General features: G+C 62.1%; 58 protein-coding genes and 1 tRNA gene (2 of these 59 only partly in view). 22 read left to right on the top strand and 37 right to left on the bottom strand.

The window, feature by feature from the left end; genetic code table 11:
* The 17 genes from FLO80_RS15710 to FLO80_RS15630 all read right to left on the bottom strand — a co-directional run.
* On the bottom strand, positions 1 to 176 hold the beginning of the coding sequence (locus FLO80_RS15710; RefSeq protein WP_111367441.1) for a phosphoribosylanthranilate isomerase. Its footprint begins 466 nt before the window's first position; the window shows 176 of its 642 coding nt (coding positions 1-176); it begins with the start codon at positions 174 to 176; the stop codon falls past the left edge of the window.
* Between the two features lie 105 nt (positions 177 to 281).
* Complete coding sequence (locus tag FLO80_RS15705; protein WP_111367439.1) at positions 282 to 650, bottom strand: lipopolysaccharide assembly protein LapA domain-containing protein; 369 nt, start codon at positions 648 to 650, stop codon at positions 282 to 284.
* Positions 651 to 935 (bottom strand): integration host factor subunit beta, encoded by a 285-nt coding sequence (gene ihfB, locus FLO80_RS15700; protein ID WP_111367437.1) that lies wholly within the window; start codon positions 933 to 935, stop codon positions 651 to 653.
* A 272-nt stretch (positions 936 to 1207) separates the two neighbouring features.
* Positions 1208 to 2983 (bottom strand): 30S ribosomal protein S1, encoded by a 1776-nt coding sequence (rpsA, locus tag FLO80_RS15695; protein WP_281287021.1) that lies wholly within the window; start codon positions 2981 to 2983, stop codon positions 1208 to 1210.
* Positions 2984 to 3154: 171 nt separating this feature from the next.
* Entirely contained in the window at positions 3155 to 4039 is an 885-nt protein-coding gene (locus FLO80_RS15690; protein ID WP_111367433.1) for a CobW family GTP-binding protein, read from the bottom strand.
* Positions 4040 to 4065: 26 nt separating this feature from the next.
* Positions 4066 to 4142, bottom strand: a tRNA-Arg gene (locus FLO80_RS15685).
* A 51-nt stretch (positions 4143 to 4193) separates the two neighbouring features.
* Positions 4194 to 4652: a GNAT family N-acetyltransferase gene (locus tag FLO80_RS15680; protein WP_111367431.1), complete on the bottom strand. Its 459-nt coding sequence runs from the start codon at positions 4650 to 4652 to the stop codon at positions 4194 to 4196.
* A gap of 146 nt (positions 4653 to 4798) precedes the next feature.
* Positions 4799 to 5737, bottom strand: a complete 939-nt coding sequence (locus FLO80_RS15675; protein ID WP_188078312.1) for a Csu type fimbrial protein — start codon at positions 5735 to 5737, stop codon at positions 4799 to 4801.
* Positions 5737 to 8070 (bottom strand): fimbria/pilus outer membrane usher protein, encoded by a 2334-nt coding sequence (locus FLO80_RS15670; protein ID WP_111367427.1) that lies wholly within the window; start codon positions 8068 to 8070, stop codon positions 5737 to 5739. The genes FLO80_RS15675 and FLO80_RS15670 overlap by 1 nt, the downstream gene beginning before the upstream one ends.
* A gap of 160 nt (positions 8071 to 8230) precedes the next feature.
* Positions 8231 to 8665: a fimbrial biogenesis chaperone gene (locus tag FLO80_RS15665; RefSeq protein WP_111367425.1), complete on the bottom strand. Its 435-nt coding sequence runs from the start codon at positions 8663 to 8665 to the stop codon at positions 8231 to 8233.
* A 78-nt stretch (positions 8666 to 8743) separates the two neighbouring features.
* On the bottom strand, positions 8744 to 9238 hold the full coding sequence (locus FLO80_RS15660) for a spore coat protein U domain-containing protein (RefSeq protein WP_111367423.1): 495 nt from the start codon (positions 9236 to 9238) through the stop codon (positions 8744 to 8746).
* A 160-nt stretch (positions 9239 to 9398) separates the two neighbouring features.
* A complete protein-coding gene (locus FLO80_RS15655; protein WP_111367421.1) occupies positions 9399 to 10250 on the bottom strand; it encodes an ABC transporter permease in 852 nt (283 codons plus the stop codon).
* A 13-nt stretch (positions 10251 to 10263) separates the two neighbouring features.
* Positions 10264 to 11121, bottom strand: coding sequence for an ABC transporter permease (locus tag FLO80_RS15650; RefSeq protein WP_111367419.1), 858 nt, complete (start codon positions 11119 to 11121; stop codon positions 10264 to 10266).
* A 1-nt stretch (position 11122) separates the two neighbouring features.
* On the bottom strand, positions 11123 to 12223 hold the full coding sequence (locus tag FLO80_RS15645; RefSeq protein ID WP_111367417.1) for an ABC transporter ATP-binding protein: 1101 nt from the start codon (positions 12221 to 12223) through the stop codon (positions 11123 to 11125).
* Positions 12224 to 12292: 69 nt separating this feature from the next.
* The gene (locus FLO80_RS15640; protein WP_111367415.1) at positions 12293 to 13366 is read right to left on the bottom strand and encodes an extracellular solute-binding protein; all 1074 of its coding nucleotides are present in this window, start codon (positions 13364 to 13366) and stop codon (positions 12293 to 12295) included.
* A gap of 281 nt (positions 13367 to 13647) precedes the next feature.
* The gene (locus tag FLO80_RS15635; protein WP_111367412.1) at positions 13648 to 13959 is read right to left on the bottom strand and encodes an ETC complex I subunit; all 312 of its coding nucleotides are present in this window, start codon (positions 13957 to 13959) and stop codon (positions 13648 to 13650) included.
* Between the two features lie 241 nt (positions 13960 to 14200).
* Positions 14201 to 14902, bottom strand: a complete 702-nt coding sequence (locus FLO80_RS15630; protein WP_246156701.1) for a rhomboid family intramembrane serine protease — start codon at positions 14900 to 14902, stop codon at positions 14201 to 14203.
* A 74-nt stretch (positions 14903 to 14976) separates the two neighbouring features.
* Between FLO80_RS15630 and trpS the strand changes: the two genes are divergently transcribed.
* From trpS to FLO80_RS15570, 12 genes are all read left to right on the top strand, one after another.
* Positions 14977 to 16005 (top strand): tryptophan--tRNA ligase, encoded by a 1029-nt coding sequence (gene trpS, locus FLO80_RS15625; protein WP_111367409.1) that lies wholly within the window; start codon positions 14977 to 14979, stop codon positions 16003 to 16005.
* 112 nt (positions 16006 to 16117) lie between these two features.
* Complete coding sequence (locus tag FLO80_RS15620; protein WP_111367406.1) at positions 16118 to 16987, top strand: branched-chain amino acid aminotransferase; 870 nt, start codon at positions 16118 to 16120, stop codon at positions 16985 to 16987.
* A 53-nt stretch (positions 16988 to 17040) separates the two neighbouring features.
* On the top strand, positions 17041 to 17496 hold the full coding sequence (locus FLO80_RS15615; protein ID WP_111367404.1) for a universal stress protein: 456 nt from the start codon (positions 17041 to 17043) through the stop codon (positions 17494 to 17496).
* Positions 17497 to 17578: 82 nt separating this feature from the next.
* Positions 17579 to 18142 (top strand): NifU family protein, encoded by a 564-nt coding sequence (locus tag FLO80_RS15610; RefSeq protein WP_111367401.1) that lies wholly within the window; start codon positions 17579 to 17581, stop codon positions 18140 to 18142.
* The gene (gene tsaB / locus FLO80_RS15605) at positions 18132 to 18746 is read left to right on the top strand and encodes a tRNA (adenosine(37)-N6)-threonylcarbamoyltransferase complex dimerization subunit type 1 TsaB (RefSeq protein ID WP_111367399.1); all 615 of its coding nucleotides are present in this window, start codon (positions 18132 to 18134) and stop codon (positions 18744 to 18746) included. Before FLO80_RS15610 ends, tsaB begins: the two co-directional genes overlap by 11 nt.
* Positions 18736 to 19152, top strand: coding sequence for a GNAT family N-acetyltransferase (locus tag FLO80_RS15600; protein ID WP_111367396.1), 417 nt, complete (start codon positions 18736 to 18738; stop codon positions 19150 to 19152). Before tsaB ends, FLO80_RS15600 begins: the two co-directional genes overlap by 11 nt.
* 157 nt (positions 19153 to 19309) lie before the next feature.
* The gene (locus FLO80_RS15595; protein ID WP_111367394.1) at positions 19310 to 20308 is read left to right on the top strand and encodes a BMP family lipoprotein; all 999 of its coding nucleotides are present in this window, start codon (positions 19310 to 19312) and stop codon (positions 20306 to 20308) included.
* A 119-nt stretch (positions 20309 to 20427) separates the two neighbouring features.
* Entirely contained in the window at positions 20428 to 21960 is a 1533-nt protein-coding gene (locus tag FLO80_RS15590; RefSeq protein WP_111367391.1) for an ABC transporter ATP-binding protein, read from the top strand.
* Complete coding sequence (locus tag FLO80_RS15585; protein WP_111367388.1) at positions 21960 to 23054, top strand: ABC transporter permease; 1095 nt, start codon at positions 21960 to 21962, stop codon at positions 23052 to 23054. Before FLO80_RS15590 ends, FLO80_RS15585 begins: the two co-directional genes overlap by 1 nt.
* 3 nt (positions 23055 to 23057) lie before the next feature.
* A complete protein-coding gene (locus FLO80_RS15580) occupies positions 23058 to 24023 on the top strand; it encodes an ABC transporter permease (protein WP_111367386.1) in 966 nt (321 codons plus the stop codon).
* 105 nt (positions 24024 to 24128) lie between these two features.
* Positions 24129 to 25052 carry a sulfite exporter TauE/SafE family protein gene (locus FLO80_RS15575; RefSeq protein ID WP_111367383.1) on the top strand — a complete coding sequence of 308 codons (924 nt, stop codon included), beginning with the start codon at positions 24129 to 24131 and terminating at the stop codon, positions 25050 to 25052.
* Complete coding sequence (locus FLO80_RS15570) at positions 25052 to 25819, top strand: TIGR02186 family protein (protein ID WP_111367380.1); 768 nt, start codon at positions 25052 to 25054, stop codon at positions 25817 to 25819. The genes FLO80_RS15575 and FLO80_RS15570 overlap by 1 nt, the downstream gene beginning before the upstream one ends.
* Before the next feature lie 16 nt (positions 25820 to 25835).
* On the opposite strand, the gene FLO80_RS15565 is transcribed toward FLO80_RS15570, so the two are convergent.
* From FLO80_RS15565 to FLO80_RS15545, 5 genes are all read right to left on the bottom strand, one after another.
* Complete coding sequence (locus FLO80_RS15565) at positions 25836 to 26555, bottom strand: SDR family oxidoreductase (RefSeq protein ID WP_111367378.1); 720 nt, start codon at positions 26553 to 26555, stop codon at positions 25836 to 25838.
* Entirely contained in the window at positions 26552 to 28078 is a 1527-nt protein-coding gene (locus tag FLO80_RS15560; RefSeq protein ID WP_111367376.1) for an ATP-dependent DNA helicase, read from the bottom strand. The genes FLO80_RS15565 and FLO80_RS15560 overlap by 4 nt, the downstream gene beginning before the upstream one ends.
* 118 nt (positions 28079 to 28196) lie before the next feature.
* A complete protein-coding gene (locus FLO80_RS15555) occupies positions 28197 to 28406 on the bottom strand; it encodes a hypothetical protein (protein WP_111367373.1) in 210 nt (69 codons plus the stop codon).
* A 211-nt stretch (positions 28407 to 28617) separates the two neighbouring features.
* Complete coding sequence (gene ccrA / locus FLO80_RS15550; protein WP_111367370.1) at positions 28618 to 29907, bottom strand: crotonyl-CoA carboxylase/reductase; 1290 nt, start codon at positions 29905 to 29907, stop codon at positions 28618 to 28620.
* Positions 29908 to 30043: 136 nt separating this feature from the next.
* Positions 30044 to 31411 carry a 1-acyl-sn-glycerol-3-phosphate acyltransferase gene (locus tag FLO80_RS15545; RefSeq protein ID WP_111367368.1) on the bottom strand — a complete coding sequence of 456 codons (1368 nt, stop codon included), beginning with the start codon at positions 31409 to 31411 and terminating at the stop codon, positions 30044 to 30046.
* A gap of 108 nt (positions 31412 to 31519) precedes the next feature.
* On the opposite strand from FLO80_RS15545, the gene FLO80_RS15540 reads away from it, so the two are divergent.
* On the top strand, positions 31520 to 33514 hold the full coding sequence (locus FLO80_RS15540; RefSeq protein ID WP_281287019.1) for a methylmalonyl-CoA mutase family protein: 1995 nt from the start codon (positions 31520 to 31522) through the stop codon (positions 33512 to 33514).
* Between the two features lie 68 nt (positions 33515 to 33582).
* Here the strand turns inward: FLO80_RS15540 and FLO80_RS15535 are convergent, their stop codons facing one another.
* Complete coding sequence (locus FLO80_RS15535) at positions 33583 to 33960, bottom strand: DUF4168 domain-containing protein (protein ID WP_188078311.1); 378 nt, start codon at positions 33958 to 33960, stop codon at positions 33583 to 33585.
* 176 nt (positions 33961 to 34136) lie between these two features.
* Here FLO80_RS15535 and FLO80_RS15530 point away from each other — a divergent pair, with 176 nt between their 5' ends.
* The 3 genes from FLO80_RS15530 to glyA are packed head-to-tail and all read left to right on the top strand — an operon-like array spanning position 34137 to position 36612.
* A complete protein-coding gene (locus tag FLO80_RS15530) occupies positions 34137 to 34577 on the top strand; it encodes a GNAT family N-acetyltransferase (protein WP_111367360.1) in 441 nt (146 codons plus the stop codon).
* A gap of 9 nt (positions 34578 to 34586) precedes the next feature.
* Positions 34587 to 35291: a purine-nucleoside phosphorylase gene (deoD, locus tag FLO80_RS15525; protein WP_111367358.1), complete on the top strand. Its 705-nt coding sequence runs from the start codon at positions 34587 to 34589 to the stop codon at positions 35289 to 35291.
* Positions 35284 to 36612 (top strand): serine hydroxymethyltransferase, encoded by a 1329-nt coding sequence (gene glyA / locus FLO80_RS15520; RefSeq protein ID WP_111367355.1) that lies wholly within the window; start codon positions 35284 to 35286, stop codon positions 36610 to 36612. Before deoD ends, glyA begins: the two co-directional genes overlap by 8 nt.
* 121 nt (positions 36613 to 36733) lie before the next feature.
* Here glyA and FLO80_RS15515 read toward each other — a convergent pair whose 3' ends face one another.
* The 13 genes from FLO80_RS15515 to FLO80_RS15455 all read right to left on the bottom strand — a co-directional run bounded on the left by FLO80_RS15515 (position 36734) and on the right by FLO80_RS15455 (position 48298).
* Positions 36734 to 37576, bottom strand: coding sequence for an urea carboxylase-associated family protein (locus FLO80_RS15515; RefSeq protein WP_111367352.1), 843 nt, complete (start codon positions 37574 to 37576; stop codon positions 36734 to 36736).
* A gap of 64 nt (positions 37577 to 37640) precedes the next feature.
* Positions 37641 to 38813 carry a type III PLP-dependent enzyme gene (locus FLO80_RS15510; RefSeq protein ID WP_111367349.1) on the bottom strand — a complete coding sequence of 391 codons (1173 nt, stop codon included), beginning with the start codon at positions 38811 to 38813 and terminating at the stop codon, positions 37641 to 37643.
* Between the two features lie 174 nt (positions 38814 to 38987).
* Positions 38988 to 39197, bottom strand: coding sequence for a hypothetical protein (locus FLO80_RS15505; protein WP_111367347.1), 210 nt, complete (start codon positions 39195 to 39197; stop codon positions 38988 to 38990).
* A 138-nt stretch (positions 39198 to 39335) separates the two neighbouring features.
* Entirely contained in the window at positions 39336 to 40478 is a 1143-nt protein-coding gene (locus FLO80_RS15500; RefSeq protein ID WP_111367344.1) for a sialidase family protein, read from the bottom strand.
* 122 nt (positions 40479 to 40600) lie between these two features.
* Positions 40601 to 41377 carry a succinate dehydrogenase iron-sulfur subunit gene (locus FLO80_RS15495; RefSeq protein ID WP_111367341.1) on the bottom strand — a complete coding sequence of 259 codons (777 nt, stop codon included), beginning with the start codon at positions 41375 to 41377 and terminating at the stop codon, positions 40601 to 40603.
* Positions 41378 to 41389: 12 nt separating this feature from the next.
* Positions 41390 to 41710 (bottom strand): succinate dehydrogenase, encoded by a 321-nt coding sequence (locus FLO80_RS15490; protein WP_111367338.1) that lies wholly within the window; start codon positions 41708 to 41710, stop codon positions 41390 to 41392.
* Positions 41710 to 43515 carry a succinate dehydrogenase flavoprotein subunit gene (gene sdhA, locus FLO80_RS15485; protein ID WP_111367336.1) on the bottom strand — a complete coding sequence of 602 codons (1806 nt, stop codon included), beginning with the start codon at positions 43513 to 43515 and terminating at the stop codon, positions 41710 to 41712. Before sdhA ends, FLO80_RS15490 begins: the two co-directional genes overlap by 1 nt.
* A 10-nt stretch (positions 43516 to 43525) precedes the next feature.
* Positions 43526 to 43897, bottom strand: a complete 372-nt coding sequence (gene sdhD, locus FLO80_RS15480) for a succinate dehydrogenase, hydrophobic membrane anchor protein (RefSeq protein WP_111367333.1) — start codon at positions 43895 to 43897, stop codon at positions 43526 to 43528.
* 10 nt (positions 43898 to 43907) lie between these two features.
* Positions 43908 to 44291, bottom strand: coding sequence for a succinate dehydrogenase, cytochrome b556 subunit (gene sdhC / locus FLO80_RS15475; protein WP_111367331.1), 384 nt, complete (start codon positions 44289 to 44291; stop codon positions 43908 to 43910).
* Positions 44292 to 44554: 263 nt separating this feature from the next.
* The gene (locus tag FLO80_RS15470) at positions 44555 to 45586 is read right to left on the bottom strand and encodes a MaoC family dehydratase (RefSeq protein WP_111367329.1); all 1032 of its coding nucleotides are present in this window, start codon (positions 45584 to 45586) and stop codon (positions 44555 to 44557) included.
* A gap of 25 nt (positions 45587 to 45611) precedes the next feature.
* Entirely contained in the window at positions 45612 to 46157 is a 546-nt protein-coding gene (locus FLO80_RS15465) for an NnrU family protein (RefSeq protein ID WP_111367327.1), read from the bottom strand.
* 41 nt (positions 46158 to 46198) lie between these two features.
* Positions 46199 to 47041 (bottom strand): HpcH/HpaI aldolase/citrate lyase family protein, encoded by an 843-nt coding sequence (locus FLO80_RS15460; RefSeq protein ID WP_111367325.1) that lies wholly within the window; start codon positions 47039 to 47041, stop codon positions 46199 to 46201.
* A 501-nt stretch (positions 47042 to 47542) separates the two neighbouring features.
* Positions 47543 to 48298 (bottom strand): sulfite exporter TauE/SafE family protein, encoded by a 756-nt coding sequence (locus FLO80_RS15455; protein ID WP_111367323.1) that lies wholly within the window; start codon positions 48296 to 48298, stop codon positions 47543 to 47545.
* 162 nt (positions 48299 to 48460) lie between these two features.
* On the opposite strand from FLO80_RS15455, the gene mdh reads away from it, so the two are divergent.
* Complete coding sequence (gene mdh, locus FLO80_RS15450) at positions 48461 to 49423, top strand: malate dehydrogenase (RefSeq protein WP_111367321.1); 963 nt, start codon at positions 48461 to 48463, stop codon at positions 49421 to 49423.
* 76 nt (positions 49424 to 49499) lie between these two features.
* Here mdh and FLO80_RS15445 read toward each other — a convergent pair whose 3' ends face one another.
* The gene (locus FLO80_RS15445; protein ID WP_111367318.1) at positions 49500 to 50693 is read right to left on the bottom strand and encodes a glycosyltransferase family 2 protein; all 1194 of its coding nucleotides are present in this window, start codon (positions 50691 to 50693) and stop codon (positions 49500 to 49502) included.
* A 159-nt stretch (positions 50694 to 50852) separates the two neighbouring features.
* Here FLO80_RS15445 and sucC point away from each other — a divergent pair, with 159 nt between their 5' ends.
* The 5 genes in view from sucC to FLO80_RS15420 are tightly spaced (at most 33 nt apart) and all read left to right on the top strand, a layout consistent with a single transcriptional unit that may run on beyond the window.
* Positions 50853 to 52046 (top strand): ADP-forming succinate--CoA ligase subunit beta, encoded by a 1194-nt coding sequence (gene sucC / locus FLO80_RS15440; RefSeq protein ID WP_111367315.1) that lies wholly within the window; start codon positions 50853 to 50855, stop codon positions 52044 to 52046.
* Between the two features lie 4 nt (positions 52047 to 52050).
* A complete protein-coding gene (locus FLO80_RS15435; protein ID WP_111367312.1) occupies positions 52051 to 52476 on the top strand; it encodes a hypothetical protein in 426 nt (141 codons plus the stop codon).
* A gap of 10 nt (positions 52477 to 52486) precedes the next feature.
* Positions 52487 to 53368 carry a succinate--CoA ligase subunit alpha gene (sucD, locus tag FLO80_RS15430; protein WP_111367309.1) on the top strand — a complete coding sequence of 294 codons (882 nt, stop codon included), beginning with the start codon at positions 52487 to 52489 and terminating at the stop codon, positions 53366 to 53368.
* Between the two features lie 33 nt (positions 53369 to 53401).
* Positions 53402 to 53881: a DUF805 domain-containing protein gene (locus FLO80_RS15425; protein WP_111367307.1), complete on the top strand. Its 480-nt coding sequence runs from the start codon at positions 53402 to 53404 to the stop codon at positions 53879 to 53881.
* 32 nt (positions 53882 to 53913) lie between these two features.
* A protein-coding gene (locus FLO80_RS15420) for a 2-oxoglutarate dehydrogenase E1 component (protein WP_111367304.1) crosses the window boundary here: on the top strand, positions 53914 to 56564 show its 5' portion. The gene runs 316 nt beyond the window's last position; only the first 2651 of its 2967 coding nucleotides appear in the window; the start codon lies at positions 53914 to 53916; the stop codon falls past the right edge of the window.

Here is a 56564-nt window from a genome sequence, read left to right as displayed (position 1 = left end):
GCCACCTTGGCCAACCCCACCGGAGCCTCCAGCGCCAGCGCCCGCGCGTCATCCAGCGTGAGGTTACGGGGCGACCGGGCAAAGAACACGAACCCGGCATAGGCCGCGCCCGCCCCCGCCACGGCGGCAACATCCTCGGGCCGACTCAGCCCGCATATCTTGACCTTGACACTCATGGCCCTGACCTATGCGAAGGGGCGCGGTCTGAAAACCTCCCCTGCTCTTTCTTGGGAAAAATACTCAAAAGCCGCCACCCGAAACAGGCGCCATCATCGGCGGGTTCAGCGCGCCTCGTCCAGAAGCGCCAGAACCTCGTCCTCCTGCTTTCCAGCCTTGCCGCCCTTGCCATCGCCGCGCCTGAGGCGCTGCATCTCGCGCCTGAGGGCCTTCATTTCGCCGTCCTTGCGCGCGACATCGGCGCGGTGCTTGTGTTCCCGCAGCCATTCCCAGACAAAACCGATCATCAACCCCGCCACGATCGCGGCAAAGATCACGATGAAAAGCGGCAGGTCGACCGACCGGTTGAGCCCGAACAGGTTGCCCAGTTCCTCGGGCAGCATGCGCAATTCAACCATTCCCCGATTGGCCATCGCGACCGAAATCAGGCAAACGGCCAGAACGGCCAGAAAGGCATAGCGGATGTAACGCATTCACGACTTCCCGTTCAGCCGATCCCGCAACAGCTTGCCGGTCTTGAAAAACGGCACATGCTTTTCCTCGACCTCGACCGCCTCGCCGGTGCGCGGGTTGCGCCCGATGCGCGCATCGCGCTGCTTGACCGAGAATGCACCGAAGCCACGCAACTCGACACGGTTGCCATTGGCCATCGCTTCGGTGATTTCCTCGAAAATGGTGTTCACGATACGCTCGACATCGCGTTGATAAAGATGCGGATTCTCATCGGCGATCTTCTGAATCAGTTCCGATCGGATCATCGGATCACTCTCCCCGGGGTTGTTTTGCAGGTCTGTCTTTTTCAGGGACTATAGAGAGAATTGATCGCGCAAGGAACATTAAACCCGAAGGCCGGACAGAAGAAATCGCCCCCAAATCCGCCAATATCGGCGATTCTGAGCGCACCAGGCCATCCGGCGGCTCGGTCACATAATCGTACCCGGCTGCGCCGCAGCGCGGCGAAACCATTGATTCGGCGCAACAAACGGCCCCGCCCAAAAGGCGGGGCCGCGTCGCATTCTTCAATCGGCGATCAGGTGTCGTCGCTCTTGAGCGCCGCACCAAGGATGTCGCCCAGGCTCGCGCCCGAGTCGGACGAACCGTATTGCTGAACGGCTTCCTTCTCTTCGGCGATCTCGCGTGCCTTGATCGACAGACCCAGACGGCGGGTCTTGCTGTCCACGTTGGTCACGCGCACATCGACCTTGTCACCGACCGAGAACCGCTCGGGGCGCTGCTCGGAACGATCGCGCGACAGGTCCGAACGGCGGATGAAGGATTTCATGCCCTCGTATTCCACCTCGATCCCGCCATCCTCGATCGAGGTCACCGTCACGGTGATGATCGAGCCGCGTTTGACACCGCCCACGGCCTCGGCGAACTTGTCGCCGCCCAGCGCCTTGATCGACAGCGAAATGCGCTCTTTCTCGACATCCACTTCCGACACGACGGCCTGAACCTCATCGCCCTTGCGATAGTTCTGGATCGCATCCTCGCCGCGCTCGTCCCAGCTCAGGTCCGAAAGGTGGACCATGCCGTCGATATCGCCTTCAAGCCCGATGAACAGGCCGAACTCGGTGATGTTCTTGACCTCGCCCTCGACCTGGGTGCCCTCGGGATGGGTTTCGGCGAACACTTCCCACGGGTTGCGCATGGTCTGCTTGAGACCAAGGCTCACGCGGCGTTTCGCCGGGTCGATCTCGAGAACCATCACATCGACTTCCTGGCTGGTCGAAACGATCTTGCCGGGATGCACGTTCTTCTTGGTCCAACTCATTTCCGAGACATGGACCAGCCCTTCGATACCGGGTTCGAGCTCGACGAAGGCACCGTAATCGGTGATGTTGGTCACGCGGCCCTTGTGAACCGTGCCCAGCGGATATTTCGCACCCACCAGATCCCACGGATCTTCCTGAAGCTGCTTCATGCCAAGGCTGATACGGTGGGTTTCCTTGTTGATCTTGATGACCTGCACCTTGACGGTCTCGCCGATCGACAGGATCTCGCTGGGGTGGTTGACCCGGCGCCACGCCATGTCGGTGACGTGCAACAGGCCATCGACACCGCCCAGATCGACGAAGGCACCATATTCGGTGATGTTCTTCACGACACCGTCCACGGCCTGCCCCTCGGTCAGGTTGCCGATCACCTCGGCGCGCTGCTCGGCGCGGCTCTCTTCGAGGATCGCGCGACGCGAGACCACGATATTGCCACGGCGGCGGTCCATCTTGAGAATCTGGAACGGCTGTTTCAGACCCATCAGCGGCCCTGCGTCACGCACCGGGCGCACATCGACCTGGGAGCCGGGCAGGAAGGCCACGGCACCGCCCAGATCGACGGTAAAGCCACCCTTGACGCGGCCAAAGATCGCGCCTTCGACACGCGCATCATCGGCATAGGCTTTCTCCAGCCGGTCCCACGCCTCTTCGCGGCGCGCCATTTCACGGCTGATGACAGCTTCGCCCCGGGCGTTCTCTGCCGAGCGCAGGAACACCTCGACCTCGTCACCGACCGAAATGTCGGGCGCTTCGCCGGGGTTTGCAAATTCCTTGAGTTCGACGCGGCCTTCCATCTTGTAGCCGACATCGATGATGGCTTGTCCCGCTTCGATCGCGATGACCTTGCCTTTGACGACGCTGCCCTCTTCGGGCGTGTCCATTTCGAAGCTTTCGTTCAGGAGGGCTTCGAATTCCTCCATCGTTGTGTTTTGAGCCATGTGGCGTTTAAGTCCTTTTGCGTTGTTTTCCGGCCGTGCGGTTGTCTCCGCCGGTCTTTGGGGGTTTCGTTGGTCAGACGGTTCGCAAAACAAAGAGGGCCGGAAACTGCCCGACCCTGCTCGTCTCTTACGTTCTGCGGCGTTTTCCGCCTTGTCGACGCGCGCTTCTTAGGCGGTTCAGGTCTTGAACGCAAGGGTTAAGACCGCGCCAACCCGCCGGGGCGCGCCCTCGCGCGCGCAACACGCCACGGACGATCGCGACGATCACGCCGTTTCACCACCCCGCCACCACGCGGCAATCTCCTCGGCGGTGATCCGCGCCGCCGGGCCGATCCCGACCACGCGCGACACCGTCGGCTGCTCGGCCCGCGCGATCTCGACCGAGGGGCCGACCTTGTGAAACTCGAACCCGCCCTCGGGTCCGCGCATGACCCCCTTCACCCGGTAAAGCCCCTCCGGCGCCGCCTCGAGCCGCGCCCGTAACGCGTCCCGCTCCATCACCTCGTCGCCGTCCTGCCCCCATGTCACATAGGCACCATGCCCCGCACCCGTGCCCCGGCCCGTGCCCGGTTCGATCCCGCCCAACACCAGCGGCGCCACCGCATCGAGCCCGTCGAGCGCCACCAGCGGCGCGGGCGACATCGTGGCCAGTTGCATCGCCAGCGCGCCCGGCACCTCGGCCCCGCATTTCGACACCAGCAACAGATCCGCCACCCCGACCTGCCCGCGGATCTGCGCCCCGATCTGCGCATCCGCCGCCAGGCCCGCGAAATTCCCCGCATCCACGACCAGCGCGATCCCGCCATATTCCATCTCGGGCTCGGCCCGCGCCGCATCGGCGATCTTCTTGGGGTCGGCGATCCCGCTGGCTTCGATGACAAGGTGATCGGGCCGCGGCACACGGTCCAGCACATCGCCCAGCGCCATGAAGAGATCGGCCCCCATCGTGCAGCACACGCACCCGTTGGTCAGCTCGATCGTGTCCTCTCCCGCGCTTTTCAACAGCTCCGCGTCGATGTTGACCGACCCGAAATCATTGACCATCACCATCAGGCGCAGCCCGTGATCCTCGCGCAAAAGCCGGTTGATCAGCGTGGTCTTGCCCGCCCCCAGGTAGCCCCCGACAACGGTGAGTGGCAGCCTGTCCATGTCGCCTCCCTGTTCAACTGGGTCATTGGCGATCCCGGGAGGACTCGAACCCCCAACCTGCTGATTAGAAGTCAGCTGCTCTATCCAGTTGAGCTACGGGACCGCGCGCGCCCTAAATGCGCGAGAGGGCGCGCGAACGCAAGCGCGAAGCGGATCAGAATGCGCGCGTCATGTAGGTCGAAAGCGGATCATCGGGATAGTCGGCAAAGGGCGCTGTCTCGGAAAACCCCGCCTTTGCATAAAGCGCGCGGGCCGCGTCATGCTCCGGGCCCGATCCGGTCTCAAGGCTGATCCGCGTCACGCCTCGCGACCGGGCGTCGGAGATCATGCCGTCAAGCAAGGCACGCCCGGCACCTCGCCCACGCGCAGCCTGCGCGGTGTGCATGGATTTCAACTCTTCATGCGTCGCGCTGAGTGGCACCAGCGCGGCAATGGCAAGAAGCGCGCCGGCTTCAGAGCGCAGGGTATAGACCTGTCCGTTCGCGGCGCGCAGGTCATCGGCGGATCTGACATGGCAGCTTTCGGCAGGGGTCTGGCCGCGCATCAGCGCCTCGTGCACCGCCAGAAGGGCCGCGACATCGGTCGTGTCCGGGGTCTCGACTGTAACGATCATGCGGTAAATCCGGGTATGGTTTTGACTCTGTGATACTCTGACGAACCGAGGCAGGAAAAGCCCGCGAAAACCGCGATCCCGGCGCCGTTTCGTGCATTCTGCCCTCTCTCAACACGTATTATGCTGTCCCGTCCAGCGTGGCCAGATCAATAATCAACCGTGATCACCACGCTGTCGTTATAGACCCCGACCGGAACCGTCTGGCCGGCGCTGATCTGGCCATAGACCGGAACGGATTGAAGAGCACCAGTGCCGGTGGCGGCATAGCCATCGACACCGGCCGTCCACCCCCAAGGCGCGCTCAGCGCCTGATTGCGATAGAGCCCGTATGTCAATGTATTGCTGCCCGAGGTCATCTTGCGCCCGGTCGGATCGGTCACGCTCATGCCCTGACCTTGGCCCAGATATACGGTATAGGGGATGCCGTTCGAGCAGGTGACATCAATCGTCGCCTGCCCGGTGACCGGCGCCGAAACGGTGGTTCCCAACGTGCCGAAATCCAACGTGCCCGCCGAAACCGTGCAACTTGGCTCGATATCTGCGGAAACGGTGAAATCACCTGTGTCCTGCTGACCCTGCGAGGTGCAGGACAGCAGCGTCCCGGCGGTGACGACAAAATCCACGCCACCGAAGAAATTCGAATCGTAATACCCGCCCTTCACACTGGTGCCGCTGTCCAGAATCTCGGCATAGATCGTTTCCTCGAACACGCTCGACCCCAGAAGGCTCAATTGAACACCGGAAATACCGTTCAGAATCGTGCCCCCGTATCCCCCGCGATAGAGTTGATAGGCCAACTGGTTGCCATCCGCGCGGCGCATGTAACGCGGCGAATTCGACGGCCCGGCCCCACCGTCACCCGCTCCGACCGTGATACAGATATTCACCGTACTGATGAGGCCGAGCAGCGCCTCGCAATCGACCCGCAATGTCCCCAGGGTCTGCGGCGTGCTGCCGCCGCGCACCGACGTCGTGCCAAAGTTGAAATCGTCCATCGTCGCAGTGCAGCTTTGCGCAGCGGCCCCCCCAACGGATGCGGCGCAAAGCGAAAGCGCCAACGTGATGCGGATCAGTATTCGTTTCATTACAGGCATTCCAATTCGAGATAGGCGTCATCCTGGGCCGGAAGGGTGAACTCGGCCGAGCACCGGGAGCTGCCGGTATCTACCGTGATGCGACTTTTCCGGCGCAGCCGTTCCAGCCACACTTCCCCATCATAGCCGACAACGAATTCGGAACGGCGGCCATTCACCGTAACCTCCGATCCAACGGGGATGAATTCGCCCCGGGCATCGCGCAACACGACCAGCGCAGAGGCGCTGGCGCCCCGGCCCATGCGCAGGGTCACACCGGCCCCGCGGGCCGGAACGGCCTGCATCGCGGTGGCGTTGATATTTGCCGTGAGCGGCAGATCGGATGGTCTGACCGAAACGCGATTATACTGGTATGGAACAAGGTCGGGCACCAGTGCCTTGCCCATCGCGCCGGTCTTGGCCACCGGATGGTTGTGCAGCAGGATGGGCGTGTCGCGAATACCCAGATCGACGACTGCAAACCCGTTCTTGATCCTGTTGCCGGCAATCAGCCCGGCATCGCTCAGAACCAGCGCCCCCTCAAGACTGGCGGCGACCGCCAGATTTCCATCTTTCGCGGCCTGCATCCGCGCCTCGACCACCCCATAACGCCCCCTGTAGGACCCGCTCAGGAAGCCCGAGTTCCCGCCCTTCCCATCCCGGTAGAGATCGGCCCTGTAGCCATGGCTTCCGACATCCTGGTCGAGCGTGCGGCGCAGGTGCAGGCCCGCTTGTGTCCCTCCGCTCCGACCGCTTCTCAGATCGGCAGATGCACGGGCGCGTTGCCCGATCGGCACCGAAAGGCCCATCGAGACCCCGAAATCCTGGCTGTTGAGTTCCTTGAAGCCCGAGATGCGAAATTGCGAGTCGCGCCACCCGATGCGCCGGGTAAAAGCCCCCGACAGGATGGTGTTCCTCTCGTCGGCACGTTCGAGGTTGATCAGGTTGACCCCGAATGTCCCCATGTTGGACGGCATCGGTGCCGACAGCGACAGAACGTCCTGCGCCCTGGCCGGGCGCAAGAGGGCGGGATCGACGGTGGCACCTTCGGCCAATGCCGTCGCATAGGCCAGGTCGGCATAACCCTTGCTGTGCCGCGTCGAGGAAAACCGCAGGTCGGCACCGCCAAGGTCTGTGCGGACGTTAAAATGACCGAGATACCCGGTTTCGCCCTGGAATCGGCTCGCGCCAAGGCTGAGCCCGATCTCGGCCCGATTGAACAGAACCGAGGAAATGCCCGTGCTGGCCGCGATCAACTCGGAGCTGCCTTCGACATGGCCGTGCAGGGTGACCTTCTCGAACAGGCCATAGCGCAGGCTTGCACTCGCCATCCGGTCGTCGCCATAGGCGAAATTCTCGGTCGCATAGCGCTTGCGCGCGACGCCCGCCTCGAACGAGAAATCGAGCTGCCCTTGGCGCAACAGGTTCTCGGTCGGGAAAAATTCGACCGTCCTGGTCTCCTCGTTCCCCGCCGCGTCGCGGATCACGATCGTGGTTTCGCCGCGCTCGTTGATCAACGGCAGATCGGTCAGGGTGAACGGCCCGGGCGGGATCGTGCCGGACCAGGCGTTGACGTTATCGACGTAGACATCCACCGCCGTCGGCACCGCGGCGGTCCCCGAATAGGCCAGTTGAGGATCGGTGACGATGTCGCTGCGCAGCGAAAAATCGCGCCGTATCTGAACCCCGCCCATCCGGATCGGGCGCGTCCATGCCTGCCCGGACGAGACGACATCCCCGGCGCTGAAGGTCAGCATTGTCTTGGGGTTCGAATAGCTGAAGGTGGTGTCGTCGCGCTTGAACCGCGCCCCGTTCAGCCCAAGGCTCTGCGCAGTGAGCGAGCCGGTGGTCCGTAGCACACCGAACGGCGCATAAAGGCGCCCCTCGAGCGACGAAAAGACATTCTGCACCCGGAAACCATCGGCAAGAACATCACTGCCCAGGTTGCTGGTGACCCGGTAATTCAGAACCACGCCATAGCCCGGCTGGGCATCGGCGTATGCGGGGCGCTGGCGCGCGTTTATGATGCGGTGTGTCAGGAGCTGGGGAGACGCGGACATATGAATCTCCTGGGCGGGCTCATCGTATCGGTAATTGAGGCCAGAGAGCGTATCGAGCATGATCAGCGCCCGCCCCCCTGACGGGGGCGCAAGGCCGATCTCGCGCATTTCGGCGGCGGTCATTCCGATCCGTTTACCTGCATCGAACCAGGTGAACTGCGCGATCTTTCCGGTGTCCTCCCCGTTCAGAATCACGAGAAGATGAAGCGGAAAACTGTCCTGGCTCGTCAGCGCGGGTTCAGATATTTCCGGGACCGTCACCGGGGCTTGATAGGAGTCGGACATTTCGGCACCGGTTGGGCGAAGGTCTTCTGCCCATGTTACGATCGCGAGCGGAAAGAAGGCAGCGCCTGCTATTACTGATGCCCTGATCACGCCACGTCCCTTCAGTATGCCTAAAGGCGGAGATTGTGCAGCAGACCCCCGATCCCGGACCGGATTTGTTTCAGTTGGGATGGAAACAAAGAGGCACCGAGTGACGGATCGTGAAGGTGACGGCGGACCCACCCTTGCGCGTGCCCGGAAGCTGGTCGATCAGGACGCGATAACATTCGCGCTGGCCCCGCACCGGAGCTTTTCTCAAACGCACGAGGCGTATGGTCGTTTCCTTGTCTCGCTCAAGATGCAGAACCGGGGGGCTGGCCACCACGTCGCGCGTTGGCGTCAACGAATCCTTGCCGCCGGACCGGGTCCATCGCATGACGCGCACCTGACCCTGAATCCGCCCCGGACCGCCGGATTTCACGGTCAGCGTCGCGGTGCGGTCGGCACCTCTCACCATCAGGTTCGTCGGTGAAATTGTAAAAGAGTCCGCCGCGACAAGAGAGGGAACAGCGAACAGGGCGACCGCAGCCGCCGTTGCCATGTTCTTGAGTTTCATGCCTGCCTGCCCATTTGCCTCTTCAGAGTTCGGGCTTCGGAGGTTGTTTTTTTTTGCCTTCCAAAGCCCCGGTTGTTCCTATGGGGCCGAGTAATTCACCGTAATCGTTACCGCATCCGAATATGCCCCCACGGCGCGCGCAGTTCCGGTCGAGGCGATTGCGCCATCGACATCCACGGAATCCGTGTAGGGGCCCGCCCCGGTCAGGGTAATCTCGCTCGCGATGTCGCCATTCACCGCCACGGCGCTGCCGCCAATCGAGAGCGTATAGGGGATGACGTTGGTTCCGCCATCTCTCATCCGTCGGGTGCCCGCATCCTCGTTGCTGCCGCCATCAACAACGACGGAGTCCAACGTATTGTTGTCATCGCAACTGATCGAGATCGCGCCCGTGGCCGTCGTCGCCTGCGTCGGCGAGATATCTCCGAATGCGACGGCCGTCGTGGTAATCGTGCATTGCGCGATCACCGTGGCGGTAATGTTCAAAGTGCCTTCTTCCACAGCCGCAAATGCAGGTATCGCGAAGGTGCCGAGAGCGCCCAAAACGGCGGACAGGGCAGAGAGTTTTTTCATAATAACAAACTCCTGAAAACCTCTTTCAGATTAGCAACACCTCAATCCATATTTCCAGCCCGAGAGAACGTTTAAAGAACTTTTTTGCGCAACGTTGCAAGAATACAAAGGTCAGAAAGCCCCCCGATGCGCAAGCCTGTCGAACGGGCCAACGGGCCGATCAGTTGCGGCGCTGAAACAGGATCACCGTCAGTGCCAGAATGGACGACCCCACCATCAGCAGAAGCGAAACCGCGTTCAAAAGCGGTGTCGACCCCTCCTTGAGACGGTCGAACATCGCGATGGTCAGCGGCGCATCCGACCCCACCAACATCAGCGTGGTGTTGAAGTTCTCGAAACTCATCAGGAAGGCCACCACCAACGCGCCGATCATCGCGGGCATCAGGAACGGAATCGTGATCGTGCGAACCGCGGTCAACCGCCCCGCACCGAGGTTCATCGCCGCCTCTTCCAGCGAGCGGTCGAATTTCTGCAACCGGGCCGAGATGACCAGCGTCGCGATCGTGGCAATGAACGAGAACTGCCCGAGGATGACCAGCATCAGGCCCGGCCTGAGAGCCTGGACATCGTATTGCGCCACCTCCCACAGCCCGTTCGCCACGCTGGAGGAAAAGACGAGGATCGAAATGCCCAGCACGATTCCCGGAATGACCAGCGGCAACAGCATCAGCATGTAAAGCAGCCCCTTGGCCCGGAACTCGTACCGGTTGAACAGGAACGCATTCGAAAGGCCCACCGCCACCGACAGGACCGATACGCAAAGCGCGACAAAGGCCGAGGTGCCGATCGCCCGCAGGATGGGGCGTTCATGAAATACCCCGATCTTGGGGCGCGCATCGCCAAAGAACCACTCCCAGGTAAAGCCTTCCCAGGGCAGCGACGGGAACTGGCTGTCATTGAAGGCAAACACCGCGACAACGCTGAGCGGCAGCGCGAGATAGAGGAAGAACAAAAGCACATAGGCCCCGTAGGCAAGCCGGACCGCACGGGGCTGGGGGATGGTCGGGATCATGCCGCGCGCCTCCTCATCCCATGGTCTCTTTCAGGGTCTGCCCGGTCAGCCGCAGCATCCCCCACACGATCAGCGACGACAACAGCAGCAGCAGGAACCCGAACGCCGCCCCCAGCTCCCAGTTGAAGCGCACGATGAACTGGGAATAGATCAATTCGGTGAACCACAGGCTGTCCTTGCCGCCCAGCATGGTCGGCGTGAGGTAATTGCCAAGGCTCAGCATGAACACCACGATCGAGCCCGAAACGATCCCCGGCGTGGCGTGCGGGATGACGATCTCGCGCAGCACCGAATAGCCGTTGCCCCCCAGATCATACCCCGCCTCGACCACCGCGTCGTCAAGGCTTTCAAGCGTGGTGACAAGCGGCACCACCATGAACAGCATCGAGGTATAGACCAGCCCGATCATGATCGCCGCATCGTTATAGAGCATCTCGACCGGCCGATCCGCCAGCCCGGCCCATTGCAGGAGGTTCGAGAAAACCCCTGTCTCGCGCAAAAGGATCATCCAGCCGAAGGTCCGCACCAGTTCCGAGACGTAGAACGGAATGAGGCACAGCACGAACAGCACCGCCTGCAACCGCCCCTTGGCGATCTTGGCGATGTAATAGGACACCGGAAAGGCGATCAGCAACGTGATCAGCGTGGCCAGCACCGACATCACCGCCGTGCGCAGGAAGGTGCGCAGGTAAAGCGGCTCCTGAAAGAAGGTCAGGTAATTCGCGAGACTGGTCTCGTATTGCCGCACGTCCACCCGCTCGCGGATCGAGACCAGGAACATGTCGATATGCGGGATGATGATCAACAGCGACAGCCACAGCAAAAGCGGCGTCAACAGCAGGATGAACCCGAGTTTCGTACCCGCCCGCATCTCAACCCGCCCCGGCGGCAAAGCAATTGCCCTGCGCGCCCGACCACCCGATATGCAGGACATCGCCCTTGCGCGTGGTGGCGAACTCGCCCGATTGCGGCAGCGCGACCTCGATCTCCTCGCCCCCCGTTGCGGGCCTCACCAGAACGCGGCTGGCGGCGCCGTTGAACAGAAGGCTCGTCACCGTGCCCTCCATCTTGTTGTCGAACCCCTCCAGCGCCTCGGCGCCATGGGCCACGCGAATGGCCTCGGGGCGCACATAGATCGCGGCCCGGTCGCCGGTCTGCAACGCCCGCCCGTGCGACGCCCCGCGCATCAGCATCCCGTTCTCGGTGCGCAGGTCCAGCGCCTCGCCACTTATCCGCTCGATCCGCCCGGTCCAGCGGTTCGTGTCGCCCACGAACCCGGCCACGAACGCGGTCTCGGGCCGATAATAAAGCTCCTGCGCGGTGCCCACCTGTTCGAACGCGCCCTCGTTCATCACCGCGATCTGGTCCGACATCACCAGCGCCTCGGACTGGTCATGCGTGATATAGACAAAGGTGGTGTCGAACGCCGCCTGAAGCGCCTTGAGTTCGACCTTCATCCGCTCGCGCAGCTTGAGATCGAGCGCGCCCAGCGGCTCGTCCAGCAAAAGCACATCGGGCTCTAAAACCATGCAGCGCGCAATCGCCACCCGCTGTTTCTGCCCGCCCGACAGTTCATCCACCTTGCGGGTGTTGATGCCCGGCAGGCCGATCCGCTCCAGCACCTCGTCGACCTTGCGGGCGATCTCCGCCCGGCTCATCCCCTTGCGCCGCAGGCCATAGCCGATGTTTTCCTCGATATTCATCATCGGGAACAGCGCGAGATGTTGAAACACCATGTTCACCGCCCGCTTGTTGGGCGGCACATCCAGCACCGATTTCCCCGTGATGAGGATATCCCCCGACGTGGGTTCCAGGAATCCCGCGATCATCCGCATGATCGTGGTCTTGCCACAGCCCGACGGCCCGAGGATGGAAAAGAACGAACCTGCCGGGACGGCAAAGGATACGTCATCGACAGCGCGGAATTCGCCGAACCGCCGGGTCAGCGCCTTGCATTCAAGATCGGGTGTCATCGGGCTTTCCATGAATCATGTCGGCGGCACCCCCGCGCGGGGGATGCCGCCGCAATTGGCTTGCAGGGATCAGTTGGCCGCCTTCACCCGGTCGAGAACACCGCCCTCGATCGCTTCGAGCCCGGCGGGAACCGGCGGATACCACTTGATGTTATCCACCGCTTCGGGCGGGAACGATGCCTGGTACCGCGCCTTGAGCGCATCATCGACAAACTCGTCGGCCCCTTTCGATGCGGTGAAATTGCCCGCCGCATCGGTGATCTTCGCCGCGATCTCGGGCTGCATCACGAAGTTGATCCAGTCATAGGCGGCATCGTCGGCCTGCCCCTTGGCGGGCAGAACGAACGTGTCGATCCAGCCCAGCGCCCCGGATGCGGGCGCAACAAAGCTGATGTCGGGATTGTCGGCATTCAGCTTCCAGCCACCGGTATCCCACGCCATCGACGCGACCACCTCGCCCGAACGCACCAGCCCCATCAACTCGTCACCGCCGCCCCAATAGGTCTTCACGTTGGGCTTGCACTCGACCAGCTTGGCCTCGACCTTCTCCATGATCTCGGTATAGGCGGCCTCGTCGCCATAGGCGGCGAACGGGTCCATGCCCATGGCAAAGGCGAACCCGATCAGTGTCGGGCGCTTCAGGCGATAGGACACCTTGCCCGCCACCTCGTCGCTGCACAGATCGGTGTAATCCTCGACCATCCCGGCATTGGCCGTGTCGAGCACCAGCCCCGAAGTGCCCCAGACATGCGGCACGCCGTAGACCTCGCCACCCACCGTGGTGTTGGCCATGGTCGCGGACAGCATCGAGGGGATGAATTTATCCTGGTCGATCTTCGACATGTCGATCGGTTTATAGATGCCGAACTCTTCCTGCGGCCCCGCGATCCGGTCCTGGCTGGGCTGGGCCAGATCGAACCCGCCGCCCGCCGTGGCGCGCAGCTTGGCGATCATTTCCTCGTTGTTCGACAGGGTCACCTCGACCGTGTGGCCGGTCTCGGCCTCGAACATCTCGATCACGTCGTCGGGCGCATAGCCCCCCCAGGTCAAGAGCCGCAACGTATCGGCGCCCGCCGTCTGGCCCCAGCCAGCGACGGCCAGGCCGATCACGGCCGTCAGAACACCACTTGATTTGCTGCACATGAATTCCACTCCCTCTCGCACAGATTGGTTTGCATTGATTGCGCCCAGCTTGGGCCTTTTTTTCCCAAGCGGTCAATTTCTTTCTCGCACCCGGTTGTAACGGCCATATAACGGCGAAAGAAAACCGGGTCGGGACTTGCCCGAATATTCGATCCTGCACCGTTAATGTTCGTCCCCCTGCAAAAACCAGGGGTGCGACACATGAAAAAGGCGCCCGGCGGGCGCCCCATGGGGTGATCGAAATTCGCCCCGGCGGGGCCTTTGCCCCGGTTCGCAACGCTTCAGTGGGTCCAGACCTGGCGTCGGCTGGTGGCGAAATTGTCGCCATAGCCACCGGGGCGGATATTGAGCTTGCGCTTGTGCGGGCGCATCACCACCGCGTCGATGCCCTTGGCCTTGGCATAGGCCAGCGCCGCCTCCTTGGTCGGGAACTTCATGCGGACCTGCGATTGCGTGTCCCCCGACGAGGTCCAGCCCATCAGCGGATCAATATCGCGCGCCTCGGCGGGCGCGAATTCCAGCACCCAGTGCTTGGTCTTGGCGGTGCCGGACGTCATGGCGTTGCGGCTCGGCTGAAAGATACGCGCGGGCATGTGTTATCTCCTCGACAAACGCGGGGCGGGTTGCTCCCGTTTACCGCCTTCCGGACGCATGCCGCAAGCCGGAAGTGACATGACGCGCGCCCCGGATTGCGCGCGTTGCGTTAACGCCTTTGGCGGCGATTGTCGCTGCGCTGCGGCGGTGTACGCATAACAGCCGGGCAACAGCCGGAAATCACCCCCCGGATTTTCGCCGAAAATTCGTGTTAACCCCACCGAACGGTGCCCCGTCGCATCAGCGATGGCGCAGCCGCGCGCGCAGGCTCTGCCAGCCACCCGGGCTGACCACGAAGGACAGCAGGAAGCCGCAGGCAAAGCCCCCCAGATCGGCCACCCAATCGCTGCGCGCCCCGAAAAGAAGCCCGAAAATCAATTGGATACCTATCAGGAACCCGATCAGAACAAAGGCCCGCGCCCGGTTCTCGCCGGCCTGCCCCAACCGCAGCCACAGGATGAAACTGAACGCCCCGATAAGCCCGTAAACCCCCGGAAAGGCGCCGAAAATATAGCCCGGATCGCCCAGCACCAGCGCCCAGACCACCGCCCCGCCGATCCCCGACCCGAAAAACACCCCCAAAACCGCCCACCACGCGAATACATCGCCCACGAACTTGCCCAGCGCCAGCAGCAACACACCGGCCACGATCATGTGCGTGAACGATCCATGCACGAAAAGATAGGTCACGAACCGCATCATGTGCTCTGCCGGGAACACCCCCTGCGCCAGCATCCAGTCGACGATCGCGCCGTTGATTCCATAGGTCTGCACCGCGCCCGCGCGCCATCCCACCGCCCCCGGACCACCAATATATCCCATGTTTCCAAGGCTCAACGCGGCCTCGATCCCCAGCATCACGAGGAACAGCCCCACCACCACGGGCGGCATCGGATTGACCGGGCCGGTCTGCATCGGGCCGGGATTGAATTGGTTGCTCATGCCTCACTTCCTTGACGGCGCTTTCCCCCATGGGTAAGCCAGCGCAACCCAGAAATCCAGACGGAGAAACGGCCATGACAGACGCAGCCAGCGGGGCGGGTTTCACGCCCCGGGTGTTCTCGGGGATTCAGCCCTCGGGCAACCTGCATCTGGGCAACTATCTCGGCGCGCTCAAACGCTTTGTCGAGATGCAGAATAACGGGATCGAATCGATCTATTGCATGGTCGATCTGCACGCCATTACCGTCTGGCAAGACCCCGCCGACCTGCGCAACGCCACGCGCGAACTGGCCGCCGGTTTCATCGCCGCCGGGCTCGACCCGGAAAAATCCATTCTTTTCAACCAGTCCCAGGTGGCCGAACACACCCAGCTCGCCTGGATCTTCAACTGTGTCGCCCGCATGGGCTGGATGCAGCGGATGACCCAGTGGAAGGACAAGGCCGGCAAGAACCAGCAGAACGCCTCGCTCGGGCTCTTCGCCTACCCGTCGCTCATGGCCGCCGACATCCTTGTCTATCACGCCACCCACGTGCCCGTGGGCGAGGATCAGAAACAGCATCTCGAGCTGACCCGCGACATCGCGATCAAGTTCAACCACGATTACGGCGTCGATTTCTTCCCGATCACCGAACCGGTGATCGAAGGCGCGGCCACACGGGTGATGAGCTTGCGCGACGGTGCCAAGAAGATGTCGAAATCCGACACCTCGGATGCCAGCCGCATCAACATGACCGACGATGCCGACACGATCGCGCGCAAGATCCGCAAGGCCAAGACCGACCCCTTGGCCCTGCCCTCCGAGGCCAAGGGACTCGAAGAGCGCCCGGAAGCGCGCAATCTTGTTAACATTTATGCGGCATTGTCGGAACAGGGCGTCGATGCGGTGCTGCGCGATCTGGGCGGCAAACAGTTTTCCGAGTTCAAACCGATGCTGGCCGATCTCGCGGTTGCGAAACTGGCCCCGATCTCGGAGGAAATGGCCCGGCTGATGCAGGATGTGACCGAGATCGACCGCATTCTACAAAACGGCGCGGCCCGTGCCCGCGCGATCGCCGCGCCGATCCTGGATCGCACCTACGACATCGTCGGCATGGTGCGTTAACCATCCGTTAACGGATGCGGGAGGCGCGCATTCTGTCACGCCTCCCAACTGCCCCCTTTACGCTCCTGCCCCCGCGCCATAACCTCGCGTCCGAGTGAGGGAGACAAATCAAATGGCAGTTGGCAGCAATATCCGAACCTACTTCAACGGCACATGGCACGAGGGCGAAGTTCCGGTCATGACATCGGCCGATCACGGGTCGTGGCTTGGGACCACCGTGTTCGACGGCGCACGCTTTTTCAACAGGCTCGCCCCCGATCTCGACGCCCATTGCGCCCGGGTCAACCGCTCGGCAGCGGCCCTGATGCTCACCCCCACGGTCGATGCCGCCCAGATGGTCGAGATCATCCGCGAAGGCCTTGAAACATATGATAAATCCGAGGCCGTCTATATCCGCCCGATGTATTGGGGAATCGACGGTGACATGACCACAGGCGCAATCGCACCGAAACCGGACGACACCGGCTTTTGCGTCTGCCTCGAAGCGATCCCGATGGCCGACCCTTCGGCCACAACGACACTGACCCGCACCCGTTTTCGCCGCCCGGTGCTCGAAGATGCGGTGGTGAACGCCAAGGCCGGATGCCTTTATCCCAACAACGCCCGGATGCTGAAAGAGGCAAAATCGAGAGGCTTTGGCAATGCGCTGGTGGCCGACGCCATGGGCAACGTGGCCGAAACCGCAACCGCCAACGTGTTCATGGTCAAGGATGGCGACATCTTCACACCCATTCCGAACGGCACCTTTCTCTCCGGCATCACCCGGGCGCGCCACATCTCGAACCTCGCGGGCGAAGGGATCAAGGTCCATGAGACCGTGCTCACCTTCGAGGACTTCCACGACGCCGACGAGGTTTTCCTCTCGGGCAACATGTCCAAGGTCACGCCGGTCACAGCCTTTGACGACACGCAATACCAGGTCGGCCCCGTGACACGCCAGGTTCGCGAACTTTACTGGGACTGGGCCGCGTCGAACGGTTAGAATGAACCTGCGAGCCGGATCTGGGCCGCGCTGCAATGTCAGGAGAAAACCGAATGCGGAAATTCCTCGTCGTTCTCGATGACAGTCGTGAATGCCTCAACGCGATGCGCTTTGCCGCGATGCGCGCGGCCAAGACCGGCGGCGGTGTCGAGGTTCTCGCCGTCATACCGCCGGAAGAGTTCAATCACTGGATCGGTGTCGGCGACCTGATGCGCGAAGAGGCTCGCGAAAGGATCGAGGCGCATTTCGAAGTCTTCGCCAAATGGATGCGCGACAAGCAGAATGTCGACCCCGAACTGGTCATCCGCGAGGGCGATCCGATCAACGAAATCCTCGCCCAGATCAAGGACGATTCCGAAATCGGGGTGCTGGTCCTGGGTGCCGGAGTGGACAAGAAGGGCCCCGGCCCGCTTGTCACCCAACTCACCCGATCATCGGGCAGCCTGTCCATTCCGATCACCATCGTGCCGGGTGACATCTCACGCGAGCGGCTCGAGGCGATCACGTAACCTGTTTTAGAATCGTTCCAAACCTTGACTTCAACACGCATGACGCGCATATGATGACCTGAAACGAAAAGGTGCGCCAGATATGTTCATTCAAACCGAATCCACACCCAACCCGGCCACGCTCAAATTCCTGCCTGGCCAGACCGTCATGGAAAGCGGCACCGCCGATTTTCCCGACCCCGTAGACACCGGCGTCTCACCGCTGGCCGCGCGCGTGTTCGCCATCGGCGGGGTCAAGGGCGTGTTTCTCGGGAACGATTTCGTGACCGTGACCAAATCCGACGAAATCGAATGGGACCATATCAAACCGGCAATCCTCGGCGCGATCATGGAACATTTCCAATCCGGTGCACCGGTCATGGCAGAAGGCGCGGCAACATCCGGTGGCCATGTTGAAAACGATGGCCCCGACAGCGGGATCATCAACCAGATCAAGGTGTTGCTCGATACCCGTGTGCGCCCTGCCGTGGCGCAGGATGGTGGTGACATCACCTTTCACGGGTTCGAAAAAGGGGTGGTATATCTTCACATGCAAGGTGCCTGTGCCGGTTGCCCCTCGTCGACCCTGACCCTCAAGATGGGGATCGAGAACCTGCTGCGTCACTATATCCCCGAAGTGACCGAGGTGCGCCCGATTGGGGTCTGACACGCATATTCTGGCCTTCGACACATCGGCGGCGCATTGCGCCGCCGCTTTGCTGTCAGGCGATCACATTCAATCATTGCGCCACGAAGACATGGGGCGCGGTCAGGCCGAGCGCCTCATGCCCATGCTCGACGAAATCCTGACCGAGGCGGGGATCGGGTGGACCGATCTGGACGCAATCGGTGTTGGTATCGGCCCGGGAAATTTCACCGGCATTCGTATCGCGGTCGCCACGGCGCGCGGGCTTGCACTGGCGCTTGGCGTTCCCGCCATCGGCGTCTCCCGGTTCGACGCGCTTGCCTATGGTCAGCCCCGCCCCTGCGTCACCCTTGTCGATGCGCCACGCGGGCAGGTCTATCTCCAGCGGTTCACCGAGGCCGGAGCGAAACCGCCCATCCTGTGCGCGTTGGACGACGTCGAGGACACCACGGAGCAGCAGCACAGGTGGATCGGCCCGCATGAAGAATGCGCTGAAACCATCGCCCGAATAGCGGCCACCCGGATCGACATCGACACGACGACACCCCCTGCCCCGCTCTATATCCGTCCCGCCGATGCCGCTCCTGCACGCGACGCCGCCCCTGCACTCCTCGATGACTCCTGAGACACTAGCCGAGATCCACAAACAGGCCTTTGCCGGTCAACGGGGATGGAGTGCGCAGGAATTTTCCACTCTGCTCGCAAACGCCCATGTGTTTCTGGTCACGACCGATAACGGCTTTGCGCTAGGGCGGGTCATCGCGGACGAAGCGGAACTGCTGACGCTCGCAACCGCCCCATCCGCACGCCGACAGGGGCAGGCACGCACCTGTCTGCACCAGTTCGAGGACATGGCCAGAACGCGCGGCGCGACCCGCGCGTTTCTGGAGGTATCGGCCGACAACCGGGCGGCATACGCGCTTTATTCCGCCTCCAGATACCGCCTGATCGCGACGCGAAACGCGTACTACTCCCACGCCGATGGCCGGTACAGCGATGCGCTGATCATGGAAAAACCGCTCCACGATTGACTTGGGGTCAATTGCGCGCCTGCATCCGGATCGGGCAGATACGTATTGACGTCGGGCATCGAACCCGGCCTAAATCGTTCTGATCTTTTGATCTGCTCGCGAACCGGGCGCGTGGCGCTTCAACGACCACCGTCCGTTAACCAACAGGGAGAATACCATGACCCTCATGACCAAATGCCTCGGGGCTGCTGCAATGCTGTCCCTTTCCGCCGGAGCCGCGCTTTCGGAGCCCGCCCTGATTTTTGACCTTGGTGGGAAATTCGACAAATCTTTCAACGAAGCGGCCTATAACGGCGCCAAACGCTGGGTCGAGGATACCGGTGGTTCTTTCCGCGAGATCGAGCTTCAATCCGAAGCGCAGCGCGAACAGGCGTTGCGCCGCTTTGCCGAGGCCGGTTTCAACCCGGTGATCACCATGGGCTTTGCCATGGCCGATCCGCTTAGCAATGTCGCGCCTGACTATCCCGATACGAAATTCACTGCCGTGGACGTGACCTGGCTGGACGCACCCAACATCCGCCAGATCGGATTTGCCGAACACGAGGGGTCGTATCTGGTCGGCATGCTGGCCGCGATGGCATCCGAAAGCGGCACGGTTGGTTTCGTCGGCGGCATGGACATCCCGCTGATCCGGCATTTCGGCTGTGGCTACGCCCAGGGTGCGATGGCCGTCAATCCGGATATCAAGATCATCGCCAACATGACCGGCACGACGCCCGCGGCCTGGAACGACCCGGTCAAGGGGTCGGAACTGACCAAGGCACAAATCAGCCAGGGCGCCGACGTGGTCTATGCGGCCGCAGGCGGCACCGGGGTGGGTGTTCTGCAAACCGCCGCGGATGAGGGTATCCTCTCGATTGGCGTGGACAGCAACCAGAACCACCTGCACCCCGGCAAGGTCCTGACCTCGATGCTCAAGCGCGTCGATGTCGCGGTGTATGATGCGATGACCGCTGGCGAAAACCTTGAAACCGGCGTGTTCACGCTTGGTCTTGCCGAGGACGGTGTCGGATATGCGCTTGACGAACATAACGCCGCACTGATCTCGGACGAAATGAAAGCCGAGGTCGATGCCGCGCGCGAGGCGATCATCGCGGGCGAATTGAATGTCGTCGGCTATTACGAGAACGATAGCTGCCCGGTTATCGATTTCTGATCCGCCGCATGGGCGGGGCATTCACCGCCCCGCCCGCCGAGGCACGCGTCGCACCCGTGCCACAACCTGCGACATATCTGGACACTAGATCACCGGATTACCCGGTCCAAGGGAAGACAATGACCGTCCCGGCCATCGAACTTATAGGCATTTCCAAGGCTTTCGGGCCTGTGCAAGCCAACAAGGATATTTCCATTCGGGTGATGCCGGGAACGATCCATGGCATCATTGGTGAAAACGGCGCCGGAAAATCGACACTGATGTCGATCCTTTACGGGTTCTACAAGGCCGATTCCGGCGAGGTTTTCATCCATGGAAAGAAAGCCCGGATCACCGACAGCCATTCCGCCATCGCCGCGGGCATCGGCATGGTGTTCCAGCATTTCAAGCTGGTGGACAACTTCACCGTTCTGGAAAACGTCATTCTCGGAGCCGAGGACGGTGCCCCGCTACGCCCATCCCTGGCCAAGGCGCGGCGCATCCTGACCGAGCTGGAACGGGAATACGAATTGCATGTCGACCCCGATGCACTGATCTCGGACCTCGGTGTCGGAAAGCAGCAAAGGGTTGAAATCCTCAAGGCGCTCTATCGTCAGGCCGAGGTGCTGATCCTGGACGAGCCCACCGGCGTGCTGACCCCATCCGAGGCGGATCAGCTTTTCCGCATCCTGGCGCGCCTGCGCGAAGAAGGCAAAACCATCATCTTCATCACCCACAAGCTGCGCGAAATCATGGAGATAACGGATACGGTCAGCGTCATGCGTCGTGGTGAGATGACGGCGACAGTCCGAACCGAAGACACCAGCCCCGAGCAATTGGCCGAGTTGATGGTCGGCCGCAAGGTTCTGCTGCGCGTGACGAAGACACCGGCCAGACCCGGCCCTCCGGTGCTCGCAGTGGAAGATCTGCGGGTGACGGACAGCACCGGTGTTGAACGGCTCAAGGGGGTGTCTTTCACTGTACACGCGGGCGAAGTCCTCGGCATCGCCGGTGTCACGGGCAATGGTCAGTCCGAGTTGCTCGAAGTTCTGGGAGGAATGCAACTTGCCACCGGCCTGATAAGCCTGCACGGTCAGCCGCTTGATATTTCAGGGAAGTATGCCAACGGACGGGCGCGCCGCAATGACGGCATCGGCCACGTGCCCGAGGATCGGCAGCGCCGGGGGCTGATCCTGGAATTCACCGCGTGGGAGAACATGGCCTTTGGCTATCACCATGATCCGGCCTATCAAACCAATCGCCTGCTGATGAATAACGCCGCGATGCGGCGTGACACCGCCGCCCAGATGGGTCGATTTGACGTGCGCCCGCCGGACCCCGATCTGCTCGCGCGCAACTTTTCGGGCGGCAATCAACAGAAACTTGTGGTCGCGCGCGAAATCGAACGCAACCCCGACGTCCTGCTGATTGGTCAACCGACCCGAGGCGTCGACATCGGTGCGATCGAATTCATCCATCAACAGATCATCGCCCTGCGCGACATGGGCAAGGCAATCCTTCTGGTCTCGGTCGAACTTGACGAGATCATGGCCCTCTCGGACCGGATCGCGGTGATGTGCGACGGCCAGATCATGGGCGAACGGCTGCCCGACGCAAGTGATGAAACCGAACTTGGCCTCATGATGGCCGGTGTCAAAGGAAAGGCCGCCTGATGCAGAAAATGCCGGCATGGGCCGATGCGGTGCTGGTCCCGCTGATTTCTCTTCTGCTTGCGGCGATTCTCTCGGCCCTGGTCATTATCGGCATCGGCGAAAACCCGGTCGCGGCGTTTCGCCTGATGGTCGACGGGGCGCTGATGCGCTCGGCGGGATGGGGCTATACGCTCTATTATGCAACGAATTTCATGTTCACCGGCTTGGCCGTCGCCGTCGCGTTCCACGCGCGCATGTTCAATATCGGCGGCGAAGGCCAGGCCATGCTCGGCGGGTTGGGCGTGGCCCTTGCCTGTCTCTACATCCCTTGGCCGCATTGGAGCGTGTCGCTGATCGGAACCACCCTGGCGGCGATGCTGTTCGGCGCCGCCTGGGCCCTGATACCGGCGTGGCTTCAGGCCAAGCGCGGCAGTCATATCGTGATCACGACGATCATGTTCAACTTCATTGCCGCGACGCTCCTGAACTACCTTTTGGTCAACGTGTTGCGCCCCAAGGGCGCGATGGACCCGGCCACGGCGCGTTTTCCGGAAGCCACGAACCTGCCGACATTCCGCGACATGTTCTCGACCGCGGACAACGTGTTGTTTCGCGGGACGCCCGCAAACGTGTCGTTCTTCATAGCGGTTCTGGCCTGTGTTCTGGTCTGGCTCCTGATCTGGCGAACGCGCCTTGGCTACGAGATTCGTGCATTCGGGCGATCCGAACCGGCTGCACTTTATGCAGGCATATCCCCGGCACGGATCACCATGATCGCGCTCATGATTTCCGGCGCGCTGGCCGGGCTGATGGCGGTAAACACCACACAGGGCGAGGCAGAGCGGCTCATTCTGAATTCGACAGAAGGGGCCGGGTTTATCGGTATTGCGGTTGCCCTCATGGGGCGGTCTCATCCTTTGGGTGTCTTTCTCGCCGCAATTCTGTTCGGATTCCTCTATCAAGGCGGGGCCGAACTTGCGCTCTGGACCACCATACCGCGCGAATTGATCATCGTAATTCAGGCTCTTGTCATCCTTTTCACGGGCGCGCTGGACAACATGGTGCGTATGCCATTGGAACGCCTGTTTCTCGCCCTGCGGCGCAAGGAGAGCTGAGTCATGGATTTCACAACTCTCATCCAGTTGCTCGACTCCACGATCCGAAGCGCCACCCCCCTCCTTCTGGCGTGCCTTGCGGGGCTTTATTCAGAGCGCTCCGGCATCTTCGACATCGGCCTCGAAGGAAAGATGCTGGCGGCGGCTTTCTTTTCGGCCGCCGTGGCCTTTCTGTCGGGCTCGGCCTGGATCGGGCTTGCCGCCGGGATCGCGTCATCCGTCACGCTTGCACTCATTCATGCGCTTGCATCCATCAATTTTCGCGGCAATCAGCTCATCTCGGGTGTCGCGATCAACTTCCTTGCGGCCGGTATGACGGTTCTTGTCGCGGAAGCATGGTTTTCCCAAGGCGGGCGCACACCGTCATTGGTGGGATTGGCGCGTTTTGAACCGATCAAACTGCCATTTGCGGATCAGGTCGCCGAGTTTCCGTTTCTCGGCCCGATCTATGCCGAACTTCTATCCGGGCATTCCATTCTCGTCTATGTTGCGTTGGCGATGGTCCCAATGACATGGTGGGTGTTGTATCGCTCGCGGTTTGGCCTGCGCCTGCGCGCTGTCGGCGAAGCGCCAGAGGCCGTGGACACAGCCGGGGTGTCGGTTATTCGCCTGCGTTATCAAGCCGTGATCATATGCGGCGTGCTCTGCGGCATCGCCGGGGCCTATATGGCCACCGGCCTGCAAGCAAACTTCACCAAGGACATGACCGCCAACCGTGGCTTTATCGCGCTGGCCGCGCTGATCTTTGCCAAGTGGCGCCCCTGGCACGCGCTCATGGCCTGTCTTCTATTCGGCTTTCTTTTTGCCATCGAGACGCGGTTTCAGAAGATCGACCTCTTGGGCGTGACCTTGCCACTGCAATTCGTGCAGGCGCTGCCCTATGTGCTGACGGTGGTGATACTCGCCGGTTTTGTCGGCAGGGCCACCCCACCCCGAGCCGGTGGCGAACCTTATGTGAAAGAACGGTGACGTCTGGCAAAAAAACAATCTGACTTCGGGATGTTTTGACGGCATATGCCAAAATGCCTGTTTCACGTCCTTGCATTACTGGTATCTCCCGCGCTAGCTACCGACATGCAAATCTATCTCCCGATAGCCGAAGTGTCGGTCAATGCGTTTCTCCTGCTTGGTCTTGGCGGGATCGTTGGCATTCTATCGGGCATGTTCGGTGTCGGCGGCGGTTTCCTGATGACACCGCTCCTGTTTTTCATCGGCATCCCGCCCGCCGTTGCGGTCGCGACCGAAGCGAACCAGATCGTCGCGTCATCCTTCTCGGGTGTGCTGGCGCATCTCAAACGCAAGACCGTCGATCTCAAGATGGGAACGGTGCTGCTGATCGGCGGGCTTGTCGGTGCCGCCTTCGGTGTTTTGCTCTTCAATTATCTGAAATCGCTTGGTCAGGTCGATCTGCTGGTCAAGCTGTGCTACGTCGTTTTCCTCGGCGTCGTGGGCGGGTTGATGTTCATCGAGAGCTTCAATGCGATCCGGCGCGCCCGAAACACACAAGCCACCCCCGTGCCAAAACGCCGACAGCGTAACTGGGTCCACGCGTTGCCCTTCAAAATGCGCTTTCGCACCTCGGGCCTCTATATTTCGGTGATCCCGCCACTTCTGATTGGCTTGTCCGTCGGTATTCTCGCCGCGATCATGGGTGTGGGCGGGGGGTTCATCATGGTCCCGGCGATGATCTATCTGCTTGGCATGCCGACCAAGGTTGTGGTCGGAACCTCCTTGTTCCAGATCATCTTCGTGACTGCATTCACAACGATGCTGCATGCGACCACCAACTATACCGTCGATATGGCGCTCGCCGTCTTGCTGCTGATCGGCGGCGTGATCGGCGCCCAGATCGGAACTCGCATCGGCGTTCACATGAAAGCCGAGCAATTGCGTGTCCTGCTGGCCGCGATGGTGCTCGCCGTTTGTGCGAAACTTGCGCTGGACCTGCTTCTGCAACCCGCCGAGCTTTATTCGCTTGGCGCAGCGGGGGGGCATTGATGCGCCACCTTCTTGCCCTTTGCCTCCTGTTGGTTCCGGTCGCGGCGGCCGGAACCAGCGAAGAGGTCGTTCTGGGGTTGAGCCAGAACCGCGTTGCAATCACCGCCAATTTCGACGGGTCGGAAATCCTGATTTTCGGGGCCGTCAAACGCGAGACACCCCCCCCGGCAGATCAACCTCTGGACGTGATTGTCACGATCGAGGGGCCATCCCTCCCCGTCACTGTGCGCCGCAAGGAAAAGCGGTATGGGATCTGGGTCAACACCGACGCGTTGGAGATTGACTCGGCCCCAGCCTTTTATGCCGTGGCGACCAGTGGCCCGTTCAATGAGATAATCTCGGATTCCGATGATTTGCGGCACCATGTATCGATTCCGCGCTCAATCCGGCTTGTCGGAGCGCCCAGCCATATCACCGACGTCGATGCGTTTGCAAAGGCCGTGATCCGAATTCGAAGCAATAACGGTCTTTACCAGTTCCTTGAAGACGCCGTCCGCATCGACCAACAAACCTTGTTCAGAACATCAATCGCCCTGCCCTCGAATCTCACCGAGGGCGATTACAAGACGCGTGTTTTCCTGCTGAGAAACCGAACCGTCATCGCGAATTATGAAACCGTGATCAATGTTCGAAAAGTCGGGCTGGAGCGATTTCTGTTCAACCTGTCGCGGGAACAACCCGTCATCTACGGCTTGCTCTCCCTGGCAATCGCCATACTGGCCGGGTGGGGCGCCTCAGCGGCTTTCAGGATCTTCCGTCAGGCCTGAACTGGCCACCGGTTGGTCATCCGCGACCGACGAAGGGCATCTTGGTCGCCATGATCGTCATGAATTGCACATTTGCCTCGGGCGGCAACGTCGCCATTTGAAAAACGGCATCCGCAACATGGGACACATCCATCACGGGCGGGGGATTGTCGGGATTGCGCTGGATCAACCCGTCAAGAAGATCGGTGCGCGCATTCCCGATGTCGATTTGACCGCAGGCAATGTCGAAAGCCCGACCATCAAGCGACAAGGACTTGGTCATTCCCGTAATCGCGTGTTTCGTTGTCGTGTAGGCAATCGACATGTCACGCGGCGCATGCGCCGAGATCGACCCGTTATTGATGATCCGTCCGCCTTGCGGATCTTGCGCCCGCATGGCGCGAAACGCGGCGCGCGCCGCAAGGAACATGCCATGCAGGTTCACATCGACCACCTTACGCCACTCATCATAGTGCATCTCGTCGATCAGGCTGGTCGGACCGAACATCCCGGCATTGTTGAAGAGAACGCCCAACCGCCCTGCACGCTCCAGGAAAGTGGTGACGGAGTCTTCAACATCGGTTTCGCAGGTCACATCGCCGGGCAGGATCACCGCGTTCTCGAACCCCTCGGCCAAATCCTCCAATGCATCGCGGCGCCTTGCCATCAGCCCCACACACCATCCCTCCGCAAGGAAGCGACGCGCAGTGGCACGTCCTATACCAGCACTCGCACCGGTGATCAGGATCGATTTCATATCTCGGTTCCTTCAAGTTCGAGCGGCACGGCGGGAACGGCAAGATCGTCGGTTCTCAATTGGCCGATCGGTTTCGACAGGCGGTTTCGTACAACCCAGAAAAGCCGTTCCTGTGCCCGGGTGATCGCGACATAGGCAAGACGTTTCCAGAGCGGCTGCCCCGCCTCCATGCGTCCCATACGCGCCGCCGCGAATAGATCCGGGGCGAAGACCTGCACACTCTCCCATTGCGAGCCTTGCGCCTTGTGGATGGTGACCGCCGCGCCATGCAGGAACGTCGCCCCCATCCGCGCGGCGAAGGGAATGAACGGCTCTTCCTCGTCCGGCTTTTCAATCTTCACGATCGAAGCCGCCGACACCTGAGGGTCAGGCGCTCCAATCACATGCAGGCGCGAAAACCCGGCCTTCCGTCCCGGCCCTAGATAGATAACCTGCGCCCCTTTGATCAGCCCGCGCGCCTCAAGGTCGAGCCGCTTCTTGCGATGCTTCAACGGCAGTTCCAGACCGTCGCAGATCAACGGCTCGCCCGGCAACAACTCGGTTTCGGGCGCATCATGGACCCGGCGAAACGCGTTGATGAGGCGAATACGGGTTGCATTGCGCCAAACCAGAACCGGGCTCCGCGCCATCAAGTCGACCTCGACTCGCTGCCCCCAGACAACGCGATCATCGCGGCGCGCGGTCTCTTCGACCATGGTTTCAAAATCCTCGAACCCCACTTCAGGATCGGAGAGCGCATGCGCAAGATCAAGGATCGGGTTATCAGCGTCCTGCCGATGAACACGATGCAAGATCAGTTTTGCACCGTCATCCAACTTGTCGAAAACCATCGTGCCGGACTGGTTGACCGGCGCGAGCTGTGCCGGATCACCAAACAGCACAAGCATCGGGAAAATTTCGCGCAGGTCATCGAACTGCCGGTCGTCGAGCATCGACGCTTCATCAACGAACCCGACATCGAGGGGCTCTTCGCGGCGTTTCCAGCCGGTGATGAAATCGGAGCCACGCAATCCAGCCGCCGCCAGAGCCCCCGGAATCGAACGATGTATCTTGAAGAATGCGGCCGCCCGTTCCAGCGCGATATCGGTCAGCCCCTCGATCTCGGGGCGTTCGCCCTCTCCGGCCAGCCATTCAGCAATATGTTCGTATTCCGGGTCATAGACGGGCGTGTAAAGAATGCGGTGGATCGTGGTCGCAGGTACGCGGCGTGTCCGCAGCACGCTCGCTGCCTTGTTCGTCGGGGCCAGAACGGCCAATGTGCGCCGATCCATGCGGCGACGACCCTCGTAGTCGCCCGAAACCACTTCCACACCACAGTTATCCATGGCCTTGAACAGTTCGGCCAGAAGAAGCGTCTTGCCCGAGCCCGCCTTGCCAACAATCGCAAGAACCGCGCCCTTGCCATCGCGGGGCGGCGTCAGAGTGCAATCGTCAAGGTTGATTCCCATGGCGCACAATGCCTCGGCGATGCGGTCAAAGGCATCTGCCTGGTCATGGGAAAAGGTCGGGCGCATCACTGTCATGCGGCGACATTATCGAGCGCCCTGACCATTCACAACATGGCGCTTTTACAATCAGGCCACATGGGCCTCCGCTCGTCCGACCCCGAAAGGTTCCAAGACGGCCTGAAACTCCTCGAGATCAGACACTTGTTCCAGTCGTTCGAGGAGTTCGTCCAGGCTCTCCCGTCTCGGTTTCCGCACCTGGTTTTGCCTCTTCCACCCCGGACGCAATCTCCGCCGCAGCAACAAGAGTGGTATCCTCCAGTTGCTCGGCAAGCTGGGTCAGGCCATTCGCCTGCGCGAATGTCTTAAGATCCGCGAGAACATCCAGTATCCAATCGTTCTTCATAGCCATCCTCTCCCTTAGGTGGTTCGCAACGAGTAAAAACCACCGTAGCACGATTGCGAAAATTGGGAACTCGCAAAAACAACTCCCCGGAAATAGCGATACTGGGAAATGTAAGGTGCTGAAATCAGAACGATACCCGCCACTATTAGAATGCAAATCGCCCACGCAAAACCCGTGTTCTGCGTGGGCGATTCAGGTGAAGTTTACGGATTTAGGACTTACCAGCGTCGATCACATCTTCGACCGTTCGCAGCCCTGTCGTCGGCGCTTGCACAAGCACTGCCATGTTCCCGGGTTTGTGCTCGTTTCGCATCATCTTGACGTGTGCATGCGGAATATCGGTCCAGGGGAACACCTCCGACATGCAGGGATCGAGCCGCCTTTCCACCATCAGGCGGTTTGCAGAAGCCGCCTGCTTGAGATGCGCGAAATGTGACCCCTGAAGGCGTTTCTGGTGCATCCAGATATAGCGCACGTCGAAGGTGCAATTGAACCCGCTGGTCCCGGCGCAGATCACGACCATTCCGCCCTTCTTGCAGACGAAGGTCGAAACCGGGAAGGTCGCCTCGCCCGGATGTTCGAAAACGATATCAACGTTATTGCCCTTGCCGGTGATATCCCAGATCGCCTTGCCAAACTTGCGAACTTCGTTGAACCACTGCTTGTATTCCTCGGTATTGACCGTCGGAAGCTGCCCCCAGCAGTTGAAATCCTTGCGGTTGATCACGCCCTTTGCACCGAGATCCATGACAAAGTCGCGCTTGTCCTCGTCGGAAATCACACCGATCGCGTTACCACCCGCCGCGTTGATCAACTGGATCGCATATGACCCCAATCCACCCGAGGCGCCCCAGACCAGGACATTCTGCCCGGGTTTGAGTTCATGCGGGTGGTGCCCGAAGAGCATCCGGTATGCGGTGGCCAATGTCAGCGTGTAACAGGCCGATTCCTCCCAGGTCAGGTGTTTCGGGCGCGGCAAGAGCTGTTGCGCCTGCACCCGTGTGAACTGCGCGAATGAACCATCGTGGGTCTCATACCCCCAAATCCGCTGGGTCGGTGAAAACATCGGGTCGCCACCGTTGCATTCCTCGTCGTCGCCATCATCCTGATTACAGTGAATGACCACCTCGTCACCGACCTTCCAGGTCTTCACCTTGTCGCCGACTTTCCACACGATACCCGAGGCGTCGGACCCCGCGATATGATAGGGTTGCTTGTGACCATCGAACGGGCTGATCGGCACACCGAGACCGGCCCAGACCCCGTTGTAGTTCACGCCAGCCGCCATCACGAGAACGAGCACTTCGTGGCTGTCGATCTCCCATGTGTCCACGACTTCGACCTGAAAGGACTTGTCCGGCTCGCCATGTCGCTCGCGGCGGATCGCCCATGCATACATCTGTTTGGGGACATAGCCCAGCGGCGGCATTTCCCCGATTTCGTAAAGATCCTTCTCGGGCGCGTCATAGGACGCGATTCCGATATCCGTATCCAGTGCCATGTCATGCTCCCTTGCAACTGTGCCGCAGCGCAGAATCGCGCCGTTTCCAGACGAAATACCGATCGTCGCGAAATATTGCAATGCCCGGGTGCAGCAAATTGAAATTTTATAACCTCGCAGTCGCAGAAAAATCGCTCTAGAGCGGCTTCTCGAAGAGATGCTCAATCGAAGCCGCATAAAAGGCAATCAGCGGGCGCCCATCCTGTGCCACCGAGAACCGGCCCTCTTTCTCATTCACCAGCGCACGACCGATGAGATTTCGCAATCCCACCTCCACGGCATAGCCCAAGTCGTTGCGAGGCAAGTGCAAATGCGCGTCAGGCAATTGAGCCAGAAGACGGTGAACACATTCCTCCAACGCCGCGCGATCGAGCGGCCCGGAAGCGGCAAGCAGGGCCGACGCCACAAGGGGAACGGGCAGCACCGGGACCTCTTCTCCGATCCGCCGCATCAGTTGCGCGGCAAGTTTCGACATCGTGTCCTCGGATTCTTCCTCAAGCAACCTGTGCAAATGCACGGGCGGCCCAAAACTCACGGCTGCATAGCCAAACCGGTGGTACTTGCCCCGCAGCCGCAGCCAGATCTGTTTGAAAAGGAATCGCAGGATCACCGAAATCCTGGCCCGAAACCGTCGCTCTCCGGTCTGGCCCGCGGTCACGAGGATACGATCCTCGAAAACGCGATCATAATTGATCGCAACCGGCACGAAAACGACATCGCGCAATGACACGTCGTGTCCTTCGACGATGTATTTCAGAATCCCCAGCTTGGGCTCGGCCAGCGCCCCGTCGAGCGACAGGCCGCCTTCGGGGAACACGGCCTGCATCACCCCACCCTCTGTGGCCAGACGCACATAGCGCGCCAACACCTTGCGATAGAGCGCATTGCGCGACTTGCGGCGGATGAAATAGGCCCCCATCGCCTTGATCAGACGGCTCAGCGGCCAAACCTGCGCCCATTCGCCAACCGCATAGGACAGCGCGCTACGCTCGGCCGCCAGATAGGTCACGAGGACATAATCCATGTTCGACCGGTGGTTCATCACGAATACCACCGTGGCATCGGGGTCTATGGCCTTGAGGTGATCTTCGGCATGGTGCCCAAGGCGCACGCGGTAAAGCGAGGTGCTGATCAGCTTTGCCAGTTTGATGGCCAGACCGAAATAAAGTGACGCACTGAAGGACGGTACGATTTCACGGGCATAGCTTCTTGCCGTCTGGAAGGCGACATTCTCGGGAACGCCCTCCTGGCGGGCATGTTCGATTATGGCCTTCGAGACCTCGGGATCGTAGATCAACCGCTGGATCATGTCATGGCGGCGGGCCAGCTTGAAGGGCTGGATCGGCCGTTCCAAACGCTCGTTCAGCCGTGCAACCACCTTCTCCATGCGCCGCCGAAAGAACCAGCGCACCGAGGGAAAGAGGAAATGCGAGGCAAAGGTGACCGCCGCAAAGGCGAGAATCACGATCAAAAGCCAGAGCGGCATTGTTACGGTACTTGTCATCGGCACACCGTGGCAGGGTTTTCACCGGCAGTAAATCACCCCATGCCGCAACGCAGCGAATTGACAGCGCCATAAAATTCCAAGTATGAACGCCCGAACGCAAGAAAATTGCCACTCCGATTCACGAGGCCATTCATGTCGCAGCCGCAGAAAGACCGTCCCTGGATCATCCGCACCTATTCCGGCCATTCGACCGCCGAAGCCTCGAACGCGCTATACCGTGGCAACCTTGCCAAGGGGCAGACCGGGCTTTCGGTGGCCTTCGACCTTCCGACCCAGACCGGGTATGACAGCGACCACGTTCTGGCGCGTGGCGAAGTCGGCAAGGTCGGCGTTCCGATCTGCCATCTCGGCGACATGCGCACGCTGTTCGACCAGATCCCGCTCGAACAGATGAACACCTCGATGACGATCAATGCCACCGCGCCGTGGCTTCTGGCGCTTTACATCGCGGTTGCCGAAGAACAGGGCGCGGATATCACCAAACTGCAAGGCACAGTACAAAACGATATCATTAAGGAATACCTAAGCCGCGGCACGTATGTCTGTCCGCCGAAACCGTCGCTGAAACTCATCGGGGACGTGGCGGAATATTGTTATACCCATGTGCCAAAATGGAACCCGATGAACGTGTGTTCCTATCACCTGCAAGAGGCGGGCGCCACGCCCGAGCAGGAACTGGCCTTTGCACTAGCCACCGCGATTGCCGTTCTCGACGAATTGAAACCGCGCGTTCCGGACGCGGATTTCCCGGCACTGTGCGGGCGGATTTCGTTTTTTGTCAATGCGGGCATCCGGTTCGTGACGGAAATGTGCAAGATGCGCGCCTTTGTCGATCTGTGGGACGAGATCCTGCGCGACCGCTACGGCGTGGAAGACCCCAAGTTCCGCCGCTTCCGCTATGGCGTGCAGGTCAACAGCCTTGGCCTGACCGAGCAACAGCCGGAAAACAACGTCTATCGCATCCTCATCGAAATGCTGGCCGTGACGCTGTCGAAAAAGGCCCGCGCCCGCGCGGTGCAGTTGCCTGCGTGGAACGAGGCGCTTGGCCTGCCGCGCCCCTGGGATCAGCAATGGTCGATGCGGATGCAGCAGATCATGGCCTATGAGACCGACCTTCTGGAATATGACGACCTGTTCGACAACAATCCGGCCGTCGATGCCAAGGTCGCCGCGTTGAAAGAGGGCGCGCGGCACGAGCTTGAATCGCTCGACGGGATGGGCGGCGCAGTTGCCGCGATCGAATACATGAAATCCCGCCTGGTCGATTCCAATGCCGAACGTCTGAACCGGATCGAAGCCGGTGAAACCGTGGTTGTCGGCGTGAACAAATGGACCGAGGGCGAACCCAGCCCCCTGACCAGCGGCGAGGGCGGTATCCTGACCGTCGATCCGGCGGTCGAAGCCAATCAGATCGCGCAGCTCGATGACTGGCGTGCTGCCCGCGATACTGCCGCCGTGGATCGGGCGCTGGCCGATCTGCGCGCTGCCGCCACAAGTGGTGCGAATATCATGGGGCCCTCGATCACCGCGGCCAAGGCCGGTGTCACCACCGGCGAATGGGCAGAGGTCATGCGCGAGGTTTTCGGCGAGTATCGTGGCCCCACAGGCGTTTCGCGGGCGGTTTCGAACAAGACCGAGGGGCTTGACGATATCCGCGCGGCGGTGGATGCCGTGAGCGATCGTCTCGGGCGCCGTCTCAAGTTCCTGGTTGGCAAGCCGGGGCTCGATGGTCATTCCAACGGCGCCGAGCAGATCGCCTTTCGCGCCCGTGATTGCGGGATGGATATCGAGTACGAAGGTATCCGGCTGACGCCGGAAGAGATCGTCAAGGCGGCACAGGAAAACGCCGCGCATGTGATTGGCCTGTCCATCCTTTCGGGCAGTCATATGCCCCTGGTCGAAGACACGCTGAGCCGGCTGCACGATGCGGGGCTTGGCCATGTGCCCGTTATCGTGGGGGGTATCATTCCCGAAGACGACGCGAGAACCCTGCGTGAACTGGGGGTAGCGCAGGTCTATACCCCCAAGGATTTCGAGCTCAACACCATCATGATGGATATCGTCGCCCTGGCCGATCCCAGAGAAATCGCCGCCGAATAGGGTCATATTTCAAAGGGCAGGCAATATGTGCCTGCCCTTTGATAATGTGCAAATGGCCGTATCCCGGCTTATTGCTCCTGCTGGGACTGAAGCCGAGCCATGATCCGGCCATTCAAATCCTCGTCCTGCCGGGCGGCTTCCGCGATCGCGAGATAGTCGTCAATCGTCAGTTCATCGACCGACTCGACCGCGGCAGCCGCTGCGGTATTGGCTTGCTCGATGATCTCGTTGCGCGCGCCTTCATCTTCCGTGGCCTGAATCTGCGGGATATACTCGTTTTGCACCTCCTGCACGGCGAGGGCGGCATCCACGAATGCGTTCACCTGTGTCTCGGTGACGTCTTCGGCGGCGATGCTCGGCACCTCGGTTTGCTGGGCCACGACCGGCGTGGAAAACCCGAGCGCAATAACTGCGAGGGCGGTCAGGAATTTGGGTTTGAGTGTCACCAGTTTTCTCCATTCTTGTGCATGTCTTCCCTGCGTGGGGAATGCGACAGATTTGGAATGGCGCGGAGAGAAGTGCAAACAGGCAAGCGGAAAAATGCCCACCATGACCGACCTTTGGCCATTGCCCCCACATCGCGCTGTGGGCAAAGTGGCGCAATATCGAAGGGAGAATTGTCATGGAGACCATCATCAGCCCCCTGTGCCACGCCGACGAATCCGATTGGCGCCGGCTCTGGACCGGGTATCTGGAATTCTACGAAACCGGCGTCTCGGAAGAGGTTTACCAGACGACATTCGCCCGCCTGTGCGATCCCGATCATCTGCGCCAGAACGGATTGATCGCGCGGCAGGAGGGGCGTGCCGTGGGTCTCGTGCATTACATCTTCCATCCGCATAACTGGCGGGTCGAGGACGTGTGCTATCTGCAAGACCTTTACGCCGACCCGGGCGCGCGCGGGACAGGTGTGGGGCGCAAGCTGATCGAGGCGGTCTATGACGCGGCGGATGCCAATGGCACGCCGTCGGTCTATTGGATGACGCAGGATTTCAACGAAACGGCGCGGCGGCTTTATGACCGGATCGCGACCCTGACACCCTTCATCAAGTATCAGCGATAGAGGGCCGACATGACCATCCATATCGGTGCAAGACCGGGCGATATCGCCGAAACCGTTCTCATGCCAGGTGATCCGCTGCGTGCCAAATGGGCCGCCGAGACATTCCTGGACAACCCGAGATCTGTCAATGAAACCCGGGGCATGCTAGGCTTCACCGGCACATGGCGAGGCCAGCGCGTCACCATCCAGGGGTCGGGCATGGGCATGCCGAGCCTGTCGATCTATGCCAATGAGTTGATCCGGGATTTTGGCGCGAAAACGCTGATCCGTATCGGCTCTTGCGGGGCGATGCAGGACAGCGTGAACCTGCGTGACGTGGTGATCGCGATGACGGCGAGCAGCCTTTCGACCCCGTCGCGCGGATTCTTCCGGGAGTTGCAATTCGCCCCCTGTGCCGATTTCGGCCTCTTGGAACGCGCGGTCGCGGCGGCGCGGTCCAAGGGCGTGACACCGCATGTCGGCGGCATCTATTCGGCCGATGTGTTCTATGACGAACGCCCTGATCTCAATGAACAAATGACGCGGCATGGCATTCTCGCGGTCGAGATGGAAGCGGCCGAGCTTTATACCGTGGCGGCCCGGTTCGGAGTGCGGGCCTTGGCGGTTCTGACGGTCTCGGACCACCTGTTGCGCGACGGGGCGCTGCCCAGTGCCGAGCGCGAGCGCAGCTTTGGCGAGATGGTGGAGATTGCGTTGGAGGCGGCGTTTGACTGAACATCTGGCAAAGCGCGACTGGGTTCCGGAAATCAGCGAAAACCGGGTGCAAAGCATCGCGAAGCGCGTTGCGGGTGAAGAAACGGCGGCGATTGCCGCGCGGATCGAGGAATTGGCCCGCGAGAACAGGACTATCCACGAAAACCGTTGCTTTAACCTTAACCCGGCGACCAACGTGATGAATCCGCGCGCCGAGGCGCTATTGGCGTCGGGCATGGGCACGCGGCCCTCGCTGGGCTATCCCGGTGACAAATACGAGATGGGCCTGCAAGCCATTGAAGAGGTTGAGGTTATCGCCGCCGAACTGGCCGCCGAGGTGTTCGGCGCGAAATATGCCGAGATTCGCGTGCCTTCGGGGGCGATCGCCAATCTTTACGGCTTCATGGCGCTGGCCCGTTCGGGCGATCAAATCATTGTTCCGCCAGCGAAAATCGGCGGGCATGTGACGCATCACATCGACGGTTGCGCCGGGCTTTACGGGCTGACCAGCCATGAGGCCCCGGTGGATGCGGATGGCTATTCGGTTGATCTCGACAGGCTGGCGAAGCTGGCGGAGGAGGTCAGACCCAAGGTAATTACCATTGGCGGTAGCCTGAACCTTTATGAACACCCGGTGCGCGAGATACGGGAAATCGCCGATAAAACAGGGGCTTGCGTGCTGTTCGACGCGGCGCATCAGTGTGGGATCATCGCCGGGCGCGCGTGGAAGAACCCGCTTGACGAGGGCGCGCACCTGATGACGATGAGCACCTATAAAAGCCTTGGCGGGCCGCCTTCGGGGTTGATCGTGACCAACGATGCCGAGATCGCCAAGCGATTGGATTCCATCGCTTTTCCGGGGATGACGGCGAATTTCGACGCGGCGAAATCGGCGGCTTTGGCGGTGGCGTTGCTGGATTGGCGGGATCACGGTGCGGCCTATGCACAGGCCATGATCGACACCGCCAAGGCGCTTGCCAAGGCGTTGAAATCAGAAGGAATTCCGCTCTTCGAGGGGCGCCATGGCGCGACCGAAAGCCATCAATTCGCGGTGCTGGCCGAGGGGTTCGGAGGCGGCCAGGCAGCGGCGAGAAAGCTGGAAAAGGCGGGGTTTCTGACCTGCGGGATTGGCCTTCCGGTCGGTGAATTGCCGCATGATCTCAATGGGTTGCGCATTGGAACGCCTGAGATCGTGCGTTGGGGGATGAGTGCGCGGGACATGCCCGAACTGGGCCAAAGGATCGCGGCGGCGCTGCGTTCGAACGCGCCCGGCGATATGGCCGAGGAGACCGCAAGATATCGCGGGTTGTTCAATCGTATCCACTACGTTCACGGCGGTTAACGGCGCAAATCCGGCCTCTTTCGAGGGGGGGTGACATCCGCGTGCTTTCCGGCTGCCATCCGGCTGCCGGGGTATGCCGGGTATTTCCCGTGACGAATTTGGTTAACCGGGCGCGCGCCGCTCAGCGCCCGTGGCTGCGGTCATAGCCATTGACCGGCGGCGGGGTCCATCCCGCCAGCGCATCCGCCTGCGGGGCGAATATCTCGACCAGAAGCGGGTGACAGGCGGCGCTGTCCGAGGAATGCTCGGACGAGCAATCGCCCCCCGGACAGGCCGACAATGCACCCAGGAGGTCGATCTCGGCGAAGAATTCGAGGTGATCGCCGGGCCGCACCGGCGAGGCCTTCATGAAATACTGCCCGGTGTCGCGGGTGAAGCCGGTGCACATGAAGACGTTGAGCACGTCATGCACATGCGGTTCGGCCTCGGCCAGGGTCATGCCCATCTCGTCGGCCAGCGCGCGGGTCAGGTTGGAGTGACAGCAATGGTGATATTGCGTGCCCGACAGCAGGTTGCCGGTATAGGGGTCGCAGCGCGTGCCGATCACGTCATGGACCGAGCCGCCATATTGGTCGATGCCATACCATTCGAGCGTGTCCTCGATGATGGTGGCCATCGGGCGCAGATGCGGGAAGGACGACCACATCCGCTCACCCGTGGTCAGGTGCGTGCCATGCAGCGCGCGCGCCTTGCCCGAGTAGAAGCGTTCGGAAAGGTCATGCGCGTTCCAGAGGTTGAGATCACCCACCTGCGGCCCCTCGACCGAGGAGATGCGAAAGACATGCCCCGCGGGCACGCGGAACACGCTTGCGTCGCGCGGGGGAACCAGAACCTCGCCCGTCTTCTCGGCCCCTTGCCGGGCGGCCCGGTAGAGCGCGAGGTCGGGCACGGGCAGGGTATCGTTGGGATAGCAGATCACGGGCGCGATGGCGCGGCGGGCATCGGCGTCGGCGGGGGTGGGCATGGCGGGCTCCGTTCAGTTTGCCACAGCATCGAACGGAGCCTGCCGGAAGACAAGAGGGCGATTGTCAGATCACCACCACATCGAGCGGCGGGAAGCCGTTGAAGCCGACCGAGGCATAAGAGGAGGTATAGGCACCACAGTTGCGAAGGATCACCCGGTCACCCGCGGCAAGGCCCAGCGGCATGTCGATCATGCGCTTTTCATAGAGCACGTCGGCACTGTCACAGGACGGCCCGGCAAGGATGCAGGGACCCGTGCGTTCGCGGTCGCGCGCTGTCAGGATCTGGTAGCGGATCGCCTCGCCCTCGGTTTCGGCGAGGCCGGAAAACCGACCGATATCGAGATAGACCCAGCGGTGCAGGTCGTCCTGTGACTTTTTCGAGACCAGAAGAACCTCGGCCGCGATCGCGCCCGCCTCGGCCACGAGGCCGCGACCCGGTTCGGCCATCACATGCGGGACCGCGCCGAAATAAAGCGCGACAAGCTCCATGACGCGCGCGCCATAGGTTTCGGGGCGCGCGATCTCCTCGCCATAGAAGGCCGGGAAGCCGCCGCCGATATTGAGCAAGGTCAGGTCGTGACCGGCGGCGCGCGCGCCATGCCAGACGCGGGCCATCTGCGCGAGGATGGGCGACCACATCTCGGCGCGCCGGGTTTGCGAGCCGACATGGAAGCTCAACCCGACCGGAACCAGCCCCAGCGCGGATGCATGGGCCAGCAGGTCCGGGGCCTCGGTCGCCGCGCAGCCGAATTTCCGGGTGAGCGGCCAATCGGCCTCGGACGTCTCGACGATGAGGCGGATATAGACGCGCGCGCCGGGGGCGTGCGCGGCGATCTTGTCGAGCTCTTCGACGGCATCGGCGGCAAAGAGGGTGACACCGGCATGATGGGCAAAGGCGATGTCGGCGGGTTTCTTCACGGTGTTGCCGAACGAGATTTTCGCAGGCTCCGCCCCCTGGGACAGGCACAGTTCGATCTCGGCGCGGGAGGCGGCATCAAAGCCCGAACCGAGCCGAACGAGGGTTTCGATGAATTCCGGTGCCGGGTTGGCCTTGACCGCGTAATGGATATGGGCGCGGCCAAGGCCGGTTTTCAGCGCGCGATACTGACGCGCAAGCGCCCGCGTGTCGAGCACGAGGGTCGGACGCTCGAAGCGGTGGGCGCGGATGAAGGTTTCGGCGGCGGATGGGGCCGTTGCGCGCGCGCCGGTGGCGCGTTCGGTGACATGAGCGGACATGGTCATCTCCAAGAGACCCCGGCGTGTGAAGGCCGGACGGGTTGCAATCAGAGACGTTACGTCGCTGCATGTGTGCCTGTGAGAACAGAGGCGCGTGCGTTGGCGTCTTGGCCGTGCATTTGGGGCAAAGCCCGAGTCGGATCAAGATGGAAAATGCGCGGCCCGCACGATTTTTCACGCGCGCGGCGTTGTGTCGGGGCGCAGGCAGACCTTTGGCGGGCTGCCGTCGGGCGTGGTGGTGCGGGCGCCGCAGGCCATGCAGCGAAAGTCGCGCGCGCCGTCCTCCGCTACGCCTTGGGCCCGCCAGCGGCAATGGCGCGTGGTGCGGTTGGAAAAGATCAGGATCAGGATGAAGGCCAGGATGAGGCCAGCGACGATGATCATGCGGGGCCTCGTGTTGCGGGCAGGCGCGGGAACCCGTTCTATAGCGCGCGCATCACGTGGGGGAAAGGCGGGGGGATGAACATGCATCGGACCTGCCGCCGGAGCCAACGCCCGGTCTTCGCGAGCCGGGGGGCACGTTCAACGGGTCATCACCTCGACCGAGAGGATCGTGGGCAGGTGGCGGGCGATTTCGGACCAGGTTTCACCCTCGTCGAAGCTGGCAAAGACCGAGCCTGTGTTGGTTCCGAAATAGACGCCCGCCGGGTCGGCCCGGTCGGTTGCCATGGCTTGCCGCAGAACCGTGAAGTAACAGGCCTCGCCCGGCAGGCCGGCACGCTTGTCGGTCCATGTCTCGCCGCCGTCGGTGGATTTCCAGACCGCCGCGCGGGCGTCCGGGGGAAACCGGCCCGCCATGTCGCCATTGAGGGGGATCACCCAGAGGGATTGCGGATCGGACGGATGCACCGCAACCGGAAACCCGAATGTCGACGGCAGGCCAGCGCCGATGTCGTCCCAATGGCGCCCGTCATCGCGCGACCGCCATGTGCCGTGGTGGTTCTGCTGGTAGATCGTGCCGTCGGCGGCGCGGGCCATGTTGTGAACGCAATGGCCGATCTCGCCCCCGGTCGGTGCGGCGGGGTGATCATGCGCGCCCTCGGCCACCGTGTTCGACAACCGGTTGCGCCGGTCCCAGTTTGCGCCGCCATCCTCGGTCGCGAAGACGCCCGCGGCGGAAACGCCCAGCCACATCCGCGCCGGATCGTCCGGGGCGGACAGGATCGTGTGCAATGTCAGCCCCGCGGCGCCGGGGCTCCAGGCGTCGCGGTCGGGAAATTCCGCCAATGCCGTGTTGCGCTCCCACGTCTTGCCGTTGTCGTGGCTCACATAGAGGTTCGCGGGCTTGGCCCCCGCATAAAGCGCGCCATCGGCCCTGTGCAGCGACCAGATCGCGTCGATCTCGCCGGGGAAGGGGAAATCAGTTGGCGTCCAGCCGAGCATCGCGGCGAGATCGGCATCGTTGGCCGCCCATTCATCGGCCATCCCGCCCGCGAGATGCGACAATTCCCAGCTTTGCCCGCCATCATCCGAGTGCCAGATTCCCGCGCCATTCCATTCGCCGCCGCCCGCGGCCCAGATCGAACCGGTATCGGGATCGCCAAGCACATGATTGATCGGCCAGCCGTCGCAATGCGGACCCGACACGCGCCAATCGCTCCGCGCACCGGGTGATGTGATCAGAAAGGCCCCCTTGGTGGTGCCCAGACAGATGGTTGTGGTCATCGCGCAATCCTCCCTTGCGGGTAGATTAAGGTCAGTTGACACGCATGACGCAACCACCGGCGCGCGGTGTTTCAGGATTTCGCGAAAATCCGCCACCCCGCGACCGGGTGCGGCGGGGCGCGTCACACCACCCGGTTGACCATCATGCGCTTGATCTCGGCGATCGCCTCGGCCGGGTTGAGGCCCTTGGGACAGGTCTTGGTGCAGTTCATGATGGTGTGGCAGCGGTAGAGCTTGAACGGATCTTCGAGATCGTCGAGCCGTTCGCCCGTGGCCTCGTCGCGTGAATCGATGATCCAGCGATAGGCATGCAGGAGCGCGGCCGGGCCGAGATACTTGTCACCGTTCCACCAATAGGACGGGCAGGCGGTCGAACAGGAGGCGCACATCACGCATTCATAAAGCCCGTCGAGTTTCTTGCGGTCCTCGATCGACTGTCTCCACTCTTTCGCGGGGCGGTTGGTCTTGGTTTCGAGCCACGGCATGATGCTGGCGTGCTGGGCGTAGAAATGGGTCAGGTCGGGGATCAGGTCCTTGACCACCGGCATATGCGGCAGCGGGTAGATCTTCACGTCGCCCTTGACCTCGTCCATGCCATAGATGCAGGCCAGCGTGTTGATCCCGTCGATGTTCATCGCGCAGGAGCCGCAAATGCCCTCGCGGCAGGAGCGGCGGAAGGTCAGCGTCGGGTCGATCTTGTTCTTGATGTAGATCAGCGCGTCGAGAATCATCGGGCCGCAATCGTCGAGATCGACGAAATAGGTATCGAGCTGCGGGTTCTTGCCGTCATCCGGGCTCCAGCGGTAGATCTGGAACTTGCGCACGTTCTTGCCCTCGGGCTTGGGCCATGTCTTGCCCGTCGTCATGCGCGAATTCTTGGGGAGGGTCAGTTGAACCATGGGTCTATTTCCTCACGTTTTCAGCAGCGCGGCGCCGTTCAGCGCCATGCAGGTCGCGGCGGCGGGGCGCTGTGCGATCTGAAGCACCATCTGGGTGACTTCGCCGGTCGCGCCGGTGGTGGAACTTGCCGCGATCTGCAGGATTTCCTGCGCCGTGGCTTCCTCGATGATGCAATCGGTGACGGGGGCCACGTTCACCCCCGGCAGACGCTCGGCCACGACCCCGTCGACGGCGCGCTTGGCCTGTCCGCGCGCGACATCATCGGCCGCCTGTTGGGCCAGGTCGCACCCCACCACAGCCACGAGGGCAGAAATGGCCAGCGCCATCCGCATCAGAATGTGCGCGCCTTGGGCGCGATTTTCTTGAGCGCGATGCCGCCCTCTTTCTCGGTGGTGAGCGGGTCCTTGATCACGTCGCGATAGGAGAGCGTCACCTTGGGCCCATCGACATGGGCGATGGTGTGGACGCGCCAGTTCTTGTCGTCACGCTTGTCGTAGTCCTCGTGGGCATGGGCGCCGCGGCTTTCATGGCGGGCCTCGGCGCCGACGATGGTGGCCATCGCGTTGGGCATGAGGTTGGCAAGTTCGAGCGTCTCCATCAGGTCGCTGTTCCACACAAGGCTGCGATCGGTGACGGAAAGATCGTCCATCTTGCCGGCAATGGCGGTCATCTTCTCGACGCCTTCCGCCAGCGTCTTGGAGGCCCGGAACACGGCGGCATCGGATTGCATGGTCTTTTGCATCTCGAGCCGCAATTCCGCGGTCGGGACCGTGCCCTTGGCGTGGCGCAGCCCGTCGAACCGGTCGAACGCCTTGTCCACCGATGCCGTGTTGAGGGGGGCGTTGGAGGTCTCGGGATCGACCACCTTGCCCGCGCGGATCGCGGCGGCGCGACCAAACACCACGAGGTCGATGAGCGAGTTCGAGCCCAGCCGGTTGGCGCCATGCACGCTGGCGCAGGCGGCCTCGCCCACGGCCATGAGGCCGGGCACCACGGCGTTAGGGTCGCTCTTGGTGGGGCTCAGCACCTCGCCCCAGTAGTTGGTCGGGATGCCGCCCATGTTGTAATGCACCGTCGGCAGGACCGGGATCGGTTCCTTGGTGACATCGACCCCGGCAAAGATGCGCGCACTTTCCGAGATACCGGGCAGACGCTCGGCCAGCGCCTCAGCGGGCAGGTGGCTGAGGTTGAGGTGGATGTGGTCGCCCTCGGGGCCGACGCCGCGGCCCTCACGGATTTCCATCGTCATCGAGCGGCTGACATAGTCGCGCGGGGCGAGATCCTTGTATTGCGGGGCATAGCGCTCCATGAAGCGTTCGCCCTCGGAATTGGTGAGATACCCGCCTTCGCCGCGCGCGCCCTCGGTGATGAGGCAGCCCGCGCCGTAGATGCCGGTGGGGTGGAACTGCACGAATTCCATATCCTGAAGCGGCAGGCCCGCACGCGCCACCATGCCGTTGCCATCACCGGTGCAGGTATGGGCCGAGGTCGCGCTGAAATAGGCGCGGCCATAGCCGCCGGTGGCCAGCACGACCATCTTGGCGTTGAACACGTGCATGGTGCCGTCGTCGAGCTTCCAGCAGACGACACCGGTGCAGGCGCCATCGTCGCTCATGACGAGGTCGATGGCGAAATACTCGACATAGAATTCGGCGTTGTTCTTGAGCGACTGGCCATAGAGCGTGTGCAGGATGGCGTGGCCGGTGCGGTCGGCGGCGGCGCAGGTGCGCTGCACCGCCGGGCCTTCGCCGAACTCGGTGGTGTGGCCGCCGAACGGGCGTTGATAGATCTTGCCCTCTTCGGTGCGCGAGAACGGCACGCCGTAATGCTCGAGCTCGTAAACCGCCTTGGGCGCCTCGCGGGCGAGATATTCCATCGCATCCGTATCGCCCAGATAGTCGGACCCTTTCACGGTATCGAACATGTGCCACTGCCAATGGTCCGGCCCCATGTTCGAAAGCGAGGCGGCGATGCCGCCCTGTGCCGCCACGGTGTGCGAGCGGGTCGGGAAGACCTTGGTCACGCAGGCGGTGCGCAGCCCCTGTTCGGCCATGCCAAGCGTGGCGCGCAGGCCCGCGCCGCCGGCGCCGACCACGACCACGTCATATTCATGTGTTTCGTATTCGTAAGCAGCCATGGTCAATCCTTCACAATGCGATCCTGGCGAGCGCGTAAAGCCCGGTGGCGGCGATGGTCCATGAGAGGCCAACCACCAGCATGATCAGCGCCTTGCGCATCGTGCCCTGCCAGTAATCCTCGATCATCATCTTTGCGCCATTCTTGAAATGCATCATCCCCACCAGGAGGGTGAGCCCGGTCAGGATCGCCGGGAAGGGGCGCGCGAACGTGGCCAGCACCTCTTCGCGGGTGCCGCCCAGCGCGCCTCCGAAGATGATCAGGAAGGTGGGCACCAGAAAGGCCAGCGCCACGGCGCTGACGGTCATGTGCCAGTGATGTTCGGTGCCGGTATGCGAGGCGCCTTTGCCCTCGGCGCGTTTGCGGTCGGTCAGGTAACGCATGGCTTGGCCCTCACACGATCAGAATGGTGATGACGGTCAGGACGACCGACCCGACAAGGCAGGCGATGCCCAGCTTCTCGGCGGTTTCGATATCAAGCCCGTGACCCGCGTCGAAATAGAGATGCCGCAGCCCGGCAAGGTAGTGATACCAGATGCCCAGGAGCGAGAGCGTCATCACCAGATCCCCGAACCACGAGGTCATGACCGCGTTGGCCGTGGCGAAATACGCATCCGAGACCGCCGCGGCGAGCAACCACCAGACCACGAGGATCGCGGCGACGATGAGCGCGTTGCCGGTGATCCGCGTCAGGATCGAGGTGATCGACGTCAGTTGCGGGCGATAAATCTGGATGTGCGGGCTGAGCGGGCGTTCGACTTGCTTTGTCTCGGCCATGGGCGATCCCCCTGTTGTTCGGTTTGCACACGTCGGTATACGTGCGATGCCTGTTCCATGATTAGAACGGATTGCAGGGCGGAGTCACGGGTGTTTGACGCATGACGCCACGGTTTTGGGCAAATTCTCCAAATAATCCGGCCTGTTGTGATCACGGATTTATTTGCGTGATCACAATTCGGGTTGCAACATGAATCTCGCACAAATCACCCCCCTGTCCCGGCATGGTGAGTCTGCTTTGTGATCACAAAACCCGACCCGCATCATACTGGCATCAGCGCCCAGTAATCGAGATCGAGCAGCACGCCGGGCAGGTACTTGCCGTCCGCGCCCTTCAATTTGCCCACCGATCCGTCCGACGTGGCCACCAGCCGCAGCCGGATCGCGCCCACCCCCGGCGCGGGCGTTTCGGCCTTGTCGAGCACGACGGACCACGCCTTGACCGTCAGCCCGGCAAAGCACGGGTTGGCATGCGCGCCGCCATTCAGCCCGACGATCATCTGCGCATTGGCCAGCCCGTTGAACGACAGCGCGCGGGCCATCGAGATCACGTGCCCGCCATAGATGAGCCGCTGGCCATCGGGGCGGAAGGTGGCGTCGAAATGCACCTTGGCGGTGTTCTGCCACAGGCGCGTGGCGATCATGTGCTCGGCCTCCTCGATGGTCACGCCATCGACATGGTCGATCACTTCGCCCACCTCGTAATCGCCCCAGCGATGCGGCTCGCCCGCCAGCGCGAAATCGTAACCCGAGAAGTCGAGCCCCTCGGGAATCGCCAGATCGTCGGCGGCCAGCGTGGACTTGAGGTCGGGCACCACGGTGTCGGGTGCGGGCGCGTCGAGATCGGATTTGCGCACCATGACCCAGCGCACATAGCTCAGCACGGGTTCGTCCATCTGGTTGAGCCCGGTGGTGCGCACCCAGACGACGCCGGTCTTGCCGTTGGAATTCTGCTTGAGCCCGATCACCTCGGACACCGCGCGCAGCGTGTCGCCGGGATAGACCGGCCTCAGCCAGCGGCCTTCGGCATAACCGAGGTTGGCCACGGCATTGAGCGAGATATCCGGCACGGTCTTGCCAAAGACCACGTGAAAAGCGGCAAGGTCGTCGATCGGGCTGCCCTCGAGCCCGCTTTGGGCCGCGAACACGTCCGACGAGTAAAGCGCATGGCGTGCCGGGTAAAGCGCGTGATAAAGCGCGCGCTCCCCCTCGCCCACGGTGCGCGGCGCGGCATGTTCGATCACCTCGCCCAGTCTGTAATCCTCGAAGAACCGGCCCGGGTTGGTCTTGGCCATATGCGCATACTCCTGAATTTGCGGATTATCCGAAGGGGTAATAGCCCAGCCACGAATGGATGAGCGCGATCACCCCGAACACGACTACAGTACCGATGAGGGCGCCGATCTCCTTGCCCATGGGCGCGGGGTCGGGCTTTTGCCATGTCGTTTGGCGGTTGATCAGGATCACCTCGACCACCGCCCAGGCCAGAATCCCGCCAAAGAGGATGAACGAGGGCAGATCGCCATTGACCAGCAGATGCGCCAGTGCCCAGGCCTTGACCGCCGTCAGTTGCGGGTGGCGGATGGTCCGCGTCACGCGGGTCTTCATGCCCGCGGCGGCGAAGAGATAGACCGAGACCAGCATCAACAGGTTGTTGATTCCCGTCATCATCGGCGTGCGGCCCCAGAAGATCATGCCGGGATCGGCCGCCCGATAGCCCAGCACCATCAGCACCAGCGACACCAGAAGTGCGAGCGCCACAGCGCCCCTTGCCTTGTCACCCATCGCGGCGCGGCGGGCCGGGGCGAGGCGTTTGAAGAGATGGGCAAGCGACCACAAGAGGACGCCGAGGATGAGAAGGGTCATGGGGATGCCTTTTCGTTCGGAACGGTGGGTTGGCCCCCACCCTACAATGACGCGATCGAACTGGCCATCGAAAGCACCTTTTTCGCGGTCTCGACATGCAGGTTCTCGACGATCTTGCCATCGACCACGGCGACGCCCTGCCCGGTGCGCTCGACCTCCTCGAAGGCTTCGATCTGGCGACGGGCGAGGTCGATCTCGGCCTCGGAGGGCGAAAAGACCGCGTTGGTGACATCGACCTGCGCCGGGTGGATGAGGGTCTTGCCGTCGAACCCGAGATCACGGCCCTGTTCGCATTCGGCGCGCAGCCCGTCGTCATCCTTGAACTGGTTATAGACGCCATCGACCGCGATCACCCCATGCGCCCGCGCAGCCAGCAGCATCATCTGGAGCGCCCCCATCATCGGCAGGCGGTCGGCCCGGGCGCGGCAGTTGAGCTCCTTGGCGAGGTCGTTGGTGCCCGCAACGAAGCCTTGCACCTGCGGATGCGCGGCCACCTCCATCGCGTTCCAGACACCGTGGCAGGTCTCCATCATCGCCCAGATCGGCATCTTGCCCACCAGGTCGGCCAGCGCCTGCACGTCGAGCGCGTTATCGACCTTGGGCAGGAGGATGGCATCGGCTTCCATGTCCTTGACCGCCAGCGCATCCTCGCGGCCCCATTCGGTATCGAGCGCGTTGATCCGAATGATTTTCGCCCGCTTGCCATACCCGCCCTCCTTGAGCGCCTTGGCCAGCGTCGCGCGCGCCTCGACCTTGGCATCGGGCGTCACTGCATCCTCAAGGTCAAAGATGATCGCATCGACGGGCAGCCCCCGCGCCTTGTCGAGCGCGCGCTCTTTCGAGCCGGGGATATAGAGAACGGAACGGTAGGGGCGAACGGTCATGAGTCTCTCCGGTAATATTGTTGCGCGGATAGAGCATTTTTCGCCCGAAATGTTCAAGGAAATTCTCGCCGCGACGCAGAATAGGCGGCGGATTCGACCAAATGCCCGGGCCAGCAATGCCGGATGAAGCGGTCATTCGCGGCACCGTGAGACGGAGGGCAGCGCATGGCCGCGGTCGGGTGCCTGCAACATTGGCGCAGGGCACTTTATCCCGCAAAATCATCCTTTGCCCCAAATGGCGCGCAACCTCGCAAAAGCACCCGGTCACGCCGGAGGCGTGCCTTCGGCACGGGCGGGGCGGCCCCCTCCCGGCAGATTTTTCTGCGAAAAATCGCCTGCCGGGCAATGGTGTGCTGCCCGGGCGGCTTTGCCGCTGTTCCGGGCGCTGTGCCCGTTTGTTGCCAAAGGCCCCATCGCCGTCATGTGATCGTTTCGCTTCGGGATGTCGGACCAGTGACCGATACCCTGCAACCACCTGGTCTTTCCTATAAAGCCCGGAAACTAGGACAGCCCATCCCAGACCAGTTTCGCCCCCGTCACGGTCAAGAGAACATAGGTCACCGCGAAGAACAGCCGTTCGGGAATGGCGAAATGCGCCCGCACGCCCAGCCATGTGCCAATGAGGGCAAACGGCGCGAGCCACAGGTCGGCCCAGAGGGTTTCGGCGGTGAAAATCCCCAGCATCCCGTAGGGGGCGGCCTTGAGGATGTTGTTGACCCAGAACACGATCACGGTGGTGGCCTGGAACTCGGTCTTGCCGGGGCGTTTCGACAACAGGTAAACCGCCGCCGCAGGCCCCCCGGCATGGGCCACGAAACTGGTGAACCCCGCCGCCAGCCCGGCCACCAGACCGCCCCAAAGCGGAAACGGGCGCCCCGCCACCGGGATTTTCCCCGCCCGCCCCGCGATCTGCCAGAGCACGAACAGAAGCGCGATCCCACCGATCAGAAGCCGCAGGTGATCGGCATCGGCCACCGTGTAGAACGCAGCCCCCAGCACCACGCCGGGCAGCGAGCCGAGGATCAGCACCAGCGCGTCATGCGTGTTCCACCGCTTCCAATAGGGTTTGAGCGTGGCCAGGTCGATCAGCATCAGGAGCGGCAGCATGATCCCGATCGCCGCGCCCGGCTCCATCACCAGCGCCAGAATCGCGGCCGAAGCAAAGGCCGCACCCGACCCGAAACCGCCCTTGGATATGCCTGCGAACATCACCGCCGGTCCGGCGATGGCAAAAAAGCTCAGATCCAGGGGTGGCACGGCAAGACCCTCATTAAGTTACGGTTTCACAACCTCTTTAGTCTCTCATGCGCGGGTGCGACAGGCCGATATGCCCGCCGCGTCATAATGCGGAACCCTTGCAGAGCGCGCCAGATCGGCTTAGGCAGTCGCGAAATTGGCAACCACCCGGAGTGAAACCAAATGGCCAGACCCAAAATCGCACTGATCGGCGCAGGCATGATCGGCGGCACGCTTGCCCATATGGCGGCAATGAAAGAGCTGGGCGATATCATCCTTTTCGACATTGCCGAAGGCATCCCCGAAGGCAAGGCGCTCGACATCGCGGAATCCGGCCCCTCGGAAGGGTTCGACGTGAAACTCAAGGGCACGCAGGATTATGCCGATATCGCGGGCGCCGATGTCTGCATCGTCACCGCCGGTGTGCCGCGCAAGCCGGGGATGAGCCGCGATGACCTTCTGGGCATCAATCTCAAGGTCATGAAGGCCGTGGGCGAAGGCATCAAGGCGAACGCGCCCGATGCGTTCGTGATCTGCATCACCAACCCGCTCGACGCGATGGTGTGGGCGCTGCGCGAATTCTCGGGCCTGCCGCACAACAAGGTCTGCGGCATGGCGGGCGTTCTCGATTCCGCACGCTTCCGGCATTTCCTCGCGGAGGAGTTCAAGGTCTCGATGCGCGATGTGACTGCATTCGTGCTCGGCGGACATGGCGACACGATGGTGCCGCTCACGCGCTATTCCACCGTTGCGGGCATCCCCCTGCCCGACCTGATCAAGATGGGCTGGACCACGCAGGACCGGCTCGACGCCATCGTGCAGCGCACCCGCGACGGCGGCGCCGAGATCGTCGGCCTGCTGAAATCCGGCAGCGCCTATTACGCCCCGGCCACGAGCGCCATCGAAATGGCAATCTCCTATCTCAAGGATCAAAAGCGCGTGCTGCCCTGCGCGGCCCATGTCGACGGCGCCTATGGCCTCGACGGGTTTTACGTGGGCGTGCCCACGGTGATCGGCGCGGGCGGAATCGAGCGGGTGATCGACATCACGCTCACCAAGGACGAACAGGCGATGTTCAACAAGTCGGTCGACGCCGTGAAGGGCCTTGTGAAGGCCTGCAAGGAAATCGACAGCACGCTGGCCTGAGCCAGCCGCGTCACAGTCGCATCGAAAAGGGGCGCCCGGTCGGGGCGCCCCTTTTTTCATGGGCCCGATGCACCGATCAGCCGGGCCAGCGCGCGATCAGGTCCGCAAGGCGCGGATTGGTGCTGCTTTCATGCGCCCGGCGCAGATCGGCGTCGAACGCCCTTGCCGACAGGTCGGGCATTTCGCCAAGCACCCGCGCGATGATCGGGCTGGGGTCGAACGGCGCGGTCTCGCACAGCCCCAGCGCGGCCAGCCGCGCCACCCGGTCGGGCGCAAGCACCTGCACCCGGTCATGCAGCGCCCGCGCCGCCGCGATATCGCCTGTGTCGAGCAGGTCGGCCACCTGCCGCATCCGGTGCGGCCCGTTCATCCCGGCCTGCACCTCGGTCGTGTGTTCGCCATAGCGCATGAGCTTGACCAGCCAGTGCAGCGGCGTCAGCCCGTCGAAATGCAGCAGTTCCACCGCATGCGCCCGGTGCGCGGAGTGGGCCGACAGCCGGTCCGCCCCCGCGCCGCGCGGCCGATGAATGCGGATCTGGTAGTCAAAGCCGGTGGGCGTGAAGGCCTTGCCGCTGGTGTGACTGCTCATCCCGCCGTCAAGCAGATCCGCCGCCCCGCCGTAAAGCGCCCGGTAAAGCCGTGACGGCACCCGCGCGGGGCGGCGAAACACGCCGTCGAACAACCCCGCCTGCGCCGCGCCCCGGGGCATGACCCGCTCGGCCGGGGGCACCGCGACATAGCCGAACCCGCGTGGAAAGGCGGCCAGTTCCGCCAGCATGCCATCGGTGTTGCCCGCATCCAGCCCAGCCCCCTGCCCCGACATGGGCCGCAGGAATTCGTCGGCATCGAGATGAATGAGCCAATCCACCCCCGCCCGGCGATAGGCATCGGTCGCGTTCAGCCCCTGCCGCCGGTTCTGCCCCTCGGGGCGGCGCCGGGCGAGGCGCTGCCAATGGTCAGCATCGCACAGGGTAAGCCGCACACCGGGCTGCGCGGCCAGCGTTTCGGCCGCCGGATCACCGGGGTCGTCGAGATAGACATGCGCTTCGCGTGCGCCGAGACCAAGGTGATAGGCCACGTTCGCCAGCACCAGATTGCCCGGCTCGCGCGCGGTCATCACGATGCCCCAGCTCGGGCCGGAGTCCGGCCCGTTCATCCGCACCATGATGCCCCTGCCGCCATCGCCCTGCCCTTTTTCTGCCTGCGACGAAAAGTTCCACATTGACGAGGCCAGGTCCAGCGCGCCGGAGTGATTCTCTTTTGGAAACATGCGGAAAGGCGTATGTCGGAATTTGTGATCACAGCCGGAAATCGTGTGATCACAAAATGTAAAAATTCTGCAAAATTCCACGTATCGTTCGATTTGCACTTAGGTTTCGCGCAAGCTTATGCCACTACGAAAGGCAACGTAAACCAGACAGGTGAGCCGATGAACATTCACGAATATCAGGCCAAGGCGCTGTTGCGCTCCTATGGTGCGCCGGTCAGCGACGGTCGCGTCGTGACCCGCGCCGAAGAGGCCAAGACCGCCGCGGGCGAAATGGACGGACCGCTTTGGGTGGTCAAGGCACAGATCCACGCGGGCGGTCGCGGCAAGGGCAGTTTCAAGGAAACCGACGCCGGCGAAAAGGGTGGCGTGCGCCTCACCAAATCGGTCGAGGAAGCCGAACTGGAGGCCAAGCGCATGCTGGGCCGCACGCTGGTGACCAAGCAGACCGGCCCGGCGGGCAAGCAGGTCAACCGCATCTATATCGAAGACGGCTCGGACATCGAAAAGGAATTCTACCTCGCGCTGCTCGTCGACCGGCAAACCAGCCGCGTCTCCTTCGTCGCCTCGACCGAGGGCGGCATGGACATCGAGGAAGTCGCCGAAAGCACGCCCGAGAAGATCCTGAGCTTCTCGGTCGATCCGGCCACCGGGTATCAGCCGTTCCACGGCCGCCGCATCGCCTTCATGCTGGGCCTCACCGGCGCGCAGGTGAAACAATGCGTCGCGCTGATGGGCACGCTTTACAAGCTCTTCATCGAAAAAGACGTCGAGATGCTCGAGATCAACCCGCTGATCCTCACCGACAAGGGCGATCTCAAATGCCTTGATGCCAAGATGGGGTTCGACGGCAACGCGATCTATCGCCACCCCGATATCGCCGACCTGCGCGACACGACCGAGGAAGACCCCAAGGAGCTTGAGGCCAGCAAATACGACCTCAACTATATCGCGCTCGACGGTGAAATCGGCTGCATGGTGAACGGCGCGGGCCTTGCCATGGCGACGATGGACATCATCAAGCTTTACGGCGCCGAGCCTGCCAACTTCCTCGACGTGGGCGGCGGCGCGACCAAGGACAAGGTGACCGAGGCGTTCAAGATCATCACCAGCGATCCGCAGGTCAAGGGCATCCTCGTCAACATCTTCGGCGGCATCATGCGCTGTGACGTGATCGCCGAGGGCGTGATCGCCGCGGTGAAAGAAGTCGGCCTCAAGGTGCCGCTGGTGGTGCGTCTCGAAGGCACCAATGTCGAGAAGGGCAAGGAAATCATCTCGAATTCCGGCCTCGACGTGATCGCCGCGGACAACCTCAAGGACGGCGCGGAAAAAATCGTGAAAGCGGTGAAGGGTTAACACGATGCCGGTTCTTATAAAAACGGAACCTCTTTCGCGACCGCACGATGTCGGTACGCTCTACCCATTCAAAGAGAAGGCATATCGCGATCCCGTTTTCGGGAAAGGCGAACTCGCCTTCGTCTGGATAGATGGGGATGGCAAAGGCGGTGAAGACTCACGGCTCTATGCCGAGGGGATGGTCGCGGAGGAGCCTGTTTTCGAAGATCCGGACCGGCAGGACTCAAACGTTCGCGTGAAGATTGTTCTCACCGCGATCGAACCCGGCAATCCATTGAAATACCGCGAAGATATTCGCTCACATCGAGACGATCCATCCGATCGCGTAATGCACAATCTCGCAGACGTAATCTGCAAGAACGCACTTAAGAAAGTGACCTTAATTGGCCGCCCGGAGGCCGATCTTCTCAGGTCACGTTTCGAAGAATAGGAAAATACTAATGGCAGTACTCATCGACGAAAACACACGCGTCATCTGTCAGGGCTTCACCGGCTCTCAGGGCACGTTCCATTCCGAACAGGCCATCGCCTATGGCACGAAAATGGTTGGCGGCGTGACGCCGGGCAAGGGCGGGCAGTCGCATCTCGACCTGCCGGTCTTCAACTCGGTTCACGAGGCGAAACACGCGACCGCGGCCAATGCGAGCGTGATCTACGTGCCGCCGCCCTTCGCGGCCGACTCGATCCTCGAGGCGATCGACGCGCAGATGGAGGTGATCGTCTGCATCACCGAGGGCATCCCGGTGCTCGACATGATGAAGGTCAAGCGCGCGCTGGAAGACAGCACATCGGTCCTCATCGGCCCGAACTGCCCCGGCGTGATCACGCCCGACGCCTGCAAGATCGGCATCATGCCCGGCCATATCCACAAGCGCGGCTCCTGCGGCGTGGTTTCGCGCTCGGGCACGCTCACCTACGAGGCGGTCAAGCAGACCACCGATGTGGGGCTGGGCCAGTCGACCTGCGTGGGTATCGGCGGCGACCCGATCAAGGGGACCGAGCATATCGACGTGCTGGAATGGTTCCTTGCCGATGACGAGACGCAAAGCATCATCATGATCGGTGAGATCGGCGGCTCGGCCGAGGAAGAGGCCGCGCAATTCCTCAAGGACGAGGCCAAGAAGGGCCGCAAGAAGCCGGTCGCGGGCTTCATCGCCGGGCGCACCGCGCCTCCGGGCCGCCGCATGGGCCACGCGGGCGCCATCGTCGCCGGTGGCAAGGGCGGCGCCGATGACAAGATCGAAGCCATGCGCAGCGCCGGAATCGTCGTTGCCGACAGCCCCGCCCAGCTTGGCGAGGCGATGTTAGAGGCGATCGGGTAAAAGCCGCCCCAGGGCCGAACGAAAGGAACGTAGATGGACTTTCAGACCAGCGTGAAAACCTGCCTCACGCAGAAATATGCCCGGTTCGAGGGGCGTGCATCGCGACCGGAATACTGGTGGTTCATCCTGGCCTACGTGATCGGGCTCGTCCTGTTCGCCCTGCTGGGTATCAAGCTTCTCTATGTCCTCTTCGTGCTTGCCATGATCGTTCCCGTGACCGCCGCTGGCTGGCGGCGGTTGCAGGATACCGGGCGACCGGGCTGGTATATCCTGATCCCCGTCGTGATCGGGGGGATTTCGATGCTGGTTGCACCGCAGATGCCGCAAGGCGGCTTTGGCGGTGGCGCGATGATGGGTGGCGATTTCAATTCCGGCCCCGGCAACATGGGCCGGGTGGGCGCCTCCGCGCTTCTGGGGATCGTCCAGCTTGTCCTGCTGGTGATTTATGCCTGGTGGCTCAGCCGCCCCTCCCAACCCGAAACGAACGACTACGGCCCAAAGCCCCAAAACTGACAGCGTCAGTGCTGCCCTCCGGGAGATAACCGATGACCGAACATTCCCCCAATGACCAGTTCCGCGCCTCGTCCTTCATGCAGGGGCACAACGCCGAATATCTCGAACAGCTTTACGCGCGCTACTCCGATGACCCCGCATCGGTCGATGAGGGCTGGATCGAGTTCTTCAAGCAGATGGGCGATACCGAAAAGGATGTGCAGGCCGAGGCAAAGGGGCCAAGCTGGGCGCGCAGCGACTGGCCGCCAATGCCGCAGGATGACCTCACCGGGGCGCTGACCGGGGATTGGGCGCCGCTGCCCGACGAGATGGAGACCGCCGCCGAAAAGATCCGCGACAAGGCCAGCGCCGCGGGGGTCGAGGTGAGCGACGAGGCGATCAAGCGCGCCGTGCTCGACAGCATCCGCGCGCTGATGATCATCCGCGCCTATCGCATCCGCGGCCACCTCGTGGCCGATCTCGACCCGCTGGGCATGCGCAGCCAGACGCCACATCCCGAGCTTGATCCCAAATCCTATGGCTTTGCCGAAGCCGACATGGACCGCCCGATTTTCATCGACAAGGTCCTGGGGCTCGATTTCGCCACGATGCGCGAGATCATTGCCATCGTCAAACGCACCTATTGCGGCACGTTCGCGCTGCAATACATGCATATTTCCGACCCCGAACAGGCCGGGTGGCTCAAGGAGCGGATCGAAGGCTATGGCAAGGAAATCGCCTTTACCAAGGCCGGGCGCAAGGCGATCCTCAACAAGCTGGTCGAGGCCGAGGGGTTCGAGAAGTTCCTGCATGTCAAGTACATGGGCACCAAACGGTTCGGCCTTGACGGGGGCGAGGCGCTCATCCCCGCGATGGAACAGATCATCAAGCGCGGCGGCAGCCTCGGCGTCAAGGATATCGTGATCGGCATGCCCCACCGGGGCCGCCTCAGCGTGCTGGCCAACGTGATGGCCAAACCCTACCGCGCCATTTTCAACGAGTTCCAGGGCGGCAGCTTCAAACCCGACGAGGTCGACGGTTCGGGCGATGTGAAATATCACCTCGGCGCCAGTTCCGACCGCGAATTCGACGGCAACACCGTCCACCTGTCGCTCACCGCCAACCCCAGCCACCTCGAGGCGGTGAACCCGGTGGTCATCGGCAAGGTTCGCGCCAAGCAGGACCAGTTGAACGACAGCGAGCGCACCAGTGTCATCCCGATCCTGCTGCATGGCGACGCCGCTTTTGCCGGTCAGGGCGTGGTGGCCGAATGTTTCGGGCTTTCGGGCCTCAAGGGGCACAAGACCGGCGGCACGATCCATATCGTCGTCAACAACCAGATCGGGTTTACCACCGCGCCGCACCTGTCGCGCTCGTCGCCCTATCCGACCGATATCGCGCTGATGGTCGAGGCGCCGATCTTCCACGTCAACGGCGACGATCCCGAGGCGGTGGTTCACGCCGCCAAGGTCGCGACCGAGTTCCGCCAGAAATTCCACAAGGACGTGGTCATCGACATGTTCTGCTATCGTCGCTTCGGTCACAACGAAGGCGACGAGCCGATGTTCACCAACCCGGTGATGTACAAGCGGATCAAGACCCACAAGACCACGCTGTCGCTCTATACCGACCGCCTTGTTCGGGACGGTTTGATCCCCGAGGGCGAGATCGAGGACATGAAGGCCGCCTTCCAGGCCCATCTCAACGACGAGTTCGAGGCCGGCAAGGATTACAAGCCCAACAAGGCCGACTGGCTCGACGGGCGCTGGAGCCATCTCGACAAGCGCGACGCCGAGGAATACCAGCGCGGCGAAACCGCGATCAAGCCCGAGACGCTCGAAGAGGTGGGCCGCGCGCTGACCCGCGCGCCCGAGGGCTTTCCGCTGCACCGGACCGTGTCGCGCCTGCTCGATGCCAAGCGCGAGATGTTCGAGAGCGGCCGCGGCTTTGACTGGGCGACCAGCGAGGCACTGGCCTTCGGCTCGCTCCTGACCGAGGGGTACCCGGTGCGACTGTCCGGTCAGGACAGCACCCGCGGCACGTTCAGCCAGCGCCATTCCGGCCTGATCGACCAGGAGACCGAGGAACGCTATTTCCCGCTCAACAACATCCGCGAGGGGCAGGCGCAATACGAAGTCATCGACTCGATGCTGTCGGAATACGCGGTGCTGGGCTTTGAATACGGGTTCAGCCTTGCCGAACCCAACGCGCTCACCCTGTGGGAGGCGCAATTCGGCGATTTCGCCAATGGCGCGCAGATCATGTTCGACCAGTTCATCAGCTCGGGCGAAAGCAAGTGGCTGCGCATGTCGGGGCTGACCGTGCTGTTGCCGCATGGTTATGAGGGCCAGGGCCCCGAGCACTCCTCGGCCCGGCTTGAGCGGTTCCTGCAGATGTGCGGCGGCGACAACTGGATCGTGGCCAATTGCACCACGCCGGCCAACTATTTCCACATCCTGCGGCGGCAATTGCACCGCTCGTTCCGCAAGCCGCTCATCCTGATGACGCCGAAATCGCTGCTCCGGCACAAGCTGGCGGTCTCGAACGCCGAGGATTTCACCACCGGGTCAAGCTTTCACCGCGTGCTGTGGGACGATGCCGAAAAGGGCCATTCCGACACGAAACTGGTGGCCGATGACAAGATCCGCCGCGTGGTGATGTGTTCGGGCAAGGTGTATTACGACCTGCTCGAAGCGCGCGACGA

Source organism: Aquicoccus porphyridii, from assembly GCF_008369105.1.
Lineage (GTDB): Bacteria > Pseudomonadota > Alphaproteobacteria > Rhodobacterales > Rhodobacteraceae > Aquicoccus > Aquicoccus porphyridii.
The sequence above is the reverse complement of the archived record's forward strand: the minus strand, read 5'-3'. Positions and strand labels throughout refer to the sequence as shown.

Bases quoted from the DNA above. Each gene is read 5' to 3' on its own strand.
- FLO80_RS15635 (WP_111367412.1), bottom strand. From the start codon at position 13,959: ATGCCCGCGCGTATCTTTCAGCCGAGCCGCAACGCCATGACGTCCGGC.
- FLO80_RS15645 (WP_111367417.1), bottom strand. From the start codon at position 12,223: ATGACACCCGATCTTGAATGCAAGGCGCTGACCCGGCGGTTCGGCGAA.
- FLO80_RS15460 (WP_111367325.1), bottom strand. From the start codon at position 47,041: ATGACCGTTCGCCCCTACCGTTCCGTTCTCTATATCCCCGGCTCGAAA.
- FLO80_RS15490 (WP_111367338.1), bottom strand. From the start codon at position 41,710: ATGCGGATGGCGCTGGCCATTTCTGCCCTCGTGGCTGTGGTGGGGTGC.
- FLO80_RS15705 (WP_111367439.1), bottom strand. From the start codon at position 650: ATGCGTTACATCCGCTATGCCTTTCTGGCCGTTCTGGCCGTTTGCCTG.
- FLO80_RS15675 (WP_188078312.1), bottom strand. From the start codon at position 5,737: ATGAAACGAATACTGATCCGCATCACGTTGGCGCTTTCGCTTTGCGCC.
- FLO80_RS15495 (WP_111367341.1), bottom strand. From the start codon at position 41,377: ATGGTTCAACTGACCCTCCCCAAGAATTCGCGCATGACGACGGGCAAG.
- FLO80_RS15570 (WP_111367380.1), top strand. From the start codon at position 25,052: ATGCGCCACCTTCTTGCCCTTTGCCTCCTGTTGGTTCCGGTCGCGGCG.
- FLO80_RS15590 (WP_111367391.1), top strand. From the start codon at position 20,428: ATGACCGTCCCGGCCATCGAACTTATAGGCATTTCCAAGGCTTTCGGG.
- FLO80_RS15465 (WP_111367327.1), bottom strand. From the start codon at position 46,157: ATGACCCTTCTCATCCTCGGCGTCCTCTTGTGGTCGCTTGCCCATCTC.
- FLO80_RS15565 (WP_111367378.1), bottom strand. From the start codon at position 26,555: ATGAAATCGATCCTGATCACCGGTGCGAGTGCTGGTATAGGACGTGCC.
- FLO80_RS15655 (WP_111367421.1), bottom strand. From the start codon at position 10,250: ATGATCCCGACCATCCCCCAGCCCCGTGCGGTCCGGCTTGCCTACGGG.
- sdhD (WP_111367333.1), bottom strand. From the start codon at position 43,897: ATGCGTTACCTGACCGACCGCAAACGCGCCGAGGGCAAAGGCGCCTCG.
- FLO80_RS15650 (WP_111367419.1), bottom strand. From the start codon at position 11,121: ATGCGGGCGGGTACGAAACTCGGGTTCATCCTGCTGTTGACGCCGCTT.
- FLO80_RS15510 (WP_111367349.1), bottom strand. From the start codon at position 38,813: ATGTCCGCTCATGTCACCGAACGCGCCACCGGCGCGCGCGCAACGGCC.
- FLO80_RS15585 (WP_111367388.1), top strand. From the start codon at position 21,960: ATGCAGAAAATGCCGGCATGGGCCGATGCGGTGCTGGTCCCGCTGATT.
- FLO80_RS15670 (WP_111367427.1), bottom strand. From the start codon at position 8,070: ATGTCCGACTCCTATCAAGCCCCGGTGACGGTCCCGGAAATATCTGAA.
- sdhA (WP_111367336.1), bottom strand. From the start codon at position 43,515: ATGGCTGCTTACGAATACGAAACACATGAATATGACGTGGTCGTGGTC.
- FLO80_RS15680 (WP_111367431.1), bottom strand. From the start codon at position 4,652: ATGATCGTTACAGTCGAGACCCCGGACACGACCGATGTCGCGGCCCTT.
- FLO80_RS15660 (WP_111367423.1), bottom strand. From the start codon at position 9,238: ATGAAAAAACTCTCTGCCCTGTCCGCCGTTTTGGGCGCTCTCGGCACC.
- FLO80_RS15595 (WP_111367394.1), top strand. From the start codon at position 19,310: ATGACCCTCATGACCAAATGCCTCGGGGCTGCTGCAATGCTGTCCCTT.
- FLO80_RS15425 (WP_111367307.1), top strand. From the start codon at position 53,402: ATGGACTTTCAGACCAGCGTGAAAACCTGCCTCACGCAGAAATATGCC.
- ccrA (WP_111367370.1), bottom strand. From the start codon at position 29,907: ATGGCACTGGATACGGATATCGGAATCGCGTCCTATGACGCGCCCGAG.
- FLO80_RS15580 (WP_111367386.1), top strand. From the start codon at position 23,058: ATGGATTTCACAACTCTCATCCAGTTGCTCGACTCCACGATCCGAAGC.
- FLO80_RS15545 (WP_111367368.1), bottom strand. From the start codon at position 31,411: ATGACAAGTACCGTAACAATGCCGCTCTGGCTTTTGATCGTGATTCTC.
- FLO80_RS15630 (WP_246156701.1), bottom strand. From the start codon at position 14,902: ATGAGCAACCAATTCAATCCCGGCCCGATGCAGACCGGCCCGGTCAAT.
- sucC (WP_111367315.1), top strand. From the start codon at position 50,853: ATGAACATTCACGAATATCAGGCCAAGGCGCTGTTGCGCTCCTATGGT.
- FLO80_RS15500 (WP_111367344.1), bottom strand. From the start codon at position 40,478: ATGACCACAACCATCTGTCTGGGCACCACCAAGGGGGCCTTTCTGATC.
- FLO80_RS15690 (WP_111367433.1), bottom strand. From the start codon at position 4,039: ATGGACAGGCTGCCACTCACCGTTGTCGGGGGCTACCTGGGGGCGGGC.
- FLO80_RS15445 (WP_111367318.1), bottom strand. From the start codon at position 50,693: ATGTTTCCAAAAGAGAATCACTCCGGCGCGCTGGACCTGGCCTCGTCA.
- FLO80_RS15435 (WP_111367312.1), top strand. From the start codon at position 52,051: ATGCCGGTTCTTATAAAAACGGAACCTCTTTCGCGACCGCACGATGTC.
- sdhC (WP_111367331.1), bottom strand. From the start codon at position 44,291: ATGGCCGAGACAAAGCAAGTCGAACGCCCGCTCAGCCCGCACATCCAG.
- sucD (WP_111367309.1), top strand. From the start codon at position 52,487: ATGGCAGTACTCATCGACGAAAACACACGCGTCATCTGTCAGGGCTTC.
- mdh (WP_111367321.1), top strand. From the start codon at position 48,461: ATGGCCAGACCCAAAATCGCACTGATCGGCGCAGGCATGATCGGCGGC.
- FLO80_RS15615 (WP_111367404.1), top strand. From the start codon at position 17,041: ATGCGGAAATTCCTCGTCGTTCTCGATGACAGTCGTGAATGCCTCAAC.
- FLO80_RS15575 (WP_111367383.1), top strand. From the start codon at position 24,129: ATGCAAATCTATCTCCCGATAGCCGAAGTGTCGGTCAATGCGTTTCTC.
- FLO80_RS15530 (WP_111367360.1), top strand. From the start codon at position 34,137: ATGGAGACCATCATCAGCCCCCTGTGCCACGCCGACGAATCCGATTGG.
- FLO80_RS15665 (WP_111367425.1), bottom strand. From the start codon at position 8,665: ATGAAACTCAAGAACATGGCAACGGCGGCTGCGGTCGCCCTGTTCGCT.
- FLO80_RS15505 (WP_111367347.1), bottom strand. From the start codon at position 39,197: ATGATCATCGTCGCTGGCCTCATCCTGGCCTTCATCCTGATCCTGATC.
- FLO80_RS15560 (WP_111367376.1), bottom strand. From the start codon at position 28,078: ATGACAGTGATGCGCCCGACCTTTTCCCATGACCAGGCAGATGCCTTT.
- FLO80_RS15600 (WP_111367396.1), top strand. From the start codon at position 18,736: ATGACTCCTGAGACACTAGCCGAGATCCACAAACAGGCCTTTGCCGGT.
- FLO80_RS15515 (WP_111367352.1), bottom strand. From the start codon at position 37,576: ATGCCCACCCCCGCCGACGCCGATGCCCGCCGCGCCATCGCGCCCGTG.
- FLO80_RS15555 (WP_111367373.1), bottom strand. From the start codon at position 28,406: ATGAAGAACGATTGGATACTGGATGTTCTCGCGGATCTTAAGACATTC.
- trpS (WP_111367409.1), top strand. From the start codon at position 14,977: ATGACAGACGCAGCCAGCGGGGCGGGTTTCACGCCCCGGGTGTTCTCG.
- FLO80_RS15640 (WP_111367415.1), bottom strand. From the start codon at position 13,366: ATGTGCAGCAAATCAAGTGGTGTTCTGACGGCCGTGATCGGCCTGGCC.
- FLO80_RS15610 (WP_111367401.1), top strand. From the start codon at position 17,579: ATGTTCATTCAAACCGAATCCACACCCAACCCGGCCACGCTCAAATTC.
- ihfB (WP_111367437.1), bottom strand. From the start codon at position 935: ATGATCCGATCGGAACTGATTCAGAAGATCGCCGATGAGAATCCGCAT.
- deoD (WP_111367358.1), top strand. From the start codon at position 34,587: ATGACCATCCATATCGGTGCAAGACCGGGCGATATCGCCGAAACCGTT.
- FLO80_RS15620 (WP_111367406.1), top strand. From the start codon at position 16,118: ATGGCAGTTGGCAGCAATATCCGAACCTACTTCAACGGCACATGGCAC.
- FLO80_RS15470 (WP_111367329.1), bottom strand. From the start codon at position 45,586: ATGGCCAAGACCAACCCGGGCCGGTTCTTCGAGGATTACAGACTGGGC.